The 43,301-nt window shown below is 51.2% G+C and carries 44 protein-coding genes and 1 riboswitch; of the genes, 24 read left to right on the forward strand and 20 right to left on the reverse strand.

What is annotated here, in order from left to right:
- The first annotated feature begins 93 nt into the window (after nt 1-93).
- A complete protein-coding gene (locus tag PsAD26_RS00580; RefSeq protein WP_063308855.1) occupies nt 94-1,074 on the forward strand; it encodes an MBL fold metallo-hydrolase in 981 nt (326 codons plus the stop codon).
- A gap of 38 nt (nt 1,075-1,112) precedes the next feature.
- Here PsAD26_RS00580 and PsAD26_RS28675 read toward each other — a convergent pair whose 3' ends face one another.
- Both PsAD26_RS28675 and PsAD26_RS29250 read right to left on the reverse strand, forming a co-directional pair.
- Complete coding sequence (locus tag PsAD26_RS28675) at nt 1,113-1,643, reverse strand: SH3 domain-containing protein (RefSeq protein ID WP_208985433.1); 531 nt, start codon at nt 1,641-1,643, stop codon at nt 1,113-1,115.
- 28 nt (nt 1,644-1,671) lie between these two features.
- On the reverse strand, nt 1,672-2,112 hold the full coding sequence (locus PsAD26_RS29250; RefSeq protein WP_139226324.1) for a hypothetical protein: 441 nt from the start codon (nt 2,110-2,112) through the stop codon (nt 1,672-1,674).
- A 240-nt stretch (nt 2,113-2,352) separates the two neighbouring features.
- Between PsAD26_RS29250 and xth the strand changes: the two genes are divergently transcribed.
- The gene (gene xth, locus PsAD26_RS00590) at nt 2,353-3,156 is read left to right on the forward strand and encodes an exodeoxyribonuclease III (protein WP_193758228.1); all 804 of its coding nucleotides are present in this window, start codon (nt 2,353-2,355) and stop codon (nt 3,154-3,156) included.
- A 71-nt stretch (nt 3,157-3,227) separates the two neighbouring features.
- Here the strand turns inward: xth and PsAD26_RS00595 are convergent, their stop codons facing one another.
- On the reverse strand, nt 3,228-4,202 hold the full coding sequence (locus PsAD26_RS00595; protein ID WP_063308857.1) for an NADPH:quinone oxidoreductase family protein: 975 nt from the start codon (nt 4,200-4,202) through the stop codon (nt 3,228-3,230).
- 170 nt (nt 4,203-4,372) lie between these two features.
- Here PsAD26_RS00595 and PsAD26_RS00600 point away from each other — a divergent pair, with 170 nt between their 5' ends.
- The 7 genes from PsAD26_RS00600 to PsAD26_RS00630 all read left to right on the forward strand — a co-directional run bounded on the left by PsAD26_RS00600 (nt 4,373) and on the right by PsAD26_RS00630 (nt 10,500).
- The gene (locus tag PsAD26_RS00600; RefSeq protein ID WP_063308858.1) at nt 4,373-4,933 is read left to right on the forward strand and encodes an RNA methyltransferase; all 561 of its coding nucleotides are present in this window, start codon (nt 4,373-4,375) and stop codon (nt 4,931-4,933) included.
- A gap of 613 nt (nt 4,934-5,546) precedes the next feature.
- A complete protein-coding gene (locus PsAD26_RS00605; RefSeq protein ID WP_063286442.1) occupies nt 5,547-6,026 on the forward strand; it encodes an invasion associated locus B family protein in 480 nt (159 codons plus the stop codon).
- A 296-nt stretch (nt 6,027-6,322) separates the two neighbouring features.
- Nucleotides 6,323-7,585 (forward strand): 23S rRNA (adenine(2503)-C(2))-methyltransferase RlmN, encoded by a 1,263-nt coding sequence (rlmN, locus tag PsAD26_RS00610; RefSeq protein ID WP_109316522.1) that lies wholly within the window; start codon nt 6,323-6,325, stop codon nt 7,583-7,585.
- Nucleotides 7,586-7,722: 137 nt separating this feature from the next.
- Nucleotides 7,723-8,841, forward strand: a complete 1,119-nt coding sequence (locus PsAD26_RS00615) for a hypothetical protein (protein WP_063308890.1) — start codon at nt 7,723-7,725, stop codon at nt 8,839-8,841.
- A gap of 106 nt (nt 8,842-8,947) precedes the next feature.
- Complete coding sequence (locus PsAD26_RS00620; RefSeq protein WP_063294503.1) at nt 8,948-9,463, forward strand: metal-dependent hydrolase; 516 nt, start codon at nt 8,948-8,950, stop codon at nt 9,461-9,463.
- A complete protein-coding gene (locus PsAD26_RS00625) occupies nt 9,460-10,005 on the forward strand; it encodes a hypothetical protein (RefSeq protein WP_063294504.1) in 546 nt (181 codons plus the stop codon). The genes PsAD26_RS00620 and PsAD26_RS00625 overlap by 4 nt, the downstream gene beginning before the upstream one ends.
- 183 nt (nt 10,006-10,188) lie before the next feature.
- Complete coding sequence (locus tag PsAD26_RS00630; RefSeq protein ID WP_057460745.1) at nt 10,189-10,500, forward strand: TM2 domain-containing protein; 312 nt, start codon at nt 10,189-10,191, stop codon at nt 10,498-10,500.
- Nucleotides 10,501-10,545: 45 nt separating this feature from the next.
- On the opposite strand, the gene PsAD26_RS00635 is transcribed toward PsAD26_RS00630, so the two are convergent.
- Nucleotides 10,546-12,999 carry a cation-translocating P-type ATPase gene (locus PsAD26_RS00635; protein WP_208985434.1) on the reverse strand — a complete coding sequence of 818 codons (2,454 nt, stop codon included), beginning with the start codon at nt 12,997-12,999 and terminating at the stop codon, nt 10,546-10,548.
- 145 nt (nt 13,000-13,144) lie between these two features.
- On the reverse strand, nt 13,145-13,591 hold the full coding sequence (locus PsAD26_RS00640) for a MarR family transcriptional regulator (protein WP_063308860.1): 447 nt from the start codon (nt 13,589-13,591) through the stop codon (nt 13,145-13,147).
- A gap of 94 nt (nt 13,592-13,685) precedes the next feature.
- Between PsAD26_RS00640 and PsAD26_RS00645 the strand changes: the two genes are divergently transcribed.
- The gene (locus PsAD26_RS00645) at nt 13,686-14,207 is read left to right on the forward strand and encodes a cytochrome b/b6 domain-containing protein (protein ID WP_063308861.1); all 522 of its coding nucleotides are present in this window, start codon (nt 13,686-13,688) and stop codon (nt 14,205-14,207) included.
- Between the two features lie 15 nt (nt 14,208-14,222).
- Here PsAD26_RS00645 and folK read toward each other — a convergent pair whose 3' ends face one another.
- From folK to PsAD26_RS00670, 5 genes are all read right to left on the reverse strand, one after another.
- The gene (gene folK, locus PsAD26_RS00650; protein ID WP_063308862.1) at nt 14,223-14,714 is read right to left on the reverse strand and encodes a 2-amino-4-hydroxy-6-hydroxymethyldihydropteridine diphosphokinase; all 492 of its coding nucleotides are present in this window, start codon (nt 14,712-14,714) and stop codon (nt 14,223-14,225) included.
- Nucleotides 14,715-14,779: 65 nt separating this feature from the next.
- Nucleotides 14,780-15,415: a hypothetical protein gene (locus PsAD26_RS00655; protein WP_153041430.1), complete on the reverse strand. Its 636-nt coding sequence runs from the start codon at nt 15,413-15,415 to the stop codon at nt 14,780-14,782.
- A gap of 342 nt (nt 15,416-15,757) precedes the next feature.
- Nucleotides 15,758-16,585, reverse strand: coding sequence for a dihydropteroate synthase (gene folP, locus PsAD26_RS00660; protein WP_063308864.1), 828 nt, complete (start codon nt 16,583-16,585; stop codon nt 15,758-15,760).
- A gap of 133 nt (nt 16,586-16,718) precedes the next feature.
- Nucleotides 16,719-17,954 carry a multidrug effflux MFS transporter gene (locus tag PsAD26_RS00665; protein WP_063308865.1) on the reverse strand — a complete coding sequence of 412 codons (1,236 nt, stop codon included), beginning with the start codon at nt 17,952-17,954 and terminating at the stop codon, nt 16,719-16,721.
- A 173-nt stretch (nt 17,955-18,127) separates the two neighbouring features.
- The gene (locus PsAD26_RS00670; protein WP_208985435.1) at nt 18,128-19,018 is read right to left on the reverse strand and encodes an AraC family transcriptional regulator; all 891 of its coding nucleotides are present in this window, start codon (nt 19,016-19,018) and stop codon (nt 18,128-18,130) included.
- A 229-nt stretch (nt 19,019-19,247) separates the two neighbouring features.
- On the opposite strand from PsAD26_RS00670, the gene PsAD26_RS00675 reads away from it, so the two are divergent.
- Together PsAD26_RS00675 and typA are read left to right on the forward strand one after the other, a co-directional pair.
- The gene (locus PsAD26_RS00675) at nt 19,248-19,628 is read left to right on the forward strand and encodes a hypothetical protein (protein WP_152986549.1); all 381 of its coding nucleotides are present in this window, start codon (nt 19,248-19,250) and stop codon (nt 19,626-19,628) included.
- A 309-nt stretch (nt 19,629-19,937) separates the two neighbouring features.
- A complete protein-coding gene (typA, locus tag PsAD26_RS00680; protein WP_063301631.1) occupies nt 19,938-21,758 on the forward strand; it encodes a translational GTPase TypA in 1,821 nt (606 codons plus the stop codon).
- Between the two features lie 50 nt (nt 21,759-21,808).
- Here typA and PsAD26_RS00685 read toward each other — a convergent pair whose 3' ends face one another.
- From PsAD26_RS00685 to PsAD26_RS00715, 7 genes are all read right to left on the reverse strand, one after another.
- Nucleotides 21,809-22,414 carry a TetR/AcrR family transcriptional regulator gene (locus tag PsAD26_RS00685; RefSeq protein ID WP_063308867.1) on the reverse strand — a complete coding sequence of 202 codons (606 nt, stop codon included), beginning with the start codon at nt 22,412-22,414 and terminating at the stop codon, nt 21,809-21,811.
- 2 nt (nt 22,415-22,416) lie between these two features.
- Nucleotides 22,417-22,857: a hypothetical protein gene (locus PsAD26_RS00690; RefSeq protein ID WP_063308868.1), complete on the reverse strand. Its 441-nt coding sequence runs from the start codon at nt 22,855-22,857 to the stop codon at nt 22,417-22,419.
- Between the two features lie 147 nt (nt 22,858-23,004).
- Nucleotides 23,005-23,949 carry a sterol desaturase family protein gene (locus PsAD26_RS00695; protein WP_063308869.1) on the reverse strand — a complete coding sequence of 315 codons (945 nt, stop codon included), beginning with the start codon at nt 23,947-23,949 and terminating at the stop codon, nt 23,005-23,007.
- A 608-nt stretch (nt 23,950-24,557) separates the two neighbouring features.
- Nucleotides 24,558-25,166 carry a superoxide dismutase family protein gene (locus PsAD26_RS00700; protein ID WP_208859964.1) on the reverse strand — a complete coding sequence of 203 codons (609 nt, stop codon included), beginning with the start codon at nt 25,164-25,166 and terminating at the stop codon, nt 24,558-24,560.
- Between the two features lie 198 nt (nt 25,167-25,364).
- Nucleotides 25,365-26,300 (reverse strand): prephenate/arogenate dehydrogenase family protein, encoded by a 936-nt coding sequence (locus PsAD26_RS00705; RefSeq protein WP_063291120.1) that lies wholly within the window; start codon nt 26,298-26,300, stop codon nt 25,365-25,367.
- Between the two features lie 18 nt (nt 26,301-26,318).
- The gene (gene hisC / locus PsAD26_RS00710) at nt 26,319-27,416 is read right to left on the reverse strand and encodes a histidinol-phosphate transaminase (protein ID WP_063286124.1); all 1,098 of its coding nucleotides are present in this window, start codon (nt 27,414-27,416) and stop codon (nt 26,319-26,321) included.
- 32 nt (nt 27,417-27,448) lie between these two features.
- Nucleotides 27,449-28,297: a chorismate mutase gene (locus PsAD26_RS00715; protein WP_063308870.1), complete on the reverse strand. Its 849-nt coding sequence runs from the start codon at nt 28,295-28,297 to the stop codon at nt 27,449-27,451.
- A gap of 284 nt (nt 28,298-28,581) precedes the next feature.
- On the opposite strand from PsAD26_RS00715, the gene PsAD26_RS00720 reads away from it, so the two are divergent.
- Nucleotides 28,582-29,730: a homoserine O-acetyltransferase gene (locus PsAD26_RS00720; protein ID WP_063308892.1), complete on the forward strand. Its 1,149-nt coding sequence runs from the start codon at nt 28,582-28,584 to the stop codon at nt 29,728-29,730.
- A gap of 43 nt (nt 29,731-29,773) precedes the next feature.
- On the forward strand, nt 29,774-30,397 hold the full coding sequence (gene metW, locus PsAD26_RS00725; RefSeq protein WP_063301561.1) for a methionine biosynthesis protein MetW: 624 nt from the start codon (nt 29,774-29,776) through the stop codon (nt 30,395-30,397).
- A 7-nt stretch (nt 30,398-30,404) separates the two neighbouring features.
- On the opposite strand, the gene PsAD26_RS00730 is transcribed toward metW, so the two are convergent.
- Complete coding sequence (locus tag PsAD26_RS00730) at nt 30,405-31,205, reverse strand: class I SAM-dependent methyltransferase (protein ID WP_063301560.1); 801 nt, start codon at nt 31,203-31,205, stop codon at nt 30,405-30,407.
- Between the two features lie 186 nt (nt 31,206-31,391).
- Between PsAD26_RS00730 and gloB the strand changes: the two genes are divergently transcribed.
- The 4 genes from gloB to PsAD26_RS00750 all read left to right on the forward strand — a co-directional run bounded on the left by gloB (nt 31,392) and on the right by PsAD26_RS00750 (nt 35,403).
- Nucleotides 31,392-32,162 carry a hydroxyacylglutathione hydrolase gene (gene gloB, locus PsAD26_RS00735; RefSeq protein WP_208985439.1) on the forward strand — a complete coding sequence of 257 codons (771 nt, stop codon included), beginning with the start codon at nt 31,392-31,394 and terminating at the stop codon, nt 32,160-32,162.
- Nucleotides 32,162-32,605: a cupin domain-containing protein gene (locus PsAD26_RS00740; RefSeq protein ID WP_063308871.1), complete on the forward strand. Its 444-nt coding sequence runs from the start codon at nt 32,162-32,164 to the stop codon at nt 32,603-32,605. The genes gloB and PsAD26_RS00740 overlap by 1 nt, the downstream gene beginning before the upstream one ends.
- Nucleotides 32,606-33,100: 495 nt before the next feature.
- Nucleotides 33,101-34,345 carry an argininosuccinate synthase gene (locus PsAD26_RS00745; protein ID WP_063308872.1) on the forward strand — a complete coding sequence of 415 codons (1,245 nt, stop codon included), beginning with the start codon at nt 33,101-33,103 and terminating at the stop codon, nt 34,343-34,345.
- A 206-nt stretch (nt 34,346-34,551) separates the two neighbouring features.
- Nucleotides 34,552-35,403 carry a methyltransferase domain-containing protein gene (locus PsAD26_RS00750; protein WP_063308873.1) on the forward strand — a complete coding sequence of 284 codons (852 nt, stop codon included), beginning with the start codon at nt 34,552-34,554 and terminating at the stop codon, nt 35,401-35,403.
- A 3-nt stretch (nt 35,404-35,406) separates the two neighbouring features.
- Here the strand turns inward: PsAD26_RS00750 and PsAD26_RS00755 are convergent, their stop codons facing one another.
- The gene (locus tag PsAD26_RS00755; protein WP_208859965.1) at nt 35,407-35,940 is read right to left on the reverse strand and encodes an MAPEG family protein; all 534 of its coding nucleotides are present in this window, start codon (nt 35,938-35,940) and stop codon (nt 35,407-35,409) included.
- A gap of 124 nt (nt 35,941-36,064) precedes the next feature.
- Here PsAD26_RS00755 and PsAD26_RS00760 point away from each other — a divergent pair, with 124 nt between their 5' ends.
- The 3 genes from PsAD26_RS00760 to PsAD26_RS00770 all read left to right on the forward strand — a co-directional run bounded on the left by PsAD26_RS00760 (nt 36,065) and on the right by PsAD26_RS00770 (nt 38,836).
- Nucleotides 36,065-37,276, forward strand: a complete 1,212-nt coding sequence (locus PsAD26_RS00760) for a crosslink repair DNA glycosylase YcaQ family protein (protein ID WP_063308894.1) — start codon at nt 36,065-36,067, stop codon at nt 37,274-37,276.
- An 87-nt stretch (nt 37,277-37,363) separates the two neighbouring features.
- Entirely contained in the window at nt 37,364-38,257 is an 894-nt protein-coding gene (locus tag PsAD26_RS00765) for a hypothetical protein (protein ID WP_208985436.1), read from the forward strand.
- A 141-nt stretch (nt 38,258-38,398) separates the two neighbouring features.
- Entirely contained in the window at nt 38,399-38,836 is a 438-nt protein-coding gene (locus tag PsAD26_RS00770) for a hypothetical protein (RefSeq protein ID WP_063308875.1), read from the forward strand.
- A gap of 102 nt (nt 38,837-38,938) precedes the next feature.
- On the opposite strand, the gene PsAD26_RS00775 is transcribed toward PsAD26_RS00770, so the two are convergent.
- Nucleotides 38,939-40,123 (reverse strand): O-succinylhomoserine sulfhydrylase, encoded by a 1,185-nt coding sequence (locus PsAD26_RS00775; RefSeq protein WP_063308876.1) that lies wholly within the window; start codon nt 40,121-40,123, stop codon nt 38,939-38,941.
- Nucleotides 40,124-40,190: 67 nt separating this feature from the next.
- Nucleotides 40,191-40,268: riboswitch (SAM riboswitch) on the reverse strand.
- Nucleotides 40,269-40,391: 123 nt separating this feature from the next.
- On the opposite strand from PsAD26_RS00775, the gene PsAD26_RS00780 reads away from it, so the two are divergent.
- The 3 genes from PsAD26_RS00780 to PsAD26_RS00790 all read left to right on the forward strand — a co-directional run bounded on the left by PsAD26_RS00780 (nt 40,392) and on the right by PsAD26_RS00790 (nt 42,620).
- Entirely contained in the window at nt 40,392-41,498 is a 1,107-nt protein-coding gene (locus PsAD26_RS00780) for a 2'-deoxycytidine 5'-triphosphate deaminase (protein WP_057460767.1), read from the forward strand.
- Nucleotides 41,499-41,502: 4 nt separating this feature from the next.
- On the forward strand, nt 41,503-42,051 hold the full coding sequence (locus PsAD26_RS00785; RefSeq protein ID WP_063308877.1) for a YigZ family protein: 549 nt from the start codon (nt 41,503-41,505) through the stop codon (nt 42,049-42,051).
- Between the two features lie 158 nt (nt 42,052-42,209).
- Nucleotides 42,210-42,620: a hypothetical protein gene (locus PsAD26_RS00790; protein WP_063286133.1), complete on the forward strand. Its 411-nt coding sequence runs from the start codon at nt 42,210-42,212 to the stop codon at nt 42,618-42,620.
- Nucleotides 42,621-43,301 lie beyond the last annotated feature (681 nt).

Genomic DNA, 43,301 nt, shown 5'->3' on the forward strand with positions numbered 1-43,301 from the left:
GCACTGCTTATATCCAAGATAAGGCTTGGGCCTCTGCACTTCCAGTATCAACCCCACAATATTGCTCTCATGCTTGTAAATGAGGAGCCTTTCATGACACTTTCACGCCGATCTTTTATATCCGCAGCCGCGTCCATTGCAGGTGCTGGTGCAGTTGCCCCGGCAATGTCATCTATTGCGCTCGCAGCAGCGCCCAAAATCGGAACACAGGTTCCCGGCATCTATCGCTTCTCGGTAGGAGACATTGAAGTTACAGCAATTCTGGACGGACACTTGGGTTTAGATCCGTCATTGGTCATTGGGTTTGACCAAAAGGTAGCTGAGAAGACTCTAAAGCAAAATTTCCTCAGCCCCAACACAGCGGACATGTCTATCTCTGTAAACGGATATCTCATTAATACGGGCGACAAGTTGGTAGTGGTCGATACTGGCACCGCTGATCTAATGGGTCCGACACTTGGCCGTTTCCATCAAAACCTGAAAGCAACTGGCTATGACGCCTCTGATGTAGATGCTGTAGTGCTCACGCATCTACACATCGATCACGTAGGGGGGCTGATCTCTAAATCGGGCGAAAAGCTCTTCCCAAACGCTGAGTTCATCGTTCATGAGGTCGAATACAACTTCTGGCATGATGAAGGCACACGCTCAAAGTTCCCCAAAGACCTCCAGCATTTCGTCGATCTCGCTCAGAATGTTTCAAAGCCTTATGAAAACCGCAAAACACTCATCAGCAAAGATGGCGAGTTCATCAAGGGGCTGGACGTCGTCTTGCTCCCCGGTCACACACCCGGACATATGGGCATCCGCCTTCACTCCAATAATGAAGAAGTGCTGATCTGGGGTGACACAGTCCACTCCATTGGGCTCCAGTTTGCGAACCCGGATTGGACAATCGCATTCGATACCGATCAGGAAGTAGCTCGACAAACACGGCGCAGAATACTGGATCAGGTTTCGGCAGATCGAACACCAGTCGTCGGCATCCACCATGACTTCCCCGGCCTAGGGCATGTTCGTAAGGCTGGAAGCGCCTTCGAATACCATGAAGTCAGCTGGCAGCATAAGATATAGAGAAATAAGAGCTCACGAGGCAACTCGTGAGCTCTCTTCTATCGAGCAGGCGACAACGGTGTAGCCGGTATTGACGGCGGCGCAATCGGTTGAGCTGGTGTTAACGGGATAGCTGGCCGTGACGGTGGAGCAATTGGCCGTGACGGTTGCAACGGATAAGCGGGAATTTCATACCGTGGGCGTGGATATGGACGCCAACGCGGATAACGCGGGTAAACTGGATAGCGTCGATAGACAAAGGGCAGACCCACATACGGTGCGACATAAGGAAGTGTACGAGAGTAGTGCGGTCCTGCAACTCCATATCGAATATATCTGGCAGAAACCCACCCCGGAGCACCTCGGAATGTCAGGTCACACCATGAACCGTTCTTGGTGCAGTAATTGATGAAAACCACACCGCCCGCTGGTATTGTCGTGATGACAGGATATCTGGTTCCAGGTCCCGTCCTCATGTTTACACCGTTTGTGGTGTATCCGGCGTGTCCGCGTTGCGCGAAGGCAGCATTGGAGTAAATAAGGACGGCCAGAAGAACAAGACCAGCAATCACCCAAGCCAAAATTTTCATAATGCTCCCCTCCAGACTCTCTAAGGTATTACCGGCCATAAGAAGGCCCCCCGTAGGACGGTCCGCTGAATCCGGGTGAACCAGGTGATCCCGGTGAAGGAGGCAATCCTGTAATCGGTGGAGCTGCAGGCAGAGGTCCTGAAGGACCCGGAAGTGGTGGAGGCAAAGAACCCGGACGTGCAGATCCTGCAGGATAAGCTCCCGGAGGAGGGTTAAACTGCGAATGATCCGCATCCCGATCCGTTGGTAAGTAGGGTTGTGCCTGCCCCGGCCTCAAACTATCTCCCGGCTCAACTGGGCGATCTAAAGGCTTGATGGGCGGGATAATATTGCTGCGCTCATTGAACTGAACCTGCTGGAATCCGGGATAGTCAACGGACCCGGAACGCGTAGACAAGCTGTTTGCGTTCACAGATTGAGCCACGACACCTGCTGCCAGACAACAGCCTACAAGCATTGCGTATTTCATTTGACCCTAGTCCTAATTGCAGGCTGGCCAAAACCAACAGCCAGCATAATTAGGAGAAGAGTGCCACCAAGGGGCTAACAACGTGCGCTGACAAAACATCGGGTTTTAGAAGCAATTTATGTCTTGCTTTGAAGAATATAACGTGAACAAATTCATCGTTCACATCAGTTTTTCTAGCCAGAACCCCGCCTAAGCCTTAGGTTTGAGGTATGATTCTCCAAAGCAGGTAAACACGCCCCCATGACGAACCGCCTCAAGATTGTAACGTGGAACATTAACTCAGTCCGCCTCCGCCTTCCTATTGTCGAGAAAATGTTACTGGATCACGCCCCTGACGTTTTGTGCCTGCAGGAAACAAAGTGCCCGGATGGAAGCTTCCCAACGGCTGCAATCAATAAGCTGGGCTATCGTCATGTAGAGGTACACGGTCAAAAGGGTTACCACGGCGTAGCCTTTCTCTCACGCGTGCCGCTGGAGAATGTTGAGCGCAAAGAGTTCTGCGAGATGGGCGACACCCGCCACATCGCTGCTGATGTTGCCTTTAATGGTGGTAAAGTCCGCATCCATAACTTCTACGTCCCAGCAGGTGGCGATGTGCCGGACCCTGAGGTCAACGACAAGTTCGCTCACAAGCTCAAGTTCCTCGATGAAATGGAAAGCTGGTTCAAAGGCTTCGACGGCCAGTCAGTCGTCGTCGGCGACCTGAATATCGCACCTTACGAAAACGATGTCTGGTCTCACAAGCAACTCATCAAAGTCGTCTCTCACACACCGCTGGAATGCCAGCGCCTTGAAGATGTGCGAGAAGCTGGCAACTACGTAGATACCATGCGCAAGTACATGCCGATGGACGAGAAGATTTACACCTGGTGGAGCTACCGTGCCAAAGACTGGTCAGCCTCCAACAAAGGCCGCCGTCTCGACCATGTCTGGATGACCCCGGAGACAGCACAGCACACCAAAGACGTCCAGATTATCCGTGACGCACGCGGCTGGGAAAAACCATCCGACCACGCACCAGTCATGGCTATGCTGGAAGTCTGATCTCACGAAGTCTGGCTTACAACTTGACGATAAAAAGCGGGAGCATCTCCCGCTTTTTCCGTATCTATCCATCAAGGAATGAGCAGCACTTTGCCTTTGGCTCTGCGGCTGGAGATTTCCTCCAATCCCAGAGCAATGTCTTCCAGCGGATATTCCGCATGGATATGCGGCTTCAGTTTTCCATCAGCCACCCATTGGAACAGTTGCTCGCAATCCTTGTGATGCTCCTCAGGCTCACGAACGACTGCCTCCCCCCAGAACACGCCCAGAACGTCACAGCCTTTCAGCAGGGTAAGGTTCGCAGGTATCTTTTGGATCGTTCCAGAGGCAAATCCAACAACCAGATAACGTCCACGCCATCCCGTAGCGCGCAAGGCATCATCAGCATGATCCCCGCCTATGACGTCATAGACCACCTCAAGCCCTTTACCATCCGTTAGATCCTTCAGCTTCTGTTTCAGACCACCCTCAGAATAGTTGACCAGAACATCAGCGCCGCAAGCTTTTGCGTGAGCAAGCTTATCTTCCGAAGACGCGCAAGCAATCACCCGGGCTCCCATCAGCTTTGCAACCTCCACAGCAGCCTGCCCTGCTCCACCAGAGGCACCTAACACAGCAACCGTCTCCCCCGCCTGTAACCGCGCCCGGCTACGAAGGCCGTGAATAGCCGTTCCGTAAGTGATCAAAAGTCCAGCTGCATGCTTGAGCGAAACCTCATCCGGCACCCGCACAAGTTCATGCTCAGGAGCAACATATAGCTCTCTTGCAGCTCCCCATTTCGCGTAGGAGGCTACCCGATCCCCAACCTTGAGCCGCGAAACACCATCACCGACGGCTTCAACAATGCCCGCCATTTCACCCGATGGCGAAAATGGAAGCTCTGGCTTAAACTGATACTTCCCTTGAATGATCAATGTATCGAAGTAATTGAGTGCCGCCGCTTTCACACGAACCAACACCTCTCCAGCTCCAACATTCGGGTCGTCCAGTTCTCGAACGACCAGATCATCCGGCCCCCCAAGTTTTTCGCAGATAACAGCTTTCATAAAATGTGGCCCTCTCTCTGACCTCCAAAATTACACGGGCAACCACAAAATCTCAAAGCCGTCTTTGGTGTCATTTTACGATTAAACCACCCATACATGCCGCTACACTTGCGGTAACACCACAGTTGGAGGTATGAAGCGCACAACATCAACAACGAGAAAAACTGGGCATGCGCGGTTATTTTGCTATTGGCTCTGAAGGGCTTTCCAAATCCATGAATGTTGGCACGCTGATGCGTACTGGTCATGCATTCGGAGCAAGTTACTTTTTTACAGTCGACGCGCACATCAAAAGCCTTGGTAAAGCGATGAAGGCTGATACATCCAAGAGCCCGGACCATCTGCCCTACTTCGCATGGAACTCAGTTGATGAGATGCAGTTCCCGCGTGGCTGTAAAATGGTGGGTGTTGAGCTCACCGACGATGCAATCGAACTTCCAAGCTTTGGGCATCCATTGCAAGCAGCTTATATCCTAGGGCCGGAACGCGGCTCTCTTTCGCAAGAGATGCAAGATCGTTGCGATTACATCGTCAAAATCCCAACCAAATTCTGCTTGAATGTTGGTGTAGCTGCCGCTCTGGTTTTGTATGACCGCTATATGGCACACGGAAAGTACGCTGAACGTTCTCTCACTGCAGGCGCCCCAAAAGATCCGTTACTGGAACATATTCACGGAGCTCCGATTTTCCGAAGCGGCCGAAAAGTTCCCGGCTTCGATAGCAACCCATGAGTGATTCGAAATACGGTTGCCATTTCTGATACATACTCTGAAACGGCAACCTTTATTTCTCACCATAGCAAATGCCTTGTATAAATTTTTAAGGTGTTTCCCTTTCCCACACCCAGTCTCTACCACATTACAAATTCGTAATTCTTTGAGGCTCCACACTTCGCATTTTCTCTCAATCTGTGCACACTATGTGGAAAGGTGCCCATATTTTTTACTGGGTGAAATGCTGCCAATTAGCTTGAAAATAAGCCGGAAAATCTGAGCTTTTAAAGGCGATTAGCCCTTATTTACTAGCGCGTTAAATACAATCGAAAATTAACTTGCATATCTACTGTCTTCGATCACTTAAAACAGAAATTCATTAGTGGCTTTACGCTTGATATTATGGCTGTGCGTGCCACACTCCCGCCAGATTTCTGATGGCAGCATTCATAGAGCGGTTCAAAGGCAAATAATTTTTTGCCTCTGTAAAAACAGGGTATCAACCCTTTTGTAACCATCTTTAAAGTAACCCTAACATTAAGTTTTATGGGTTTTCGCACAGAATCTCAGATTTTGTCGTACGCAACGCGGTTTGGAGAAGATGCAAGCACGTATCCTGATAACTGCCTTTATGGCTCTTGGTATCTCGGGCGCGACTGCAAATGCGCAGTCTCCTGCCCTCTTGAAAGAAAACAAGGATTGGGCAACTTACACCTTTAACACCCAGAGCGGTGGTAAGGTGTGTTATGCCATTTCCGCACCAACACAGTCACTGCCGACTGATAGAAACCATGGAGAAGTTTTCTTCTTCGTTTCTACCCGTCCAAGTGAAGGCGTTGCCAATGAACCAAGCTTTATAGTGGGTTATCCATTTAAAGAGGGTTCCTTGGTCACGACCAATGTTGATGGTCAGCAGTTCACCATGTTCACCAAAGGTGACGGCGCATGGGTTCAGAACGCTGCGGAAGAAAAGCGTTTGGTTGACGCAATGAAAGCAGGCAGTTCCATGTCTATTTCTGGTCAGTCCGCACGTGGCACCCAAACTTCCTACAAATTCTCTTTGAGCGGCATCACTGCTGCTGTCAGAGACGCATCCAGCGCCTGCCAATAAGGTTCTGATGCCCGAAATTGTTTGAATTTACAGAGTTCTCTTGCCTGCGCCAGCTTGCCGCCACGCAATTTGAGATCTGGGATGTTCAAACTAAGCGATTTCGGCTATAAGCGTGCCGAATACGTAGGCGGTTGCTGCTGGCGACCGCCTCTCGCATTTTTAGCGGCGAGCAACGGGTACACATAACCTGTTATTTTTCCTGCTAGATCGTATTGCCGAAAAGTGAGGCACATTTTTCGGGTTTGAATACGCAAAGAACATAAGCTTAAAGCCAAGCATCTAAGAAAAACTGGTGAATGACCATGGCGGTATCGTTAGACATCGCGCACAAATCCGCTGATCCGGCGGCAACCAGCGCAGCAAACCCTTCTCCTGCAACCATTCCTGTGCAGGAAGAAAAGCCATCTCTGATCGGCTTAAACCGTGAAGAACTAGGCAATGCCCTTGCTGCAGTTGGAGTCCCTGAGCGCCAGATCCGCATGCGCGTCAACCAGCTGTGGCACTGGCTCTATGTCCGGGGCATTTCTGATTTCGGCAAAATGAGCAATGTCTCAAAAGACCTGCGCACTAAGCTGGAGTTTGCCTTTACCATTGCCCGTCCAGAGATCGTCACTGAACAGATCTCCGTTGACGGCACCCGTAAATGGCTGTTCCGCTTTCCATCACGCGGCGCTGGCAAGCCAGTTGAAGTCGAAACCGTCTACATTCCGGAAGAAGATCGCGGTACACTCTGCATCTCCTCTCAGGTCGGCTGCACCCTTACCTGCACGTTCTGCCACACCGGCACACAGAAGATGGTTCGCAACCTGACAGCTGAAGAGATCCTTGCGCAGCTCATGCTCGCAAAAGATCGCCTCAACGACTTCCCGGATGCAGATGCACCGGAAGGTGGCTTGGATGCATCCACATCCAACCGTCGTCGCATCACCAATATCGTGATGATGGGCATGGGCGAACCGCTCTATAATTTCGAAAACGTCAAGAAAGCGCTTTTGATCGCCTCTGATGGAGACGGCCTGTCCCTCTCCAAGCGCCGCATCACCCTGTCGACATCTGGTGTAACACCAGAGATCGCACGAACAGGTGATGAAATCGGCTGCATGCTGGCAATCTCTCTGCACGCTGTGAATGACGAGCTGCGTAACACGCTGGTTCCGATCAACAAGAAGTACAATCTGGAAACGCTGCTTCAGGCATGTCGTGACTATCCAGGCCTGTCCAACGCAAAACGCATCACCTTCGAATACGTGATGCTGAAGGGCGTAAACGACAGCCTGGAAGATGCAAAGAAACTGGTTCAGTTGCTCAAAGGCATCCCGGCAAAGATCAACCTACTGCCATTCAACCCATGGCCGGGCTCTCCGTATGAGTGCTCTGATTGGGAACAGATCGAAGAGTTCGCAGATGTTGTGAACCGTGCAGGCTATGCTTCGCCAATCCGCACACCACGCGGACGCGATATCTTTGCAGCCTGTGGTCAGCTGAAGTCAGCATCCGAGCGTCTCCGCAAATCTGAGCGTGAAGCGCTGGAGAAAGCACAGGCTCAAGGCGAAGCCTGAGCAAAATAAAGCATGAATGCAAAAAGAAGGCCGGCGTTTGTCTGAAACGCCAGCCTTCTTTGTCTCATTCACGTCATATGCACGGAGTCCGGCTATCGTCCCATTCAGGACAGATGAAGCAACTGGACATCAATGCAATGACCGAGAAAGCACATCCCTCTCAACAGCACGCCACAACCACTGGCATGAAAGGCAAGGGGTTTTACAACAAAAACTCCACACCACAACAAGCCACAATTGCCTATGTGTATCCATGGCTGCATGAAGCCATGGCCAGCCTACCAATGCCAAACGATAGCTCTCTCCTGCGTTTTGTAGACTACGGATGTTCTGAGGGTGCAAACTCAATGCAGATCATGGCGCAGCTCACTGAAGCTGCCAGACAACGTGGGAGCAACTCGATCCAGACAATCCATAGTGACCTGCCCAGCAACGATTATTCCACCCTGCTTGATGCCATCGGCAACCGTGCCCAGCCGCCCTACACCGACCCAACTGTTTTCGGCAGTATTGTAGGTGGTTCCATGTTCAACCGGCTTTTGCCGCCCAACTCCACCCATCTCGCCACATCCTTCAACGCCACGGTGTTCCTCTCAGAGCGCCCATTGGAACGTCTACCCGACTACGTTCTGCCAAACGGCCCGAGCCTCGCTACCGAGAAAGGCTCAGTTTCAGCACAGGATAAAGAAATCTTCGAGAAACAGGCTGCCTATGATCTGGAAACATTTTTGAAGGCACGGGCAAATGAGCTTAAGCCAGGCGGCAAACTCCTGCTGCAAACTGTCGGCAGAAATGAACATGTCTCAACCGCAGACGGGATCGTGAACTTGTTCAATCTGTCTTTGCTTGATCACGTCGCCAACCACTCAATCTCTCAAGATGCCTACGAACGCTACTATCATCCTGTCTATATACGCAACTTGGAGCAGCTCACAGCCCCAGTAAATCCCGAGGGTGGCTCGCTATCTCACCTGTTCACGATAGACAAAGCAGAATGCTATGAAACACCTGTCTCATTTGTTGATCAGTACAAGCAAGACAACGACGCCTCAGCCTACGCCCAGCAAATGGTGAACTTCTACCGAGCCTTCACCGAAGCTCCACTACAGGCCACTCTCTCAGGTACGCCAAATCTCAGCGAGCTCCTCGACAGCATCTATGCCCGAGGCGAAGAGCGCATCCGTGAGGCTCCACACCTCTACGACTTCCACTTCATCAGCGTAGCCATGCTGCTGACCAGAACAGAGAGCAGCTGAAACCTAATCGATTATGCGAGCCAGCGTGTTTTGTGCGATCATCACAAACTCTCGCCACAGTCATGATTGAAGCTTCTCAGAACTTCATAGTCTATTGGTTTCAATCATGTTTATCGCCCATTTGCCCGCCGGCTATCTGCTCGGAAAAGCAGCAACCAAACACTTCGATCAAAAATCTAGACAGCTCGTCATTTGGACCTCAATTGGCTGCGTCTTACCTGACGCTGACATGCTCTATTTCTATCTCATAGACAATCAGAGCACCCATCACCGGCACTATCTTACTCACTGGCCAATAACATGGATGATGCTTATTGCCCTGTCTGCCGTGCTTTTGCATCGGAACTTCCGTGTTGGTGTCATTCCGCTTGGCCTTGGTATGGGCGGCCTTTTACATATGGTCCTTGATAGTGTTGCGGCTCCCCTGTTCTGGCTTGCACCATTTTCCAAACTTCAAGTTGAACTGGTCAAAATTCCAGCTATCTATGACAACTATATTTGGAGCTTCATATTGCACTGGACATTTGCATTTGAAATCCTCATTTGCTCAGTAGCTCTTGGTGTATTCTGGGCGAGCCGTTTTCCTAGACACCAGAGACAGATGCAAAGGACTGCACAATGATCGACGGAACCAAGCTCTTCATCCAGTTGCTCCGGATTGCTCTTGGTTTCTCACTCGCAATCATTGCGGCGGGCCTGTTTTTATCCTGGGGCTTTTTCAGAACTTTGAGTGTTCACGGTGGACCAGAGACTGACATCATTCAGTTGCTCGTGATCACATGGAGTACCATCATCTCTGCAAGCGCGATTGGTGCTCTCTCCCTGATACCGAGCGGCTTCGCAATTGGCTTTGCAGAACTCATGAAATGGCGCGGCGTTATCTACCACGTATCCGCAGGTGGTATTATCGCGCTGGTACTTTGGGGCATTGGCGGAGCTCTTCCAGCCGACCTGTTTTACGCATCCAACGAGGCTGGCAGTGTCATCGCCTATTCAACATCAGGAACCACAGTCCCAACACCCGCCTCCGAAGGCTTCCGCCCCGGCTCATCCATCGCCGCCTCCGCCGGATTTATTGCAGGTTTCATCTACTGGATTATTGCTGGCAAAGGTTCAGGAGGATGGTGGATCGACAAGCCATCTTCCCCGAAGGGGTCTCGTTAGGGAATACACTTCTCGTTCTTACAGAGAGTTTCATCCATAGGCTAATACTCTGTAATATCTAGGTAATTTCTCAGATAGGAAGAACCCGATATAACGCTTGCAGATTGCAAATCAGAAGATATAAAAGCTACTTCTTCAATCAAGAATTTGCACCCGCACACCTGTGCAATTGAAAGGTGAATTATGAACAAAGCAAATTACTTTATGCAGTTGAAAGCACTGAGAGATAACATCCCAGCTGAAAAACAGTCTGACTTTGACGTGATGTTTGCAGGCAGAGAAAAGAACCCTGTTGTAGCACTCGTGCTTGGCCTGTTCCTTGGCAGCTTCGGCATTGACCGCTTCTATACCGGACAGATCGGCCTTGGAATCCTCAAGCTCATCACACTCGGTGCACTCGGCATCTGGACGTTGATCGACTGGTTCCTGATTATGGGTGCCGCGCGCAACAAAAACATTCAGATCGCAAATGAAACTGCGCTCTACATAAAGTAAGAGACAAAAAGCCGAGGCAAATCACCTCGGCTTTTCTTTTGGCTATTACGCTTTATCCTTCAGCAATCGCAGAGCATTGGTCACCACAATCAGCGTGGCTCCCACATCACCCAGAATCGCTGCCCAAAGACTGGCAAAGCCCATTGCGGTCAGCACCACCAGAATGCCCTTCACGATAAAAGCAAATGCAATGTTCTGATGAATGATCTGGAGCGTCCGCTTGGAATGGTGAATCAGCCACGGCAAGCGGGAAAGGTCATCTTTCATCAACGCGATGTCAGCGGTTTCAATGGCAGCATCAGAGCCAATCGCCCCCATCGCAACGCCAAAGCTGGCCCGCGCCATCGCAGGTGCATCATTCACACCATCGCCAATCATCGCAACTGTCTCATACTCATGAGAGAGCTGCTCAACGGCTGCCACCTTATCTTCCGGCAGCAACTCGGCACGCACCTCATCAATCCCGACAGAAGACGCAACACGTTCGGCCGTCGCCTTATTATCACCGGTCAGCATCACCAGCTTCTCAACGCCAGCTTTATGCAGCTGGGAGACCAACTCTTCTGCCGTATCGCGAACGGTATCAGCCAGGGCAATCAACCCGCAAACGTGCGCATCAGTGCCCACAGCAACAACAGTTTTTCCTTCAGCTTCTAATTCACGAGCCTTCGCATCAGCTTCGCCAATCTCGAAGTCCTTTTCATTCAGGAACCGGCGAGATCCCAACCAATAGCTCTTGCCATTACGCTGGCCAGAAAGGCCTCGCCCCGGCAACAACTCAACGTTCTCAGCAGGCTGATACTCAACGCCATCTTCCTTAGCGCGTGTCAGGATCGCTTCTGCAAGTGGGTGAGAGCTTCGAGCTTCCAAAGAAGCAGCACGTGTAAGAAGCTCCTCAACACTATGTCCAGACAACGGATAAACATCTGTCACAGTCGGCAGACCGTTTGTTATGGTGCCAGTCTTGTCAAAGGCCAAAGCTTTTAGCCGCGCAGGCAATTCAAGGAAAACACCGCCCTTAATCAGCACGCCATTGCGAGCTGCCGAGGTCAAGCCAGCCACGATGGAGACAGGCGTAGAGATAACCAGCGCACATGGGCAGGCAATAACCAGCAGCACAAGTGCGCGGTAGAACCAATCCATCCATGCCGCACCAAACAGCAGTGGCGGAACAGCCGCGAGAAAAATCGCAAGAACCATCACAGCTGGCGTATAAACACGGGCAAACTTCTCAACCCACTGTTCAGCCGCAGCACGCCGGGCCTGTGCCTCACTCACCATGCGGATGATGCGGGCCAGCATGGTGTCATCAGCACCCTTGGTCGCTTCTACTTCAAAGCTGCCTTCCCCGTTGATAGTACCAGCATAAACATCATCACCAGCCTCTTTCATCACAGGCACACTTTCACCTGTGATAGGGGCCTGATCAACACTGCCAACACCTTTGAGCACGACGCCATCAAGCGGAATACGATCCCCACCGCGAACAACAAAAGCCGCACCAGGCTTCACACTGTTGGCAGGAACATCCTCTTCACTTCCGTTAGGCTTGAGCAGGCGAACAACGGTTGGGGCAATATCCATAAGCGCTGCAACAGCTTTACGCGCCCGCCCAACACTCCAGCTTTCCAGATAAAGCGAGAGAGAAAACAGGAAGGCAACCGTCGCACCTTCAAACCACTCTCCAATGCCGATAGCACCAGCGACAGCAACCAGCATCAGCAGGTTCATATCAGGCCGCAACGTCTTGAGAGCATACAATCCCTTAGGTGCCACCAACCGCAAACCAGCGACGATGGCGAGCATGTACAGAACTTCTACCGGCCCGGACGGCACGGACTGGAAGACACTAAACACATCCGTAGAATTGGTGCTGGAGAAAAACAGAACCGCCTGAACAACAAGCGCAATTGCCCAGAACAAGCCACTGGCAACTGTAAATGTACCAAGGCGCCGATGCTGCTTCGCGCGTGCATCCGCTGCTTCTTGTTCAATGAACAGAGCAGCCTTCATGCCTGTCGTATCAACCGCCTTGATGATCTTCTCATCAGCGACGTCGCGAGCAACAGGAGAGACGATCATCTTGCCGTTCAAAACATCAAACGCAAGGTATTCAGGATCACCAACAACAGGCCCAACAACACGGCGAAGAATTCCCATCTCTTCCGCGCAGCACAGCCCCTCAACCCGGAAAGAACGTGCGCCCTTCCAGTTAGTTACATCGGGAATAGCCGCTTCACTCTGGCTGGAACACCCGCAACCTGTGTGAGCATGTATATGCTCATGTTCTTTCTTTGAACTGCAGCAATCATCTTCAGAGCTATCATGATCGGAGGAGCAGCAAGAGGTCTCGTTCTCTTGGGCAACACTGTTAGCTGAACAGCAGGAATCCGCAGTATCCTGAGGTGGCTCCGCTTTGTTAGAACAGCAGCTTTTCGTGGTTTGATCTTCAATCTCATCCGGAGAGAGTTTTTGGCCTCGATCTTCCGCGTTGGACATGATCCACTCCATGCAATTTCTTCATTGCAAGAGAAGATAAGACCTCTAGTCGCTGTAGCTTCAAGAGCAAAATGCAAATTCTATGAATTTTCTTTTCGGAGGCCCCTGTTGTTTTGACAGAGAACGCTAGCATCAGGTTCAGATTTCACGACTTTCTGGATTTCACCTGAACGCTTTTGAGCATACGCTCCAACATAGGAAACAATTGTTCCCTCTCAGCATCGGATAGATCTGACAGCAAAATTCCGTTCACGTGCATGTACATATCAATAAGATGAGACAACCCCTGCCCTTTCTCCGTCAGGTGTATTTTCACGGACCGTTTGTCATCCTCAACAGCACTACGACTGACCAACTCTTTGCTTTCCATGCGGTCCAGCAAGCGAGAAAGCGCAGCAGTCTTCTTGTTCGAGTACTCCGACAACTCCGAAACGCTTAATCCATCCTGCCGCCACAGCGCAGAAAGCACGACCCACTGTGCCAGGGAAATCTCATGTGGACGCAAGTAATCCTCAGCAAGACTGCAAGCTGCTTCAGACAAGGTGTTGAGCAATCGGCCCATGGAAGACAGGTATGAGATCGTGTCAGTCATTGGATTCCTGAATATTTTGACTTGATTACATTATTGACATCTAATTTACATGTAAATTATTATCACTATATTCCTATCGCCAAAGGTAAGCCCAATGTCATCACCACAAAAATATAGCCGCCCGACAATCATCCTTCATTGGCTGTTCGCCGTCACCATCATTGCTGTTTTCATTCTGGGAAAAGTTCTCGAAGGAAGCGCAATCTCACCTGAGAAGCTCAATATCTTCATGGCACATGCAGGGCTAGGCGCTCTGACAGGCCTGTTCCTGGTCTATCGCATCGTCTTGTTAATCAAGCATGCACGTCCAAAACCAGATCCCAATTGGGGCATCGTCATGATCAGCTTGTCCAAGCTGGTCCACTTGCTCCTCTACCTCGCACCACTGGCTCTGGTCATCTCCGGCATGAGCATGTCACTGTTTGCAGGCCTCATGGAACTCGCAATGGCAGGAGACTGGCAAGCCTGGCCAGAAAACATCACCATCCCGCCAGCCGCAATCCATGACTTTGCAGCCCCGGTCTTGCTTGCATCATTCGCACTACACGTCATCGCAGCGCTGTATCATCAGCTCGTTCTGAAAGATAATCTGGTCGCTAGAATGAAAACCGCCTGATCAAAGATAAGGCATCTACAGCTTGTAGATGCCTTCTTTCTCTCCGCAAGTTTCCAACGCTTCTGCGGCAGTTCGTCCGTCCAGTAGCGGCGCCTCCGGCCAGATCTCTGCAAGCGGAATAAGCACAAAGGCACGCTCGCCCATACGCGGATGAGGCACCTGAAGTCCCTCTTCTTCAACGCTTGCATGATCATAGATCAGAAGATCAATATCAATCGTCCGTGGACCCCAACGCACATCACGCACACGGCCCAACTGCTTCTCAACGTCAAGACCTGCATTCAAAAGCGCACGCGGCGAAAGAACCGTCTCCACGGTAATGCAACAATTGCGGTAATCATCCTGTGGCACAGGCCCCCACGGCGGGGTCCGGTAGTCAGATGATTTCTGCAAAACTGAGATTCCGTCGACAGCATTCAATGCGGCCACTGCACCGTCGATATTCGCTTTTGTATCGCCAAGATTTGAGCCCAAACCTAGAGCTGCAACAATTTTTTCTTCTGTCATTATTGGCTGCTGCCTAGTTATTATTAATTATTCGGCCGCTTTTTTAGTTTTTAAATACGGCCCTCCTAAGAGAGAGCCTTATTTATTGCAATTTCTTGCTCATAAACTTCATGGGGAACAATGCTCCTCTCAGAAACCAAAGCTGCCACCACAATAGCAAAATATCCCATCAACTCAAATGTTTCTTCCCAAACAATATTAAACTGAATTGGGAGCCATTCCTTCTCAAAAAAGTCCCCCATGAGAATGAAAACAAAGGAGGAAATAGCCCAGAAAAAATTAGGCGTTGAGATAAAAGCTCGAAAAATCCTCCAAGTATTGCGCGGTGTACGAAACCACTGTAAAGAAAGAACCCCCAAGATCGAAACTGCAATCACAGTGGTTAGCAGCATAAGTCCAAGTTCAAGATTTTCTCCTGCTCCATACACCTTTAGAAAAGAGGTTTCTCGCCCAACCACAACAAAACTCAGCACCGCAAAAAAAATAGCTATCGTGTAGTGAATGTTATCATCTCGTGAAGTTTCCCTCTTCCTAACGATTGCTAACCTCCACCAAATAATTAAACTTGCAACCATGAGAAGGGCTTGAGCCAATTCAAAGGGTCCCATTTCTGAAAATAACTCTGGGCTTGGTTTAAATGAGAAAACAACTCCAAACGAAAACAGAGCCAGTATTAATGTTAAGCCAATTTTATTAGTCACTTGGACCAACCTCTTTACTTTGGCCAAATCATTACTACGCTGACAATAAGTTGCTAGGCATATCCATACGAAACACAACTGCGTAAACGAACACGCACCTCTGCACTTACAGATGATTTGACCATTAATATTATCCATTTAATTATAGGGGAGTATAGAAGCTAAGCACAAACGAACCAAGTAACATTCGGTTACTTTTACCCACTTTTAAATGTATACTACACATCGACCATATTTTATGCTGGAGAGTGTTTTCGACGAACTATAAACGGCTCTTCTATAAGTGGAATTTTCTTAATAGCGAACTCTACTGAGATTGAAACACTCGAAGTAAGGCAGTAATCAAGAATCCATTTTCACGCCTAGTTCCTTCATCGCCTGGAAAATCCGTACTGCATCCACGTGCGGTTTCACATCATGCACTCGCAGGATCTGTGCTCCGTTTTGCAGAGCCAGCGTATGTACTGCAAGCGATCCAGCCATACGCTCTGGCGCTTCATTATTCAACACATATCCAATCATCCGCTTGCGAGAAGCTCCCGCAAGGACAGGACGACCGAATTTCTCAAGCTCAGAGAGCCGGCTCAGGATCTGATAGTTCTGTTGAAGAGTTTTGCCAAACCCAAAACCAGGATCAAGAATCTGGTGTTCTTCGGGAATGCCTGCATCAGAAGCCAGCTTGAGGGATCTTTCAAAAAAGCGATCAATATCGCTCATGATATCTAGCTGCTCATCCACTTCAGTGCGGTTATGCATCATAACCACCGGCACACCAGCATCCGCCACAGCACTAGCCATCTCAGGGTCTTTCTGTAACCCCCAAACGTCATTCACGATATGCGCACCGGCCTTGCAAGCCTCAGCAGCAACTCTCGCCTTATAGGTATCAATGGAAATCAGCACCGGCAGTTCTTTAACCAGCTCAAGAACTGGCAGAACACGCTCCAGCTCGTCCTGCTCCTGAACTACCGTCGCTCCGGGCCGCGTGCTCTCACCGCCAACATCAATAATGTCAGCCCCTTCAGCGACCATCTCAATCGCGTGCGCCAACGCCACTGCTGGCGCATCAAACTGACCGCCATCAGAAAAGCTGTCTGGAGTTACGTTCAATATGCCCATGACGAGCGGACGCTGAGAGCTTTCCAGCAATCCATGATCAAACTCTGCCATAAGGGTTCCCTCCCAATTTCTGGCCCCTCATAGCGTCCCATCGCCTTTGTTTCCAGCAAAAATCAAAAGACCTTTTCTACCCGCTACAAGATATGGCCGATATTTACTGCATAGCGATCAGATCAGCGTGCTTTTAAGGACTGACAGACTGTTCTTCCACGTCTCGTTTTTTTACCGGCAACACAAACAGGAACAGCGCAAGAAAGGCCATTCCAGGCATCACAACACCCAGAGCGGTCACAGGATCTGGCACAACAATTGCGGTAACCAGACTTCCCAGAAATCCACCCGCCATCTGCATAAAGCCCATCAAAGCAGACGCAGCGCCTGCAATCTTGGGAAACGGCTCCATTCCGCGCATAGAAAGAGCTGGCAGGGCCATTGAAGCGCCAAAAGCAAACACACCAATCGGGATCATGATGCTCAAAAAGCTCAGATATTCAAGCTGCGTGACTGTAAACAGCACCAATCCACCCAAGCCACACAAAACCAGCGCAGGTCCAAGAAGCGCCTCTGTGCTGAACCGCCGTAGAAGCAGCCGAGTGACCACGCCACCAGCAAAGAACGAACCTGACTGAAGCACCATCCCCATGCCGAACTGCAAAGGCGTCAACCCAAGCCGCTCAATCAAAACAAACGGCAAGACCGTCGAGAGCGTATAGATTACGCCAATAGTAAATCCGAGGATCAACGAGGGCTGCATGAACTCAAAAGACCTCAGCAGCGTCCAATAGGAAGTCGCCATCTGCCTCGGACGAATAAGCTTCACATCTCGGTGGAAATTAGTTTCCGGCAGAACAGTGAGCGTTAGCAGCAGAATGAATCCGGCATAGATCACCATCAGAATAAAGATCGCCTGCCACCCGAACGCGCTGAGCGTTAAAGCTCCAATTGTAGGAGAAATAGCTGGCCCGATCCCCAACATCACAGCCAGCAAATTCATAATCCGCGCACCAGCCTCACCAGAGAACTGATCCCGCACAATCGCACGTGCCACAGCAATTCCGCTGGAGGCACCGATCCCCTGTATCAGGCGGCCAAGCAGCAGCATTTCAATGTTCGGCGCGAGCCAAGCAAGAAGACTGCCAAGCAGATACAAGCTGAAGAACCCGAGAATAATCGGACGGCGCCCAAACGCATCAGAAAGAGGCCCACACAACAGTTGAGCCAGCGTAAAGCCAGCAAAATACACCGTCAGTGTCAGCTTAGCGACAGCAGCTGTCGTCCCAAACACTTCCGCCAATGTCGGCAGAGCGGGCGTGTAAAGCGCCATGGAAAGCGGGCCAATTGTAACCAGCAATGCACCAATGACAGCCGTGCGCCCAGCCGAGAGCTTAAGCTCTGTGTGTGTACCCGTTGCCTTATTCATTCCCGAACCCCAAGGCAAGGCACTGAGCTATCCCGTATGCGCTTCACCAGTTTTCTTGATAATCATCAGATGCGCGGCAACTCTAGGAAAATTGCGTAGAGCGCACAATGAAAAACACGCGCCCTTCTTTCAGAGTGCGCGTCCCAAAAATCTATAAGCAAGCTCGTCGTACGTCACGCTAAAACGCGAAACTTCGCTGCTTCCTGAGTTGGAGAGCTGCCGAAGAACCGCTTGAACTCACGGCTGAACTGCGACGGACTTGCATAACCAACCCGATAAGCAGCCTGACTGGCGCTCATGTTCTGGCTCAGCATCATAGACCGCGCCTTATGCAAGCGGATCGACTTAACGTACTGCAGCGGAGAAAGACCGGTCGCGCCTTTAAAACCGGCATGAAAAGCAGAAATGCTCATGCAGGCCATCTTGGCCATTTGGTCTACACTGAGATTTGTTGAGAAATCCTCGTGCAACACTTGAAGAACTCGCGCAATACCCTGAGACTTCTCACTGTTTTGGAACAGCACCCTCAGACTCGCACCGTACTCGGACTTGAGCACGTGATAAAGGAACTCGCGATAGTAGCCATCAGCGAGAATTTTAGTTTGTTCTTCGCTATTTAGCGTCTGCATCAGGCGACAGACAGAAAACAATGCCTCTTCAGACAGATGCGCTGGACGACCAAGCGTTTCGCCATACTCAAACTCGAGAGGCTCCTGCTCGATAAGCAGCATCAGTTCTGCCAAGACATTGATATCGATCGCCAAATTGACCGCGTAGAGAGGCTTCTCACGAGACGCTTCTACAATCTCAATCTCAAGTGGGATCGGAGAAACGAGCGCGGCATAGCTCTGCTGGGAATAGAGGAAACTCTGACTACCCAAATGGCCTCTGACCAGACCCTGAAAAACGATACGAATGCTTGGTGAATACATAACAGCGCGAGGCTTTGTCGCCATTGTCATGCGAATCACTTCGACACACTCATGTCTGGTTGCACTCACACCTTCGCTTTGAGCGAGTGGGGCAAACCATTCTTCTAACCACTGTTGGGTTGCAAATTGCATTGGTTTTCCAACAACTTTTGGGATTACGCGCACAGGGGGTATTCTATTGTCTTTTAATCACCCACCACGAATAAGTTGGTGTAAATATTGGGGATTGCAATACCCAATATTGCGATATTGAATGGTATTAGATTGCCATATTCCTTTTTGTAGTCAAGCGACTGTCTTCGGATGGTGCTTACCCAATAATTTATTAGTTAGCCTAAGGTTTAAATTAAAGGAGCATTGCTTGCTTTTAGCTGAACTGTCTCACCTTGAACAACAGAAACAGGAGCTGCAAGCAAGCTTTCGCGAACGTGGCTACGCATTTCACCACCAAATCGACACGCCAGGCCGCATCTGGAGAAATTTATTTGCTGAGGCAGAAGAAATCTTTGTCGCTCTCACCTCGGGTATGTCTATAGGCATCAACGGCCAGTTTATCAATCTGGAGCCCTTCGAAGAGTTCTACATCCCTGCCGGAAAAAACTACGACATCGTTGGCCGCTGTCCCGATGAATGCCAATGGATGCACGCCTACGACCTTGCAGAAGTCGACGTACGCTCCAGACTAGTAAGAAAATCCGGTTTGCTATCTGTCGATGATTACAACTTCATAAATGAAGAGTAAGTGATCTGGCACACTTTTGCACCGAAAGCCTCATATTCTAATATCCGAACGATGACTTATCAGCTAAACAGATGCTGAATTGCGTTCTTTTTCCGGCAAAGTCTATTCAAAAAACCAGGCTCACCAGTAAAAAAGTGAGCTCGACTAAATACTTAGCAGTTTTTTAGCGAGATGGTTTGAATTGACACAAAAATAGGATAGAAGAGCGCATCTTTCATTAGAGAAAAACCAGATTGAAGGAATGGCGTGGATCGGGCACCTCATGATCCTCCCACACGCCGCGACTTCCTATGGCCAGACGGAGCCACCATGAAACTTCGCAATATTGCGATCATCGCCCACGTTGACCACGGCAAGACGACCCTTATTGACGTCTTGTTGAAGCAGTCCGGCGTCTTCCGCGAAAACCAGCGCACCGAAGAACGCATGATGGACTCCAATGACATCGAGCGTGAACGCGGCATCACCATCCTTGCCAAGAACACCTCTTTGGTCTGGAACAACACACGCATCAACATCGTTGACACACCAGGTCACGCTGACTTCGGCGGTGAAGTAGAGCGCATTCTGCATATGGTTGACGGCGTTGTACTGCTCGTAGATGCAGCTGAAGGCCCAATGCCGCAGACCAAGTTCGTACTTGGTAAAGCTCTGAAGCTCGGCCTGAAGCCAATCGTTGCGATCAACAAAATCGACAAACCAGAGCAGCGCGCTGACGAAGTGCTGGACGAAGTGTTCGACCTGTTCGCAGCTCTTGACGCAAACGAAGAGCAGCTCGACTTCCCGGTTGTATATGGTTCCGCCAAGCAAGAATGGATGTCTCTTGAGCCAGCTGGCCCACAAGAATCCATGGCTCCGCTCTTCGACATGATCCTAGATCATGTAAAAGAGCCAGAATCCGAAGAAGGCGAATTCCGCCTCCTCGCAACAACAATCGAATCTGATCCGTTCCTTGGCCGCATTCTGACAGGCCGCATTGCATCTGGCGTTGCGACCCCGAACATGGCTATCAAAGCGCTGACCCGTGACGGCAATGTGGTCGAAACTGGCCGTATCTCCAAGGTTCTCGCGTTCCGTGGCCTTGAGCGTTCAGCAATTGAAGAAGGCGAAGCAGGCGACATCGTCTCCATCGCTGGTCTGACCAAAGCAACCGTGGCAGACACAATCGTTGCACCTCAGGTGACTGAGCCAATTCAGGCACAGCCAATCGATCCGCCAACACTGTCCATGATGTTCCGCGTCAACGACGGTCCTCTGGCTGGTCAGGAAGGCTCCAAAGTTCAGTCCCGCGTTATCCGCGAGCGTCTGATGAAGGAAGCTGAAGGTAACGTTGCGCTTAAGATCGAAGAAACTGCAGAAGCAGATTCCTTCATCGTTTCCGGTCGTGGTGAATTGCTTCTCGCAATCCTGATCGAAAACATGCGCCGTGAAGGCTTCGAACTTTGCGTAGGTCGTCCTCGCGTTGTTTATCAGGAAGACGAAGCTGGTAAGCGTCTTGAGCCAATCGAAGAAGTTATCATCGACGTTGATGATGAATTCCAGGGTGCTGTTGTTAAAAAGATCACCGAACGCAAAGGTGAGCTTCTTGAAATGCGCCCATCCGGTGGCGGTCGCTCCCGTTTGGTATTCCACGCTCCAACCCGTGGCCTTATCGGTTACCAGGCTGAGCTGATGTCAGACACCCGCGGTTCCGCGATCTTCAACCGTGTGTTCCATGAATATGCACCTTATAAAGGCGCAATTATGGGTCGTAACACCGGCGTTCTGCTGTCCAACGGTCAGGGCGATGCTGTTCCTTACGCATTGTTCAACCTGGAAGACCGTGGCCCAATGATGATTGATCCGGGCACGAAAGTGTACCAGGGCATGATCATTGGTGAACACACACGCGGTAACGACCTTGAAGTGAACGTTCTGAAGGGCAAGCAGCTCACCAACATCCGTTCTTCCGGTAAGGACGATGCTGTTAAGCTGACCACCCCAATCAAGCTGAGCCTTGAAGGTGCACTGTCTTACATCGCTGAAGATGAACTGGTGGAAGTAACCCCAGAATCCATCCGTCTGCGTAAAGCACTGCTGTGCCCACATGACCGTAAGCGCGCCGAACGCGCATCAAACAAAGCGTCTTAAGACTGTTTAATTTGATGAGTTATTTGAGGGAGGGCTTCGGCTCTCCCTTTTTATTTGGGCGATAGGACCTCTCCAAAGGCCTTAAAAAACACCGCCAGTCCCTGTTCAAACTCTTCACCCCCCGGTGCGTCACCGACAACCAACTCTGCCACTTGCGGCAAAAGCTGCGGAATTGAAAGCGTCCCAAGCAACGCCAGAAACAGGTAGTGTGGCTCCAATGTTGTCGGCAACCTCCCCTCTTTTTGCAAGTCAGCCAACACAGCAATCTGTTGCGTATAATAAGCTTTCCTCTGGTCGGCACGCACAGGGCGATCACCTTCAAAATCCAACGCCTCCCTCATGAGCAACTTGAAGAAATCGGCATCACTTTTGTTGGCTTGAGACCACCCCATCAGCATCTCAGAAAGATCACCTGAGATACTAGAACGCGTCTGCTCCCGTTCTTGAAACTGCGCGGTTAAAACAGCTTCAAACAGCAGCTCTTTGGACCCAAAGTGCTTATAAACTAGTGCTTTATTATAACCTGCCCGATCTGCCACATGCTCCATCCGCACGCCATCGACACCACGGTCGATAAACTCCAGCAAAGCAGCCTTCAGGATATCTGAGCGACTATTACCCCGCTTGGACGTACGCACTGGATTGGTCTGTTTCATACTCATTCCTCAATGGCATCCAGGACTTTTCGCATCATTCGGGCAATCCCTAAAAGCTGAAGGCTGCCAAACAACGCAACGACAGCTGAGACACCCCAGGCAATCATCCAACCATCACCACTCATCACAGTTGGCGCAAACATACCCAGCCAAACAGTTCCGATGACCCACCCGTAATCACCAAGACTGAACAATGTACCCCATGCTACCGAAGGCCTGCCCTGTTTTCCTTGCCACAACAATGCGCCTGCAAATACAAGCAAACCCAGCCCAACAAAGAGCCAGAGATTGGGGCCCTGCCAGTTTAACGCCGCAGAGACACGGTAAGGCATCCACACCATGACAACACCGCATATGGCAGAGAATATCGCATTGCCCAAAAGAGCCGCGCGCAAAAGACCTGTTGAACCAGTGTCCGATAGATTTCCAGATTCCGTAATCATGGTTCCCTCCAACCATAAGTAACGATACCGTTATTTATGGTTGGTTTCGACCTCAGGTCAACAGCACTCGCCTCAACTCCGCGTGAACAAGAAAAACCCCGCCGCACGTGTGCACCGGGGTTTTGTATCGATTACATAGAGTTACGGTTACTCAGCAGGCTCTTGCACCTTCTGCTCCTCCAGTGTCTCAAGTTCAGCTGTCTTCACCGCTTGCTTCCGTTTCCAATTCGCTTTGGCCTTCTTGGTGGTCATTCGTGAGTTATCAGGCGTCCATCCCGGCGTACGAAACATATAGCCGAGGACATCTCTCAGGGATCTTGCGGTCTTCAAATCCTTGACCATCGCAATCCATTCATGAAACGCCACAATCAGCAGGTTGTTGGTCTCAAGGTTCTTGCCAATCCCGTAGCGCGGCGGGTCCTCTGCAACTTCCGGGCTGAACGTCCCGAACATCCGATCCCAGATAATCAGCGTCCCCGCATAGTTGGAATCCAGATACCGCGGGTTCGTCGCATGATGGACGCGGTGATGGCTCGGCGTGTTAAAGATCCACTCAAACGGCCCCATACGATCAACCAGTTCAGTGTGAATCCAAAACTGGTAGAGCAAGTTCCAGGCTGCAACGAAGAAGATCATCTCCGGTTGAAATCCGAGAAGCGCTATAGGCAAGCCAAAGATAAACGTCAGCGTGATTGTCCCCGTCCACGTCTGACGCAGTGCCGTTGAAAGATTATACCGCTGAGAAGAGTGGTGATTGACATGGCTCGCCCAAAACCACCGATACTCGTGGCCAAAGCGGTGCTTCCAATAGTAGGCCAGATCATACAGCAGGAAACAAATCAGGATGGTCCACCAGTTGATAGGGATAGTCTCGATAAGACGATAGCCATAAATCCAACTGTGCGCTGCATAAGACATAGATGTGCCTAACGCGATCCCAGCGATGAGACTCCCAATCCCCATTGCCAGACTGAAAAACGTATCTTTGACTTCATAACCATCAATCCCACGCAGCTTTAAAGCCACACCTTCTACAATCATGAGAATGATAAAAAACGGCACCGCATACGATATAGGGTCAAAAAACTCCATTGAGATGGCCCTCCCAAACCGAACTCAAAACCCGAAGTGTACCCCACACCCACGGGCAAGTTACCTTTACGGTAACACACTCCTGTATATGTCATCAAACCCCGGCATACGAACACCTTTCAACCAGTGAAACAGAGACCTCAGCAGCAAAGTGACGCCCAAAAACTTATCCCCCTCACCAGCACTTGCCCTAGGCTAAGTCCTGTGCCCACGCATTCGGGCCGGGGTGGACCGTCCATCCCGCGGCGTGGGCGGGGTTGGGCTACCGGCATGAAGTAACGTATCGTGTCGGGAGGTCCGGTGAAGCGCCATACCCTTTTGAGGCCACAGTGGTATTAGGGAGTTTGGGGTCGTTCCGGAGGGCGTCCGGTGGTGGCAGGAAACTGCCAATGGTACAGAAACGTGTCGGTGACACGAGAACGTGCCTGTCGCGTCTGTCCGAGAGGGAGCCCGCGTGTTCATGAGAAAAAGCCCGGGCAAGGCGAACAGCCAATGCCGAAGAAACATACCTAACAAGTAGCGCAGGCAGAGCCTGTTCGCCTTGCTCCACCCGTCTAAACGGGAAGTTTCAGCTTCAACACTGCATGGAAAACCATGCGGTGCCAAATCTACTTGGTGTCGCTTGCTGGCTCTTCAGGGTAGCTCTGGAAACTATCTGCATTTTGCTTAATCGGTACAATCACACCACAAGCAATCCGCCCTCCGGCATCCCCAGTCGGCTGACTATGATAATCGTCTGGATCAGCATGAACAATCAGCGCCCTGCCCGGACCACCAATCAGGCTGTCCTTGTCATCGGGAGCCAGGTCTAAGATTTCAGAGAAATACTCAACGACAATCTTTCCATTCTCGGGAACATGAAGATTTGGAAGATCGCCCGCATGCGGACCATCAGGAACTTCAATCCCATGCTCATGCCCTTCAGGCGCGAAATGACCGCCAGCAGCCGAAAAGGTTGGCTCACATAGACCCGTTTCATGAACATGGAACCCATGTACACCAGCAGGCAAGCCATCAAATGCTGCTGTAATATGGAGGGTCTGGCTCAAGGTCTCAGTCAACACCACACGCCCAACCTGCTTGCCATCAACATCTTTCATAATGGCAACGGCAGTCGGCCCAGCAGGCACCTGATCTTCTTTAGAAGCCATCGCAGCAAAACTCGCAACAGCAAACCCGGCTGCAACAACTGCTGCCAATCCACTCAGCTTCATCATCCAAAAACTCCTGAAAGCGCTCTGTCCACGCGCAGAGTATTCAGCGTTGAGGCCACATCAAAATCACTCTTGAAACCTCGGTAAACCAACACCGCTTGCCCAACTGATAAGTTGACCAGTCTTGGTTACACCTTCAAAAGAAAACCCGGATCAGAACCAATCTGACCCGGGCTAAACTCTTTCAAAACCAGCAAGATCTTACTCAGCTGGCTCGCCTTTTTCGTTCTCACGACCAAAGTTCGGCGCCGCAGATTCCTGACCGGCTTCAACAAGCTGATGGCGAATATCTTTGGTCCGTGCAAACAGCTTGAACAAGGCATCGCCATCACTCCACCGGATCGCACGCTGCAAGGCAGACAGATCCTCAGAAAAGCGAGACAGCATTTCAAGAATGGCTTCTTTGTTGTTCAGGCACACATCGCGCCACATAGTCGGATCAGAAGACGCCAGACGCGTGAAATCGCGGAAACCGGAAGCAGAGTATTTGATCACTTCTGACTTGGTCACCGTTTCCAGATCATCAGCCGTACCAACAATGTTGTAGGCGATGATATGCGGAAGGTGAGACACAACAGCCAGCACAAGATCGTGGTGCTCAGCATCCATGGTGTCCACATGTGAGCCACAGGCCTCCCAGAAGGCAGTCAGGCGCTCTGTAGCACCCGCATCACTGTCGCTGTCTGGCGTAAGAATGCACCAGCGGTTCTCAAAGAGAGAGGCAAAACCAGCATCAGGGCCGGAATACTCAGTACCAGCAACCGGATGGCCTGCAATAAAATGCACACCTTCCGGCATATGCGGCTTCATTGCCGAAATAACGGAGGCCTTCACAGAACCCACGTCAGTCACAATCGCACCCTCAGCTAAGTGAGGACCAATGGTTTTTGCCACGGCTCCACATGCACCAACCGGTACACAAACGATAACAAGGTCTGCCCCTTTTACGGCTTCTGCTGCGTCCAGATAATATCGGTCCCCAAGTTTCAACTCTTCCGCACGCTTCAGAGTAACTTCTGAGCGTGTGGATATAACAATTTCACCCGCCAGCTTTTCGCGGCGCATGACATGCGAAAGAGATGAGCCGATCAGACCGATACCAATCAGTGCGACCCGGCTAAACAAGGGTTCAGACATGGAGACCTTCTATTAGAACTACTTCAGAAATTCAGAGAGAGCAGCAACAACATCTCTGTTGGCTTCCTCACTACCGATTGACATGCGCAAGGCATTGTCAAATCCATAGGCTTTCACCTGCCTCAGCACACACCCGCGTTCCAGCAGGAAGGCATCCGCATCAACAGCCCGCTTCCCCTGTTCCTCAGGGAAATGGATCAGAATGAAATTGCCGACACTTGGCGTTACGTCAAGACCTAGTTTGGTCAGTTCGTTAACTACCCACGGCAACCATTCGTTATTGTGGCTAACTGCCTGCTCAATAAACGCCTGATCACGCACAGCAGCAGCGCCAGCTGCAATCGCAGCAGCATTCATGTTAAACGGCCCGCGAATACGGCCCAGCGCATCAATGATGTGCTCAGGACCATACGCCCAGCCAACACGCAGCGCTGGCAGACCATAAGCCTTGGAGAACGTCCGTGTCATAACAACGTTTTCTGAGTTCGCAACAAGCTCAATACCGGACTGATAGTCATTCCGGCGCACATACTCAGCATAGGCTGCATCGAGAACCAGAATACAGGTCTTCGGCAACCCGGCGTGCAAACGCTTAACTTCGTCAAACGGAATATAAGTGCCGGTCGGATTGTTCGGATTGGCCACAAAAACCATTTTGGTTTTCTCGGTCACACGTTCCAAAATGGCATCTACATCCGTTTTCAGGTCTTTTTCTGGAGCAACAACAGGTGTCGCACCAGCTGCGTGGATCGCAATCTTATAAACAAGGAAGCCGTGCGTGGTATAAATAGCCTCATCACCTTCACCCAGATAGGCATAGGCCAGCAGACTCAGCACTTCGTCAGAGCCACATCCACAAATGACGTGATCAGGGTTCAGGCCGTACACTTCACCAATTGCTGTGCGAAGTTCGCCAGCACTTCCATCAGGGTAAAACTGAAGCTCGGAAATGGTGCGGTAAGCTTCAAGCGCTTTCGGGCTCGCACCTAAAGGAGATTCATTGGAAGAGAGCTTATGTAGTTTATGGCCACCATTTGCCTTCGCCTTACCGGGTACATACGGATCAATTGCCAACACACCAGCACGAGGGACAGGGCGTACTACCTGCTCTTCCATCAACTCATTCCTTTATTCAAAAAACACGCAATTTAACCAACTGCGTCTGCTTCACTATCAAATTCATCATCTAGGTCAAGCGGCGCGGGGTATCCACCGACATATCTAAGTTTATCCGGCGCCGCCTCAGCAGCTTCAAAGAAAGTCGCCAGCTCCTGCTCGGATATATTCCCCGGAACAGCTAATAGCGCATCTACGCCTTCAAAACTGCGATAAAAACTCAACACTTCTATACCTTTGTGCATCAATGAGCCCGGTATGGCTCCCGTCCAGCGCACATCGTAAACACAAATATCCGGCTTCTCAGTTTCAGCAGTTTGAGCCGCAACCACAACAGCAGGCAGATCAGCAGGTCTGTCCTGAACAACCAAAAAAGGCAGCCGTGCAATAATCGATGGACCATTGGTGCCATCGTCCCGGGCACCCATACCGCGCCACCAAGGCGTTTCCGCACGCTCTTCCAAGCCGATCACACCAAGATCGACCTGTGAATAATCAACCGCGGCAAGCACAGCAGACGGGTCAATCTCGCGCTGCTGTTCAATCGCGTAACCGAAATAAAAGCGTGTCAGCTCACTCATTGCGAGTCGATCTGCACTACCATCAAGATGTACACGATAAGTTGTCTGGGCATTTGTTAGCGAAGAGATTATCTCACGCCAAATATGTTCCAATGACATAATAGGCAGAACACCGCGATGGTTCTCAACCAACCGCCGCATAATATCTGCTTCACGAGAGGGCCGAAAAACAGCATGCATAGAACCTTGTTCAGCTTTTGCCGCAACAATATGCTCAATCAGGTCAGCACGCTCCATAAGCAAGGCATGCAGTTTATCATCAACTTCATCTAGTTTATCGCGGACTTGAGACAAGCTCATTTTTGAATCCGAAACTGATGAAGACCCAGACATTGCACTAACCCACTCGAATTATTGAACAGAACCTATGTAAATTCATAGGAAACAACGACGGTGAAAGCAAAAGAAAACGTTGACACACTGCCAATTGGCACCTAGCAAAAACTCTCTTGCAATCCCTAGAGGAACACCCAATTCGCCTTCACAACACCGCGGAAGAAAACATGACTGAGACTGCCAGCGCAAAACCGGAGAAGACTCCGAATATCTCGCCCTCAACACAAGCCAGTGTTGCAGCGGAACAGATGGATATGCCTGCCAGCAAGCTCATGCGATTTGGTCCAGACAATCCTCTTCGGCTTGATGAAGGCACAGAACTCGCCCCTTGGCAGATTGCTTATGAGACCTATGGCGAGCTGAACGAAGACAAAACCAACGCCATTCTTGTGTGCCACGCCCTCACCGGTGATCAATACGTTGCCTCTGAGAACCCCGTAACCGGCAAACCCGGCTGGTGGTCAATGATGGTCGGTCCTGGGCAACCAGTGGACACCGACAAGTATTTCGTCATCTGCGCAAATGTGCTTGGCGGTTGCCTCGGCACCACTGGCCCTGCATGCACCAATCCGGAAACCAATGAGGTTTACGGGCTCGACCTGCCTGTCGTCACAATCGGCGATATGGTGCGTTCCCAGGGAAAACTGGTTGAAGCGCTCGGTATCGAAACTCTTTTCGCAGTCGTCGGCGGCTCCATGGGCGGCATGCAAGTGCTGCAATGGGCATCTGCCTATCCAGAAAAAGTATTTGCAGCAGTCCCAATCGCTGCAGGTCCACGCCACTCCAGCCAGAACATTGCCTTCCATGAAGTAGGCCGTCAGGCTGTCATGGCAGATCCAGACTGGTGCCACGGACAATATGCCAAAGAAGGCAAGCGCCCTATGAAGGGCCTGTCGGTGGCCCGCATGGCAGCGCACATCACCTACATGTCTGATGAAAGCCTGCACAGCAAGTTTGGCCGCAACCTGCAAGACCGCTCAGCCATCACTTTTGGCTTCGATGCAGATTTCCAGATCGAAAGTTATCTGCGCCATCAGGGCATGACTTTTGTCGATCGCTTCGACGCGAACTCGTATCTCTATGTAACCCGCGCTATGGATTACTTTGATCTCGCGGCAGCGCATGGCGGCAAACTGGCCAACGCATTTTTGCATAGCACAACCCGCTTCTGCGTTATGTCGTTTACAACAGACTGGCTTTTCCCAACCTCGGAAAGCAAAGACATTGTACGAGCCCTCAACGCGGCTGGCGCAAACGTCTCCTTTGTTGAGATCGAGAGCTCACGCGGACACGATGCATTCCTTCTTGATGAACCCGAACTGTTCAAAACAATGCGTGGCTTCCTGACAGGAGCAGCAAAAGCCAGAGGTATTCCCGCACCGGGAAATGGTGATTGACCGTAACACTGAGCAGTAAGTTTCATCAGAAAGCAGATTCATTATGAAAAAACATGATTTGAGTAATGTACGCGGCGATCACCGAATTCTCTGCGATTTTGTAGCATCGGGCTCGCGCGTTCTGGACATCGGTTGCGGCACTGGTGAATTGCTGGAACTGCTGATCGACACTCGCGGCGTTGATGGCCGTGGCTTCGACACCTCTCAAAAAGGCGTGAATGAAGCCGTTGCCCGCGGGCTCTCAGTTGTTCAGGGAGATGCAGACAATGACCTTGCAGCCTACCCGGACGACGCTTTTGATTACGCAATTCTAAGCCATACACTTCAGGCGACCATGGACCCGAAACAGGTTCTCGAGCAGTTACTGCGCATCGGCAAGAAAGTCGTGGTGTCCTTCCCGAATTTCGGCCACTGGCGCAACCGTATGCAGTTGCTGTTCAACGGCAGAATGCCAGTCACCGACTATTTGCCTTACGAGTGGTACGACACACCAAACATCCACTTCTGCACGATCCGAGACTTTGTTGCTCTCTCAGAAGAGGTCCATGCTAAAGTTATTAAGGCAGAGGCTCTGGATGCAAGAGGTCAGCGCATTGGGTTCAACGCACCGTGGTGGGTATGGAACCTGATCGGCGATCAGGCCGTCTTCCTTCTGGAGCGGAAGTAATCAGAACTCAGCTTTCGCCCTCGTTGGCGAAAGTTCCTTCTTGCTGGCGACTATGCCCGTTCATAGCCTGCGCACCAGCAGTCTTGCCGTTAGGCAGAAAGACTGGTCGCAACACACGTGTCACGTGGCTCGCTTTCATCGGAATACCACGGTACACCTGCTTCTCAGCTTCAGTGACCAGCAACCCCGCAAACGCTGACCAGGCCACAGCCCCTAAACGCTCAAAACTCCGTGCATTCTTCAAAACCATTCTCGAGTTCGTCGGCGGCACAAACAGCGCTTCTTCCCGCGACACAACCGAAAGATGATGATTGCTCAGGAAGTTATCGAGCTGCGGTCTTGAATAAGGACGACCATACCCAAACGGTGAAACCTCTGACCGTGCCCACGCACCACGTCGATTGGGAACAATCACAATCACCCGCCCACCCGGAGACAAGACACGATAGACTTCATCCAACAACGCCCCCGGCTGTCCTGCCATCTCCAGCGAATGCACGAGTAAGATGCGGTCAATACAGGAATCTGGAAACGGCAGCTGACCATCTTCCATCAGGAAGGCTTTGTTCGGCACTTCAACTTCACGCGGCCACTTCACCACGCCTTGCGCAGCAGGCATTCCGGCAAACACACGATTGGTCTTTTTCAGGTAAGGCCTCAGATAAGGAGCGGCATAACCAATACCCAGCAAACTCTGACCATGCATTTCTGGCCAAAGCATTTTCACGCGGCTCCCAACCAACACCCGAAGCATCCGTCCAAGTGGCAGGTCGTAGAACTCTTTTAAGTGAGTAACATCAAGATACAACTGGTTCTCCGCGCGTTGCCTTCTCTTATCATGGGGTGCAAGAGCCTTGGGCGCAACGCTTCTTCCTGACGATTTGCAAGCTTAAATCAACCACACCCAGAGTTTTATGAGTTTGCAGTTGAATTTGACAGCTTGTCCTCTCATGATCTCACAAAGATATACTGTATGCTTGGGAGCTGGTTGATGATTGAAGTTGAAGTTCGGCAGTTTGTTTGTCTGAAAGATAATTTCGGCGTTCTCGTTCACCACCCCGACAGCGGTTGTACAGTCGCAATTGATGTTCCAGAATCAGCCCCCTACTTACAGGTTCTGGAAGAAACCGGTTGGAACCTGACCGACATTCTCATCACACACCATCACTGGGATCATATCGGCGGAATGGCTGAACTCGTTGAGAAGACAGGTGCAAAGGTAACCGGGCCAGAACGCTCCCGCCAACACATCACGGGCATGAACCGCTTTGTAGAGGACGGAGATGACATTCTCGTTGGCCCAATTGCGGTCAAAGCCATTGGTACTCCGGGCCATACGCTTGATCATATCTCCTGGTGGTTCCAGGAAGCAGGTATCGCTCACACAGGCGACACACTCTTCGCACTCGGCTGCGGCCGCGTTTTCGAAGGCGATCCCGAGATGATGTGGGCTTCATTAAGTCACTTGGCAAATACACTACCACCGGAAACAAGGATCTATTGCGGCCACGAGTACACGCTGGCCAACGCCAAATTCGCTCTTACAATCGATCCAAACAATCAAGCATTACAGGAACGCACAAAACGCATTGAGGCACTCCGCGAAGTTGGACGCCCTACTCTACCAACCTCCATGGCAGCAGAGCTTTCAACCAATCCGTTTTTGAGGGTTCGCGATCCTGAAGTTCAGAAAAACCTCAACATGGTCAATGCTGAACCTGTTGATGTCTTCACAGAAATCCGCCGCCGCAAGGACAGCTTCTAATGTCAGTCGACCAAATCAGCTCCTCAGCAACAGCTGAAGAAATCATCGCAGAGTTGCAGATGAAAGAGCATCCAGAAGGTGGCTATTACACCGAAACCTTCCGGGATAAAGAAGGCCCTAGAGGCCGTGGCTATTCAACAGCGATCTATTATCTCCTCAAGAAGCACCAGAGATCTCATTGGCACCGGATCGACGCGATTGAGACGTGGCACTACTACGGCGGCGCTCCGCTCCGGCTCTCCATCAGCTCCGAGGAAGGCAGCCAAAACGACATCATCCTCGGTATGGATGTATTAAACGGACAGCGCCCTCAAGGCATCGTACCTCGTCATGCATGGCAATCCGCCCAAAGCCTCGGCGAATGGACATTAGTCGGCTGCACCGTTGCTCCAGGATTTCTCTTCGATGGCTTCGAGCTAGCACCGCCAGACTGGAATCCTTGAGCCAAAGTCATCGAATCGGGCAATAAGAACCTCAATAAGCTTGATCAAATCTCAAAGAAATCTGCCCGCAATTTTAGACAAAAGACGCATAAGGCCTAGCCGGAAACCTTCGTAGATACAGAGACTTGTTGGTTAACTACAGGACACTGGAAAAGTTTTCTGCGCATAAACTCTATGGTTTTTCCGCAGATACAGTTGAGATGTCATGCAGTTTAGCAACTCTCTGTTCGCACCCAAAACGTGCAAATTTTGTAGCATCAGAGCATAACGTAGCAGTCATTATCTTCGCGTTATCAAAACCTTACATATCCAACAGCCCAACCCAACAAGAGCTTCTATTCACATCATTATCAGGAATACCTGTAAGTAGCTCAACTATCCCGATTAATAACTCAGCACTCAATCCTCAATCACCGCTTGCGTTGCTCGCTCTGCTCGGTAGATTGCCCAGCGTAGGCGCTTTATGCGCCCGAACACACATTTGGAAGCTAATCTATGGCCCAAGGCGACATCAAAAAGGTTGTGCTTGCCTATTCTGGCGGGCTCGACACCTCGATTATTCTCAAGTGGTTGCAGGCGGAATACGGCTGCGAAGTTGTAACTTTTACTGCTGACTTAGGTCAGGGTGAAGAGTTGGAACCAGCACGACGAAAAGCTGAACTGCTTGGTATTCGAGAAATCTACATTGATGATCTCCGTGAGGAATTCATTCGGGATTTCGTATTCCCGATGTTCCGGGCCAACGCAGTTTACGAAGGCGTTTATCTCCTCGGCACCTCTATCGCCCGTCCGCTCATTTCCAAGCGTCTCATCGAGATCGCTGAGCAAACCGGCGCAGACGCTGTTGCGCATGGCGCGACCGGTAAAGGTAACGATCAGGTGCGCTTCGAGCTGGCTTGCTACGCATTGAACCCAGACATCAAGGTGATCGCACCTTGGCGTGACTGGACGCTGAAGTCCCGTACTGACCTGATCGAGTTCGCAGAACAGCATCAGATCCCGGTACCAAAGGACAAGCGCGGCGAAGCACCGTTCTCTGTTGACGCAAACATGCTTCATTCCTCTTCCGAAGGTAAAGTTCTGGAAGATCCGAATGAAGAAGCACCAGAGTATGTCTTCCAGCGCACCGTTGATCCGCTCAGCGCGCCAGACGAAGTCACCGAGATCGAAATCGGCTTCGAAAAAGGCGATGCATGCTCCATCAATGGCGTACACATGTCTCCGGCAACCCTGTTTGCCAAGCTGAACGATTACGGCCGCGACAACGGCATTGGCCGTCTTGATCTGGTAGAAAACCGCTTCGTTGGAATGAAATCCCGCGGCATCTACGAAACACCAGGCGGAACAATCCTCCTGTCAGCACACCGCGCGATGGAATCCATCACGCTGGACCGTGACGCTGCTCACCTCAAAGATGAGCTAATGCCGCGCTACGCAAAGCTGATCTACAACGGCTTCTGGTTCTCACCTGAGCGCGAAATGCTTCAGGCGATGATCGATAAGTCGCAGGAGCTTGTGACCGGCACCGTTAAGCTGAAGCTCTACAAAGGCAACGTCATCGTTGTTGGTCGTGCGTCTCCTTACTCTCTCTACTCAGAAGAGCTGGTGACTTTCGAAGACGACCACGGCGCTTACGACCAGAAAGACGCTGCAGGCTTCATCCGCCTCAACGCTCTGCGTTTGCGTACACTGGCAAAGCGGAACCAGATGGCCAAAGCAAAAGAGTTGACAGACGCCTGAAAGGGTAAAAGCTCCTAAGCTTTAAACTAGTTACTAAGCCCGCAGTGGAAACACTGCGGGTTTTATTTTGCGCAATACCTAGCAATAAAAATACAGCTACTTGCTGTTGATTACTTCAAGACGATCAACCCAAAGAGGCTTACTGTTCATTAATTTTTTCATGGCTCAATCATGTCAGTATTCAAAGATGAGGATACTGCTCAGCGATGAAGAATGACAAAAAAGAACAAGAAACCAACCCCGTTGCAGATTTCCTCCGGCATTTCATGATCTATGATCATGTACTCAACCTCAAAGAGACCGGAGAGTTCAACGGAGCTGCCGATCACTTGCTAAACCTTCTTGGGCAAGGGTGCTCTGAAAGCTCAGAAGGTACCCTTGATCTGCCGCTAGCAAACGCGAACTCAGAAAAACTGGACAGCATGCCAGCCGAGTATGTTTCCGCTCTGTTTGACCAGAAAGCGAAGATTTTCGATATCAAGCTTCTGGAGATCCTCCAATACAACCTACCAACCAAGATCCACGAAAAGATCAACACTCTCAATCTTGGCCCCTTTAAGCGTCTCTTAGATCTAGGTTGTGGCACTGGCTTAGCTGCCGAACTTTTCGAAGATCAGATCCCTTATAAAACTGGCGTCGATATTTCAGAGGAGATGCTCAAGTTAGCGAAAGACAAGGAGATCTACGACGATCTCCAACAATGCGAAATCAACGAGTTTCTCGATCAGGATCATCCTCAGAAATGGGACTTAATAATCGCATCAGAGCTCTTTCCATACTTTGGTTCATTGGAAGATCTCTTCGCAGGTGTCGCCCATCACATCGAAAAGAATGGCGTGTTCTTGTTCTCCGCTGAAGCTGTGATGGAGCCTACCTCCGATACTCCACCCTACATTATGAGCGACAGCTGCCGCTTCACACACACAGAAAACTACCTCCGCAATCTCTTGAAGCAATTTGACTTTGCAGTCATCGACTTTACGCAGACCACACTCCGGCAGGAGTGCGAAAATCCGGTGCGTGGACACCTCGTAGTCGCTCGCCACATACCAAGGTGAGCACTACAACCCGGCCATCAACGTAATCAGCACGACCACCAGCATTAGAATACTTGGATAGAAAGTCAGCGCAAAGCCGGTTCCACGCCATGGCGCACCCTTCTCATAGCTTGCAAAAAACAGGATACGCCCAAGCGCAAACAGCAGTGCTGCTAACAAAGGCACAGACATTGTGCTACCGGGCATAACCGCAGCCCAAGCAATGTAGATGAACCCTGCCAACACCCCCTGCTCGAGTGTATTTTGCAAAATACTCTGCAGCATTTTGGCTTCCTCACTGCCGTGGGTTAGCCCTCCTCCATCAATGTCATCAGCATGATAAAACCTGCGCATCGCCAGACGACCTATGGAAATCATAAGCAGCAAGGCAGGTGATAATAATGAAACCGCTGCCACCCAAAGCCGCTCAGAGGCATTCCAGTCCGCGGCAAATCCAAATGGATTGAGAAGCGCACCAAACAAAAGCACAATCGCGGTCACCAACGCTCCGACAATCATCCGTTGAAACACACCCCGCTGTTTTTCTGCAAAGTCCAATGCAACCTCCATTTAGAGAACATAATAGGAACAAACCCACAACTATCTGATGCGGACTGCTTGCGGCAAGGCGCTGCCTCTCCTAGCCTAGGTACGTCTGACCAAGCAGGAGACTTTGATGACTATGGAAGCGCAGTTAGTTTTAAAAGTTGATAACGCCGCTGCGCGTCGCTTGTTTCTGCAGAAACACGCCCTTCTCGAAGCGCCAACAGGCTCCTCGAAAGGAGAAAACCTCCTCAATCTCATTCACCGCATTGGCTTTGTGCAGGTTGATAGCATCAACACTGTAGAGCGTGCGCACCACATGATCTTGTGGTCACGCCGCCAAAGTTACCGCCCCAAACATCTCAAGAAACTGCTGGAGAATGACAGAAGCCTCTTTGAGCACTGGACGCATGATGCCTCAATCATTCCAACCGAGTTCTTCCCTTATTGGCACTACCGCTTCCAAAAAAGCGCAGAGAGCTTGCAATCCCGCTGGAAGGTCTGGCGCGGTGCGGAGTATCAGGAAAAACTCAACCTCATTCTACGGCACATCGAAGAAAACGGGCCCGCTGGCACCTCAGATATCGGCAAGGATGAGAAGCGCAGCAAAGGCGGATGGTGGGAGTGGAACCCATCCAAAACAGCACTTGAATATCTCTGGCGGACCGGACAAATCTCCGTCTCCCGGCGTGAAAACTTTCAAAAACTCTATGACCTGACAGAACGCATCATCCCTGAGGATCACCGCTCCGCTAAACCCAGCCATGCAGAAACCATAGAGTGGGCTTGCAACTCCGCAATCGACCGCCTCGGCTTCGCTACGCCCAGCGAAATTGCAGCCTATTGGGACAAACTAGACCTTGCCGATGTCAAAGCATGGTGTAAGCAAGCCCAGAAGCGTCAGGAACTGATCCTTGTTGAGATTCAACCTGCCAGCGACACGAAGCCCAAATTATGTCTCGCACGCCCAACAATTGAAGATGAACTGAGATCCCTCGAAGCCCCTTCCCAGCGGATCCGCATCCTCAGCCCATTCGACCCGGCATTAAGAGATCGCAAGCGCGCTGAGTTCCTTTTTGACTTCAATTACCGCATCGAAATCTTCGTCCCTGAACCAAAACGGCAATACGGCTATTATGTCTTCCCTGTCATGGAGGGGGACAAGTTGATTGGCCGCATTGATATGAAGCGTGACAAAGCCTCCAATGCTTTGGCCGTAAAACGCTTTTGGCCCGAGGCTGGCATTCGCATGGGCAAAGGCCGCCAACAACGATTGGAAGCTGAACTGGAGCGATGCACCCAGTTTGCTGGCTGTGAAGATCTTCAGTTCCTCTCAGCTTGGCAAGGATAGCCCACTGGATGGCGGGACTATCAGAAACGTAAGTAACCTCCAATACTGCTGGTAAACGTCGCATTCTCGTCAGCACCAAGAGAGCAAATGGGCCAGTTTTTGCAAACTTTGTTGCGTATTCTGCTCTGCCTTGTGGCGCTGAATACCTCTGCCAGCCAGGCCCAACCTCTCTTTGATTTAGACGATCACTTCACTTTCAATCCGCAAGGCAAATACCAACCCCGCCTCATCGGCCTGTTTGAGACAGATCGCAATAACACATCTGGAGCCGCCGAAGTCATCACGCCAGTCTTTCAGGACAGTCATGGCATGTTCTTCGCTGATGTCCGCTCCGGCAACTCCTCTGATGCTGTATATCTCATAAGTGCTGGCGGTGGCCTCCGTCACTTTGTACGGCCAAACTTGATTGGCAGCACCTACATCTTCATGAACTACAAGGAAGATTACGAACGCGACCCCGCAACTGCAGTCACCACGGGCATCGAGTTTCTGGCAAATAACTATGAAGCTCGCTTCAACGCACAATTCCCGACAAGCAAAGTCCGTATTCTGGAACCGGAACCGGGTAGCACAGACCCACGCGAAAGCATTCCTCTCCTCAACCTTTCAGGAGAGATTGGCTACGACCTCCCCGGAACTGATGATCTGGGGTTCGGCCTCCGCATCTATGCAGGAGGCTTTTATAGAACCGCCAACAACATTGAAGAGATAAGCGGGGCGCAGGGACGGTTTGAAATATCCCGCGCAGGCTGGTTTGGCCTACCAGGATTAAAGACCACATTTGTTGGACAGATCCGCTACCACAGCGACATCAACTATCCCATTGGTGCTTTTCAACTCCGCATAGGCCTTCCCATCGTCAAATATTGGAAGGGTATCGCCGTCGATAACTATAACGAACTCTCTCACATAGAACGTCGCATGACGGAACGTGTACGACGCCCCCTCACTATTCACAATCGCACGCGTCGTATTCCCTAGAACTCCACTAAAAATGAAGACCCTAGGCATTAAACCACTCGAAGCGTTACCCCTCCCGGTTTCAGGGCATCACAGACCCCCAGCAATAATGTTAATCTTTTCCGATAGGATACCGCTTCCAGCTCTTCCGGGGACAACCACATGAGGACTATTCCACTCACGCTTATTCCGTTCTTGCTCTACAACGCTGTGGCATTTCGGTGGTTTGAAGATCTAGAGCCGGTGCTTGATCAGGGCTACAACGTCACTCCTTGGGCTGCCATTGTATTCCAGATCCCACTGCCATCCGGACTACTCGTTCCTCTGGATGTCGCCACCCTTCTGCTTGCAGGCACTTTGGTGCTGCTCTTCGTAGAGATTATCAAAGCCACCAGAACCAGCACACTCTCACTGGTAGATCACAGCCTGTCCTTGCTGATCCTCGTGGCCTACCTGATTGAGTTCCTCTCGGTGCAAGAAGCCGCTACCCCGCTCTTCCTGCTGCTCATGACCATCACTTTTCTGGATGTTATCGCCGGGTTCGTCATCACCTTATCCAGCGCTAGGCGAGATGTGGTGGTGGCAGCCAGCAATAACTAACAACAGCAACTCCAAGGCTGGCAACCAATCTCAGCATTACGTTTCAATGCACAAAGGGCACCCAGTTGGATGCCCTCACGCCAGTCATAATGTGCAACGCGCTTAAACCGCTGCCAGCGCCTTCGCGACGTCTTCCAGCAAATCATCTGCATCTTCCAGACCAACAGAAAGACGAAGCGTCTTGTCTGTAATGCCCAGCTCCAGACGCGCATCTTCCGCAACACTCTGGTGCGTCGTCGTCGCCGGATGCGTGATCAGGCTCTTCGCATCACCAAGGTTGTTGGAAAGGCTGACAATCTCCAGCGCATTGGAGAACTTGAAGGCCGCTTCCTTGCCACCAGCCAGATCAAACGCCAGCATGGTAGACCCACCCTGCATCTGCTTGGCCACGATATCCGCCTGTGGGTGATCAGCACGACCTGGGTAAATCAGCCGAGACACTGCAGAATGATCCGCAAGGAACTCTGCCAGCTTGCCAGCATTCGCAGTCTGACGCTCAACACGCAGCGACAACGTCTCCAGACCTTTCAGCAGAACCCAAGCGTTGAACGGGCTCATCGCAGGTCCGGTATGCTTGAACGGGTCATGGAACTCTTCCACAATCCACTTTTCATCAGAAAGCACGATACCGCCCAAACATCGGCCCTGCCCGTCAATATGCTTGGTCGCAGAGTAGATCACCACATCCGCACCCAGCGCCAGTGGGCTCTGCCAGATAGCAGTCGCAAACACGTTGTCTACAATAAGCCGTCCACCAGCTTCGTGAATAATATCCGCAACTGCTGGAATATCGATCACTTCAAGCGTCGGGTTGGTTGGGCTTTCAAGGAACGCCGCTGTGGTGTTCGGACGAACTGCAGCTTTCCATTGCTCGATGTCAGTGCCATCAATCAGCGTGGACTCCACACCATAACGTGGCAGCAGCTTTTCGATGATGTATCGGCAGGAACCGAACAGCGCCTTTGGTGCAATCACGTGATCGCCAGCTTTAACGCAGGCCATAATCGCAGAGTTAACAGCCGCCATACCAGAAGCCGTGCCGCGTGCGGCCTCAGCGCCTTCCAGTTCGCACATTCGTCGCTCGAACATTCCTACGGTCGGGTTTGCGTACCGGGAATAAATATAGCCCGGATTCTCGCCCAAAAAACGCGCTTCTGCCGCTTCTGAGCTGTCGTAAACATACCCTTGTGTAAGGAAGATAGCTTCGGATGTTTCACCAAAGCTGGAGCGCGTTGTGCCTCCATGAACAAGCCGAGTTGCTGGCTTCCAGTTCTTTGCGTCTGTCATCGCTCATTCCTGCCCGAAGAGATATCGCTCTACCCCTTCATTAAAAAACCCCGGCGCGGGCCGAGGTCTATACAAGAACCCGACCCTTTAGCTACTTGTTTTACGTGGTTGCAAGCCGGTCGACCAAATCACCACGGAATAGGCAGCGTTTTTACCTCGAAAATACACTATGGTCAATCAATCAGCTTAGGTTGCAGACTTGGCGAGAGATCAAACTTACGTTAATCAGTGTCAGAACGATTTGAGTACCAGTGGGGCGGAACCAACAATGACAGGCATTCTTCCGGCAAAAGCGATTGAAGCTATGTTTGCCAGCGGTGCAATTCAAGCAGACAGAGTGCCCGACGAGGACCAGATTCAACCTGCCAGTCTTGACCTGCGCCTCGGCGTCAAAGCATGGCGTGTCCGGGCCTCCTTTCTGCCCGGCCCCGACGCGAAAGTGGAAGACAAGCTGGAAAAGCTCATCTTGCACGAGATCGACCTCTCCAAGGGCGCCGTGCTGGAAACCAACTGTGTTTACATTGTCCGCCTTCAGGAGGCGCTGGACCTTCCGGCTGAGCAATCCGCAACAGCCAATCCCAAAAGCTCCACGGGCCGCATCGATGTGTTCACCCGCGTCATCACAGATCAGGGCCGCGCATTTGACCGTGTTGAAGCTGGCTACAAAGGTCCGCTCTACGCTGAGATCTCTCCAAAGACCTTCCCTGTGCTGGTCCGCGAAGGCTCTCGCCTGTCCCAAATCCGCTTCCGCGATGGTGAAACCCTCATCAATGATGAAGACCTGACCAAAGTGCACAACCAACACACGCTCGTTTCTGGCGGCAAGGACGAAGACGCCATCAACAACGGCGTGCAGGTGTCCATCGACCTGAAAGGCTCTGGCAAAGACAGCCTCATCGGCTACCGCGCCAAGCGCCATACAGGTGTGATCGATGTCGATCGCAAAGACGCACAGGACCCGGAAGACTTCTGGGAACCGCTGTACAATCGCGGCGATGCAACGCTCATCCTCGACCCGAACGAGTTCTACATTCTGGTCTCGCAGGAAGCTGTTCACGTCCCGCCACAATACGCCGCTGAGATGGTGCCATTCGACCCTCTCGTCGGAGAATTCCGCGTCCACTATGCAGGCTTCTTCGACCCCGGCTTCGGCCACTCCACCGTTGGTGGCACAGGGTCCAGAGCCGTTCTAGAAGTTCGCTCTCACGACGTTCCCTTCATCGTAGAACACGGCCAGACGGTTGGCCGCCTTGTTTACGAGCACATGGAGGAAGTGCCAGAAACCCTTTACGGCGAAGGCATTGGCTCCAACTATCAGGGTCAGGCTCTGAAGCTTTCCAAGCACTTCAAAAGCAAAGAACCGGTAGGAGCATAAGCCCATGCCCCTCTTCACCGTTGAGCAGGAATACAACGCGATACTGGAAGAAAAGAAGTCACGCTTTCTTGCCTTTCTGGTACCCCATGTAGACTTTGCTCAGCGGCTGGTGGACCTTCGCGACGAGCACAAAAAAGCCAACCACCACGTCACCGCCTTTCGCAGAATGCTCCCCGAGGGACGCATCGATGAAGGCGGCAAAGACGATGGCGAACCGGCTGGCACCTCCGGCATGCCCACACTCAAAACGCTCATTGGTGCAGACCTTGTGGATGTGGGCGTCATCATCGTCCGTTACTTCGGCGGCACAAAACTGGGCACCGGCGGTCTGGCACGGGCCTACTCCGGCGCCGCAAATCTCGCCATTCGGGAAGCTGAGCTTGTGCCATGGCTGCGCATCAAAACCCGCAGTGTCTCTGCCAGCTTCTCCAGCAGTGCCGAACTGGAACGCCAGGTCATTCTGCTACAGCTGGAAATCATCGAACGCACCTTCACAGAGGACGGCGTAACCCTGCTCGTCAGCGGTCCTGAAGATCAGATCGATAAGCTCTAACCTTCTGTACCAGCTTACCTTTCCCATTCTCTCAGCAATCTCGCTGCACTCAACTAATTAAAATCCTAATAAAAAATTAAGCTTTGGCACGCGCCTTGCGATGTGAATCCCAGGAAACGGCAGGTGTCTCATTTTGAGACGGTCGGGGGAGTGAAGTCATGCGTGTCACCCGCACTGGAAAAGCGATTAACACTGGAACAGACGCTGATCGTCGCTATCGCGATATCGGCTCTCGCCGTCACGCCAAAATCACAGAGCAAAATGCTGAGACTGTCTCAAGACGGAACACCTACGGGAAACCAGGCAAGGAACTGCAAGTCTCTGAGGATGTCGCCACCACGCAAACTCAGCACGAAAAAGACGCCCAGTTCTATGAACTGCCAAAGCGCATCAACGTCTTCCGCTGCAACTCCGCTTTCCTCGCCCACCTCATCGGCATCAAAGAAAACGCCGCCCACCTGCGCGACCGCCGCCGCGTAGAACCCGAGGAAGGCGCCATCAGCTACACCACCACCGAAAAAGCCCCCCGCCTCATCGGCGAAGGCCGCATCATCGAATACAACGCTTGAGCTGAGTTCTGCCACAAACACCACCACCACCACATGGCATCCCATGCAGTGTTGAAGCTGGAGTTCCCGGAAGTCGGGATGAGCAAGGCGGCAGGCAATACCTGCGCTACTTGTTTAAAAATGTTTCTTCAGCATTGGCTACACGCCTTGCCCGGGCTTTCTTGGGATGAACAACGTCGCCTCTTTTGCCTATAAGGCACGATAGCCGGTTTCCCGGAAAGACAATGGCTTATCCAGACACGTTTCCATGCCCAAACAGTTCCTCCGTCTTTGACAAACACATCTGCAAAAGCAGGTCTTACTGCCGGTACATCTGCACCTATCACCGCGTGATACCCTATAGTCCTGGGCCCTTCCCCTCAAACCATGCGGTCACGTTTGAAGTTCGGTTCACCGGACCACTGAAAGGTGCGTTACGTCTCCCAACAGCCCAACCCAACCTACGACAAACTGACGGTCGCTCCGCCAGCAGCCCGTTACGTAGGCATAGGTTCAGAGTATGGGAGAATTTCAGAAGGGGAATAAGTTTTTTTGAGAAAGTCCAGCCCACCCACCGGTGTCTTCCCGGCCCCCGATGTACATACCGGAGACATAGGTGACAGGTGTTCGGAGAGATGGTTGACACATTAACATGGCATTCAGGGAGGGACCGGGATGCCTTGGAAAGAGTGTTCAACAATG

The sequence above is a fragment of the Pseudovibrio sp. Ad26 genome (assembly GCF_001623285.1).
In the GTDB taxonomy this organism is placed as follows: domain Bacteria; phylum Pseudomonadota; class Alphaproteobacteria; order Rhizobiales; family Stappiaceae; genus Pseudovibrio; species Pseudovibrio ascidiaceicola.

Excerpts from the sequence above, each read along its gene's own strand:
- PsAD26_RS00580 (WP_063308855.1), top strand. The coding sequence starts at position 94 with ATGACACTTTCACGCCGATCTTTTATATCCGCAGCCGCGTCCATTGCA.
- PsAD26_RS28675 (WP_208985433.1), bottom strand. The coding sequence starts at position 1,643 with ATGAAAATTTTGGCTTGGGTGATTGCTGGTCTTGTTCTTCTGGCCGTC.
- PsAD26_RS29250 (WP_139226324.1), bottom strand. The coding sequence starts at position 2,112 with ATGAAATACGCAATGCTTGTAGGCTGTTGTCTGGCAGCAGGTGTCGTG.
- xth (WP_193758228.1), top strand. The coding sequence starts at position 2,353 with ATGACGAACCGCCTCAAGATTGTAACGTGGAACATTAACTCAGTCCGC.
- PsAD26_RS00595 (WP_063308857.1), bottom strand. The coding sequence starts at position 4,202 with ATGAAAGCTGTTATCTGCGAAAAACTTGGGGGGCCGGATGATCTGGTC.
- PsAD26_RS00600 (WP_063308858.1), top strand. The coding sequence starts at position 4,373 with ATGCGCGGTTATTTTGCTATTGGCTCTGAAGGGCTTTCCAAATCCATG.
- PsAD26_RS00605 (WP_063286442.1), top strand. The coding sequence starts at position 5,547 with ATGGCTCTTGGTATCTCGGGCGCGACTGCAAATGCGCAGTCTCCTGCC.
- rlmN (WP_109316522.1), top strand. The coding sequence starts at position 6,323 with ATGACCATGGCGGTATCGTTAGACATCGCGCACAAATCCGCTGATCCG.
- PsAD26_RS00615 (WP_063308890.1), top strand. The coding sequence starts at position 7,723 with ATGACCGAGAAAGCACATCCCTCTCAACAGCACGCCACAACCACTGGC.
- PsAD26_RS00620 (WP_063294503.1), top strand. The coding sequence starts at position 8,948 with ATGTTTATCGCCCATTTGCCCGCCGGCTATCTGCTCGGAAAAGCAGCA.
- PsAD26_RS00625 (WP_063294504.1), top strand. The coding sequence starts at position 9,460 with ATGATCGACGGAACCAAGCTCTTCATCCAGTTGCTCCGGATTGCTCTT.
- PsAD26_RS00630 (WP_057460745.1), top strand. The coding sequence starts at position 10,189 with ATGAACAAAGCAAATTACTTTATGCAGTTGAAAGCACTGAGAGATAAC.
- PsAD26_RS00635 (WP_208985434.1), bottom strand. The coding sequence starts at position 12,999 with ATGTCCAACGCGGAAGATCGAGGCCAAAAACTCTCTCCGGATGAGATT.
- PsAD26_RS00640 (WP_063308860.1), bottom strand. The coding sequence starts at position 13,591 with ATGACTGACACGATCTCATACCTGTCTTCCATGGGCCGATTGCTCAAC.
- PsAD26_RS00645 (WP_063308861.1), top strand. The coding sequence starts at position 13,686 with ATGTCATCACCACAAAAATATAGCCGCCCGACAATCATCCTTCATTGG.
- folK (WP_063308862.1), bottom strand. The coding sequence starts at position 14,714 with ATGACAGAAGAAAAAATTGTTGCAGCTCTAGGTTTGGGCTCAAATCTT.
- folP (WP_063308864.1), bottom strand. The coding sequence starts at position 16,585 with ATGGCAGAGTTTGATCATGGATTGCTGGAAAGCTCTCAGCGTCCGCTC.
- PsAD26_RS00665 (WP_063308865.1), bottom strand. The coding sequence starts at position 17,954 with ATGAATAAGGCAACGGGTACACACACAGAGCTTAAGCTCTCGGCTGGG.
- PsAD26_RS00670 (WP_208985435.1), bottom strand. The coding sequence starts at position 19,018 with ATGCAATTTGCAACCCAACAGTGGTTAGAAGAATGGTTTGCCCCACTC.
- typA (WP_063301631.1), top strand. The coding sequence starts at position 19,938 with ATGAAACTTCGCAATATTGCGATCATCGCCCACGTTGACCACGGCAAG.
- PsAD26_RS00685 (WP_063308867.1), bottom strand. The coding sequence starts at position 22,414 with ATGAAACAGACCAATCCAGTGCGTACGTCCAAGCGGGGTAATAGTCGC.
- PsAD26_RS00690 (WP_063308868.1), bottom strand. The coding sequence starts at position 22,857 with ATGATTACGGAATCTGGAAATCTATCGGACACTGGTTCAACAGGTCTT.
- PsAD26_RS00695 (WP_063308869.1), bottom strand. The coding sequence starts at position 23,949 with ATGGAGTTTTTTGACCCTATATCGTATGCGGTGCCGTTTTTTATCATT.
- PsAD26_RS00700 (WP_208859964.1), bottom strand. The coding sequence starts at position 25,166 with ATGATGAAGCTGAGTGGATTGGCAGCAGTTGTTGCAGCCGGGTTTGCT.
- PsAD26_RS00705 (WP_063291120.1), bottom strand. The coding sequence starts at position 26,300 with ATGTCTGAACCCTTGTTTAGCCGGGTCGCACTGATTGGTATCGGTCTG.
- hisC (WP_063286124.1), bottom strand. The coding sequence starts at position 27,416 with ATGGAAGAGCAGGTAGTACGCCCTGTCCCTCGTGCTGGTGTGTTGGCA.
- PsAD26_RS00715 (WP_063308870.1), bottom strand. The coding sequence starts at position 28,297 with ATGAGCTTGTCTCAAGTCCGCGATAAACTAGATGAAGTTGATGATAAA.
- PsAD26_RS00720 (WP_063308892.1), top strand. The coding sequence starts at position 28,582 with ATGGATATGCCTGCCAGCAAGCTCATGCGATTTGGTCCAGACAATCCT.
- metW (WP_063301561.1), top strand. The coding sequence starts at position 29,774 with ATGAAAAAACATGATTTGAGTAATGTACGCGGCGATCACCGAATTCTC.
- PsAD26_RS00740 (WP_063308871.1), top strand. The coding sequence starts at position 32,162 with ATGTCAGTCGACCAAATCAGCTCCTCAGCAACAGCTGAAGAAATCATC.
- PsAD26_RS00745 (WP_063308872.1), top strand. The coding sequence starts at position 33,101 with ATGGCCCAAGGCGACATCAAAAAGGTTGTGCTTGCCTATTCTGGCGGG.
- PsAD26_RS00750 (WP_063308873.1), top strand. The coding sequence starts at position 34,552 with ATGAAGAATGACAAAAAAGAACAAGAAACCAACCCCGTTGCAGATTTC.
- PsAD26_RS00760 (WP_063308894.1), top strand. The coding sequence starts at position 36,065 with ATGGAAGCGCAGTTAGTTTTAAAAGTTGATAACGCCGCTGCGCGTCGC.
- PsAD26_RS00765 (WP_208985436.1), top strand. The coding sequence starts at position 37,364 with ATGGGCCAGTTTTTGCAAACTTTGTTGCGTATTCTGCTCTGCCTTGTG.
- PsAD26_RS00770 (WP_063308875.1), top strand. The coding sequence starts at position 38,399 with ATGAGGACTATTCCACTCACGCTTATTCCGTTCTTGCTCTACAACGCT.
- PsAD26_RS00775 (WP_063308876.1), bottom strand. The coding sequence starts at position 40,123 with ATGACAGACGCAAAGAACTGGAAGCCAGCAACTCGGCTTGTTCATGGA.
- PsAD26_RS00780 (WP_057460767.1), top strand. The coding sequence starts at position 40,392 with ATGACAGGCATTCTTCCGGCAAAAGCGATTGAAGCTATGTTTGCCAGC.
- PsAD26_RS00785 (WP_063308877.1), top strand. The coding sequence starts at position 41,503 with ATGCCCCTCTTCACCGTTGAGCAGGAATACAACGCGATACTGGAAGAA.
- PsAD26_RS00790 (WP_063286133.1), top strand. The coding sequence starts at position 42,210 with ATGCGTGTCACCCGCACTGGAAAAGCGATTAACACTGGAACAGACGCT.